Source organism: Shimazuella alba (assembly GCF_009831235.1).
In the GTDB taxonomy this organism is placed as follows: domain Bacteria; phylum Bacillota; class Bacilli; order Thermoactinomycetales; family Thermoactinomycetaceae; genus Shimazuella; species Shimazuella alba.
Map to the genome: position 1 here is coordinate 115,344 of NZ_WUUL01000008.1, position 55,483 is coordinate 170,826.

A 55,483-nucleotide genomic window follows, 5' to 3' on the forward strand; every position below is an offset into this window, starting at 1 on the left:
GGATTGCTTATATCAACAAGATGGATATCATTGGTGCAGACTTCCTTGGTTCTGTAGAGGAAATGAAGGATCGTTTGAAAGCTAATGCTGTTCCAATCCAATTACCTATCGGAGCAGAAGATACTTTCCAAGGTATGATCGATTTGATCACCATGAAAGCTATCATCTACACCGATGATCTAGGAACAACTTCAGAAGCAAGGGAAATCCCTGATGAGTACAAAGAACAAGCAGAAGAGTATCGTACCAACTTACTCGATGCTGTTGCTGAACTCGATGATGACTTGATGGAGAAATACCTAGAAGGAGAAGAGTTGACAGAGGAAGAGATCCATGCTGCACTTCGCAAAGGAACTGTTGAAGTGAAGATTACTCCTGTGCTCTGTGGTTCTTCTTACAAAAACAAAGGGGTACAACCATTACTTGATGCAGTTGTTGCTTACCTACCATCCCCACTTGATGTTCCTGCTATTCAAGGGGAGCTTCCAGATGGTACAGAGGCAGTGCGTCACTCCAGTGACGAAGAGCCTTTTTCTGCACTTGCATTCAAAATCGCTACAGACCCATTTGTTGGGAAATTGACTTTCTTCCGTGTATACTCTGGTTCTCTTGATTCTGGTTCTTATGTGCAAAACACAACCAAAGGAAAACGGGAACGTATTGGGCGTATCTTACAGATGCATGCTAACACTCGTGAAGAAATTGGAACTGTGTATGCTGGGGATATTGCAGCAGCGGTTGGTCTAAAAGTTACTACTACTGGTGACACTCTATCAGATGAAAAGAACGAAATCATTCTTGAGTCCATGACATTCCCAGAACCAGTTATCGAGGTTGCTATTGAACCAAAAACAAAAGCAGACCAAGATAAAATGGGTGTAGCACTTGCGAAATTGGCTGAAGAAGATCCTACTTTCCGTACTCATACAGACGAAGACACTGGTCAAACGATTATTGCTGGTATGGGTGAGCTTCACCTAGAAATCATCGTAGACCGTTTGAAGGAAGAGTTCAAAGTAGAAGCAAATGTGGGTGCACCACAAGTTGCATTCAAAGAAACCTTCCGTTCATCTGCTAAAGTTGAAGGTAAGTTTATTCGTCAATCAGGTGGTAAAGGTCAATTTGGTCACGTTTGGATTGAATATGAGCCATTACCAGAAGGTACTGGTTTTGAATTCGTCAATAAAATCGTCGGCGGGGTTGTTCCAAAAGAATACATCCCAGCTGTACAAAAAGGTATCGAAGAATCCATGCTCAATGGTGTTCTCGCTGGTTACCAATTGGTAGACGTGCGTGCTACTCTTGTAGATGGTTCTTATCACGATGTTGACTCTTCTGAGATGGCATTTAAGATCGCTGGTTCCATGTCTTTGAAAGCTGCAAAGAGCAAATGTAACCCAGTTATTCTTGAGCCAATCATGAGAGTAGAAGTAACCGTACCAGAAGAATACATGGGTGATGTGATGGGTGATGCTAGCTCCCGTCGTGGCCGTGTAGAAGGTATGGAAGCTCGCGGTGGGGCACAAGTTGTTCGTGCAATGGTTCCCCTCGCAGAAATGTTTGGGTATGCAACTAACCTACGTTCTCGTACCCAAGGTCGTGGAGTTTTCTCCATGCAGTTTGACCATTTTGAAGAAGTTCCAAAAAGTGTTGCTGAAGAGATCATCAAAAAAGCTACAAATGGCTAAATTTAAAAGAACCTAGTTGAAATATCTACTAGATTCCTATACATGATTAAATCAAAAAAAATTACTCTTCTTATTTTGAAGGAGGATTCCTAAAATGGCAAAAGCCAAGTTTGAACGTACAAAACCACACGTTAACGTTGGTACAATTGGTCACGTTGACCATGGTAAAACAACACTTACTGCTGCAATCACAACAGTTCTTGCACAAAAAGGTGGCGCTACCGCTACTGCTTACGACCAAATCGACAAAGCTCCAGAAGAAAAAGAGCGTGGTATCACTATCTCTACTGCACACGTAGAGTATGAAACAGACAACCGTCACTATGCACACGTTGACTGCCCAGGACACGCTGACTATGTAAAAAACATGATCACCGGTGCTGCGCAAATGGACGGAGCTATCTTGGTAGTATCTGCTGCTGACGGTCCTATGCCTCAAACTCGTGAACACATCTTGCTTTCTCGCCAAGTAGGTGTATCTCACATCGTTGTTTTCTTGAACAAAGTAGATATGGTTGATGATGAAGAACTATTGGAATTGGTAGAAATGGAAGTTCGTGAACTTCTTGACGAATACGAATTCCCTGGCGATGACATTCCAGTAATCGCTGGTTCTGCTTTGAAAGCTCTTGAAAATCCAGCTGGTGGAGAATGGGCTGACAAAATTGTTGAACTGATGGCTGCTGTAGACGCTTATGTCCCAGAACCAGTTCGTGACACTGACAAACCTTTCTTGATGCCAGTTGAGGATGTATTCACCATCACTGGTCGTGGTACAGTTGCTACCGGTCGTGTAGAAAGCGGTGCTGTAAAAGTTGGGGAAGAAGTAGAAATCATTGGTATTACCGATACTCGTAAAACCGTTGTAACTGGTGTAGAAATGTTCCGTCGTCTCCTTGATTCCGCTCAAGCTGGTGACAACATCGGTGCTCTGCTTCGTGGTGTTGAACGTAAAGACATCCAACGTGGTCAAGTACTTGCTAAACCAGGTAGTGTGAAACCACACACCAAATTTAAAGCTCAAGTTTACGTTCTATCCAAAGAAGAAGGTGGACGTCATACTCCTTTCTTCTCTAGCTACCGTCCACAGTTCTACTTCCGTACAACGGACGTAACTGGTGTTATCCAACTTCCAGAAGGTACTGAAATGTGTATGCCTGGAGATAACGTAGAGATGGAAGTAGAATTGATTGCTCCTATCGCTATCGAAGACGGAACCCGTTTCACCATCCGTGAAGGTGGACGTACCGTTGGTGCTGGTGCAGTTACCGTAATCAGCGAGTAGTATATGGAATAGAAAAAGCTGTTCTCCTATTAGGGTGGGAGGACAGCTTTTTTCGTTGTATATGAGATCTGGACACCTTTTTCGCTGTCCAGCATCGCTAGGTGAAGTAAATTACGTCACCTTAATGATTGCAGGCTCCTCACTACTCGGATAAATGCCATAGATCAACTTATCTGTTCGCTGAGCTGGATGGAAACCAGTCTTTTTCACTGAAAGTGTGACCCTTCCACCTGTTACAGTGATGGTATTTTCTTTCTTGGAACAAGGCGAGTAGTCGACGGCATAAGCCTTTTTGGCAGGGAATGTTTCTCCTCTGTATGTGACGGTACAGTCTTCTGCCGAAAAAATAGCCGTTCCCTTGGTATAAGGAAACTTTGCTTCGATAAAGTGCTTCAGCATGTTGCTCCTAAATAGTGAGTAGAGGAACATTTACATAGTAGCATTACTATTTGATTCGTCAATTTTGTAACGGTGTTTTTCGAAAGTTTCATCACTAACTGTTGGGTTAAAATCTGTCCAATTGCAATTGAAGATGGAACTCGTTTCACCATCCGTGAAGGAGACATATTGTTGGTGATGATGCAGTGGCTGTATAGTGATTAGTTTCCAATTAGAAAATTGTTCTCCTTCTTGGGGAAACTGCTTTTTCTCTTTAAAAATGGCAGTGCCAGATAGCATTCGCTATCTGCACATAACGATAGGAATTACTTACTAAAGATAGTGATTGGAGAGCGTGGATCACTGGAAGAGAAAGTAGTAAAATGTGTGTTCCATAGAAAAGTTTGCGCAGAGAAGATCGTAGTGTGTTTTTTGTCTTTACTTATCGTATACTCGCCATTCTGTAGAATAGCTACATTGCAGTCAATCTCTTTATTAGGTTCATTGTTGAAAACAACGGTCATCTTACCTTCCATATGAAAACTACCACTTATAATACTACCCATTTTTGTCTCCTGATCAATGGAGGCTTTGTTACCTCATATGTAGTTTCATAAATTGAGTGTAATCAATCCACATTTTTTATAGTAATTTGCACGAAATGAGATGAATTGTAATCAATCTAATACCTTTAATTGCTATTGAAAAAAGCTGTATCATTCTTATAAAAAACAGAGGGAATAAATCTATTATTCACATTCCTATTTCAAATTACTTTTTAAATGACATCAATTGACATTCAAATAGATGACTCGCTGACAGCATATTCACTTTTTAATTGATAGTAGGGGACCATCAGTATGGGATCGATTGATAAAATCTTTGGAAATTTGAAAAAGAGGCATGGATTGAAATTCCATGCCCCATCTATATTTTATTCTTTCACAACCTGTACATAAGCAGGCTGTTCATCTGAAGGATAAAGTTTAAAGTCTGACTTTACACAGTGAACATAAAGCCGACCAGTGGTGGCTTTGAAAACATTATCTGCTTGTTCTTCAAATACTCCACCATTATCAAGGATAACATACAATGCGGGTGTTTCTTGGTCTTTATATGTGACAACACATTCGTTCAATCTTTTTTCGGACGGCATAGAAACTCCTTTTTGATACTTTATTTTGCTAAAGTTAGAATATACTTTCTTCACGATTTCGTCAAATAAATCAGACATCAAGGAACAAGAAATATTTTGAGCTATTACTAGGAATTTGAAGTTTTATGGAGATAACCACTACTTGTACGATATAGTTATGAAGAATAGAGAAAATACTATATTACTTTCAATATATTTTCTAATCAAGACATACTTATCTATATTTTCAAGACAATGATGAAAGGAATAACATGAATAAAAATTTGCTTATTGGGATCACTATCTCTGTCATTAACTTATTATTTTACGCAACCTTCCTAGATCTACTTTTTTATTCTGGTATTTTTCCAATGTTGTTTGGTTTTAATCTTTTTGAGTTTTTTGGGGAATCATGTACAAGCATAGGAGTAGGGGCGATTATAATAGCTATTTCTTTGGAAGTCGTCAGTTATCGCATTATACGTAGAGGTGGTCACAGATCAAAAGAGAATAAAAAGTGAAAGAGAGTGGAGGACCTAGATTTAGGACCTAGATTCTGATAAATGAAACGGACCCTCCACTGCAAAGAGTGTCTTAAGACAATCAGTTAAAAAAACTTACTTTGTTATGATTAACTGATAATATTGAAATATTTTTTTCTAACGAAGGAAAGAGCATCATTGAAATCTCGATTTTTTTCCAATGATATATTTCTTTATTATATGGTTTTTGTATTCCAAAGCATTCTTTTTTAAATCATCATCGCTGATTTTTCCTACTCCATGCAACGCAAATATAGGAAGGTAAATACCTTTGATTTTGTTCACTGTTGTCTCAAATGGAAATGAAAGTTCTTCTATGGTATGGCCGTTTAAGCCCTCATGTGAATAGTGTTCTTCTGGTGAAAAAGTAGAAACAGCTAAACCAAATTCCTTGTCCTTTAGTGCATTGCCGTCTGGTCCGAATGCCCAATCTTTTAATAAAACGACATCGAACCATTTCTTTAATAGAGGTGGTGAACTATACCAATACATAGGAAATTGAAAAATAATACGATCATGGTTTTCTAACAACTTCTGTTCTTCTTTTACATTTATTATCTCATTTGGATATTTTTTATAAAGTTCATGGATAGTGATGGTGGTGTCTGTCTCTAGCTCGGTTTTCCACATCTTATTAATCCTTGAATTCTCAATATTAGGATGAACAATAATAACTAATATATTCATGACCGATTCTCTCCTAGTGCTGTTAGTAAGTCTACAATTTCATTTACTGTTAATATGATCTAGCCAAGAACGTGCTATTCTTTTTGAAAACGTGTTAGGACGAAAATCATAGCAGTTCCAGCCATAATAGAAAGGATAGCTGTGAAGATAGTTGCTCCGATTGCTAAACTTGTTATATCGATAAGGTAACCAGTGCCTACTGGTAAGAGAGCTGCTGAAATGTATCCGCCAAGATTGAGTACGGCGTTTGCTTCTGCTCTACGATGATCTGGAACATGTACACCGATAAGTGTTAATCCACCAAGTTGTCCAAGGCCTTGACCAATTCCAGCAAGTATAGCCGCAATTACGAACAATAGTACAATCGAGAAATGGACGGCCAATGCAATACTAACCATAGAAAGGATTGTTGCTGTTGCACCGATCAAGAAATTTGTTCGAACAGATTGCTTTTTTAGCATGAACTGTATTCCAGTTGCTGCTAAGAACATCACGCAGGCTGTAATACCCGAAATAAGAGGACTTTTTATATTTAGAAGCTTCGATAAAAGCGAAGGACCAAGAGATAAAACAAAGGATGTCGCTGTAATACCGGGCGCGAACACAGCAATCCCGAAAGCTAAATGCAAGCGATTTGCTGATGGGACACTAGGAACCTTTAGACGCCATTCACTCTGTTGACTGGACTCCATTCCTCTTTTAGGAAGTATACCTACTATAAGAAATGCACTAATTAATAACACCAGTTCAATAGTGAAAATCGGAATTACAGGCTGAGCAATTATTTCTGCCAATATTCCAGCCAGCAGTGGTCCAAGACCAGCCCCCAGTACCATTGCGACCGATGCAGCAAGTGAGGCAGTTGTCTTTTGTTCTGATCCACCCACATCCATTACTGCTGCCATACCTGCAGAAACGATTACTCCAATAGAAATACCAGACAGAAAGCGGGCTCCTACAAGTGCAATGACTGAGGAAGCTGTAGCAAATAGTAAACAAGCAAGGATAGCTGTTGCTAGACCAGGATACAGTACCGACTTTCGTCCGAACCGATCAGAGAGCTGTCCGGCAAAAAGAAGCGCCATTAGAAGCCCCACAATGTATGCTGCAAAAACGAGGGTTAGAGTACCGTTTGAAAAACCCATTTCCTGTTGCCAGAACACATAGAGTGGAGTCGGTAAGTTTGCGAGTATAAAGACTGCCGTTACCATCCAAGAAGCTATCCATATACGCCGAGATTGTTGATTGTGTCTCGATTTATCAGTTTCCTGTGTTTCAGATGCCCTAGGTTGACGATGCAAAGTTGAAGTTTCTTTGTAATGTGCTTGATTCATTTCTGAAACCTCCTTGGTATTTAGTATTAGGTAAAAAAGGAATACAATTCATTGGCTACTTTGCATATGGATGTTGGATATAATCTTATGATATAGTTGTATATAACTGAAATAGTTATTTTTTATAAAGGAGATAACTAATTGGTTATGAAAATGAATAACTTAGAGACATTTTTAAAGGTCGCAGAAAAAATGAACATTACTGAGGCTGCCAGAGAGTTATATATATCTCAACCAGCAGTAAGCAAAGTAGTAAAAAATTTAGAAGAATCATTGGGTGTTAAATTGTTTCTTCGGGATAAACAAAATGGTTTACTACTTACTGAAGTAGGAAAAGAAATTCTTATTTTAGCGAGAAAAATGAAGTTGATTGAAAATAAAATGTATCAAGTTGCTTATCAAGAAAACCAATTATTAAGAGGGAAAGTTAAGGTGGGGTCTTTTCCAGCTGTATCTACAAAGATATTGCCTCAGGTCATTTCCTTATTTAGATCCAAATTCCCAGATGTAAAGATTGAATTAGTAGAAGGAACATCAAACCAGATAAAAAAATGGGTAGGGGAACGATCTATTGATTTCGGAATTGTCTCCTCACCTTTTGATTCATTTGAATATAAAGTTTTGTATCATGATTATATGGTTGCTGTTATTCCTGATCATCACAATTTAAGTGACGTGCAGAAGATTAATTTAGAAAACTATCAGGGGGATATTATCTTCTGTAAGGGAGGACATGAGCTCGCCTTAACCAAAAAACTCCAAAAAAACGACATCACATATAAAGAGAATTTAACAGTTCAAAATGCTGAAACTCTAATCAATATGGTCAAACGTAATTTAGGTATTGGCATTATTTCAAGCTTCACCTTGTCTTCTGTACGGCATCATTTAATCATAAAAGATATTATTCCTAGAGTTACTCGTGAGATAGGTGTCATAACTCATTCTTTTGAAGAAGTGACACCTGCTAGCAAAAACTTTATTAACTTTATAATGGATACTGATTTTAATGACCAAGCATTATTCGAAACGCAATAATACTCCATTAAGTTGAAGATATCATTAGATTTTTAGATTCAAATTCATCCAATAGTAGGCAATCATATTTTTTCTCTTGCATCCTATTTCCTTTTTCTATATAATAGCCAATGTTGTACTGTGAACAGCGATGATGCGGAAGGTTGCCGACACACCCGGCCCCTTTGCCATGGTTGGGCGGAAAATTTTCGCGGAGAAGTTCATTTATCAAAATGAGCGAAGGAGGGTTAAAGATGGCAAAACAAAAGATTCGCATTCGACTGAAGGCGTATGACCACCGTGTTTTGGATCAATCGGCAGTGAAGATTGTCGACACTGCAAAACGTACGGGAGCAAGTGTATCGGGTCCGATTCCACTTCCAACGGAAAAAGCAGTTTACACCATTTTGCGGGCGGTTCATAAATATAAAGATTCACGTGAGCAGTTTGAAATGCGCACGCATAAGCGTTTGATTGATATTGTGAATCCAACTCAACAAACTGTTGATGCGCTAATGAGACTCGACCTGCCATCCGGCGTCGACATTGAAATCAAACTATAATTCAACAATTGAAAATGGCAGGAGGTGTAACAATGAAAGGAATTCTTGGGAAAAAAGTTGGGATGACCCAATTGTTTCGTGAAGATGGTACAGCTGTTACCGTAACAGTAGTAGAAGCTGGCCCATGTGTTGTTCTGCAAAAGAAAGATGAAACAACCGACGGATACGAAGCGATCCAACTAGGGTTTAAAGAGAAAAAGGAACACCGTTCCAATAAACCAGAGCTTGGACATGCGAAAAAAGCAAATGCGAAAGCACAGAGCTTTATCAAAGAAATCCGTGGAATGAACCCAGAAGAGTACGAATTAGGTGCTGTAGTCAAAGCTGATCTTTTCAATGAAGGAGAGCTTGTTGACGTAACAGGTACTTCGAAAGGTAAAGGTTTTGCAGGGGCGATCAAACGTCACAATCAAAGCCGAGGACCAATGAGTCACGGTTCTCACTACCACCGTGGACCTGGTTCTTTAGGTGCTATTGCTCCAAACCGTGTTTTCAAAGGACAAACCTTACCAGGTCGTATGGGCGGTGAACGTATCACTACACAAAACCTACAAGTAGTTCGTGTGGATTCTGAAAAGAATTTACTTCTTATCAAAGGAAACGTACCTGGACCTCGGAACAGCTATTTAGTAATTCGTTCCGCGGCAAAAGGCGTTTAATTAACATCAGAAAGGAGGATCAATCATGCCAAAGGTAACAGTTGTTGATGTATCGGGTTCCCAGGTTGGCGAGTTGGAGTTAGCTGACGCAGTATTCGGGATTACCCCTAACAAAGCTGTACTTCATGATGCAGTAGTGATGCAACAAGCATCCCTGCGTAGCGGAACTCACGATGTAAAGAATCGTTCCGAAGTGCGTGGTGGTGGTAAGAAACCATGGAAGCAAAAAGGAACAGGACGTGCTCGTGCAGGTAGCACACGCTCCCCGATATGGGTTGGTGGTGGAACAGTTTTCGGTCCTACACCTCGTAGCTATGCTTACAAGCTTCCTAAAAAAGTTCGCCGTCTCGCAATCAAATCTGCTCTTTCTACCAAAGTAGAAGAAAAAGATGTAGTTGTTTTGGATGCTCTGAATCTTTCTGCTGCAAAAACAAAAGAAATGGTTCAAGTACTAAAAAACTTGGGTGCCGAGAAGAAAGCACTTGTTGTAACTAATAAATTAGAAGACGATGCTGTGCGTGCTGCTCGTAATATCCCAGGTGTGAAATTGATTGCTGCTGAAGGAGTAAACGTACTTGATGTGCTTGCACATGACAAGTTGATCATTACTACAGATGCAGTAAGTCGTGTAGAGGAGGTGTTTGGCCAGTGAAGGACCCACGTGACATTATCCGTCGTCCCATTGTAACAGAAGCATCTACAGCTTTGATGGAAGAAGGAAAATACGTATTTGAAGTAGATATTCGTGCGAACAAATATCAAATCCGTCAAGCGTTAGAGACCATTTTTGATGTGAAAGTGGACCGTGTAAACACGATGCGTGTGCCAGGTAAAATCAAGCGCCAAGGTCGTTACTCCGGTCGGACACCAGAATGGAAAAAAGCTATTGTGAAACTTGCTGAAGGTAGCAAGCAAATCGAAATCTTTGAGAACTAAAAATAAGTAAAGAAAAGGAGGGAAAAGCAAATGGGTATTAAAAAGTATAAACCAACTACACCTTCACGTCGTCATATGACTGGTTCTACTTTTGAAGAGATTACTACTTCTACACCAGAAAAGTCTCTTACTACTTCCTTAGTAAGAAAAGCTGGTCGTAATAACCAAGGTCGTCTTACCATGCGTCACCAAGGTGGCGGTCATAAACGGAAATATCGTATTATCGATTTCAAACGTAACAAAGACGGTATCCCAGGTAAAGTAGCTACGATCGAATACGATCCAAACCGCTCTGCGAACATTGCACTCATTCATTATGCTGATGGTGAAAAACGCTATGTTTTAGCGCCAAAAGGTTTAAAAGTTGGTATGGAAATCGTGTCTGGACCAGAATCTGATATTAAAGTAGGTAATGCTTTGCCACTTCGTAATATCCCAGTTGGTACAGAGATTCACAACATCGAGTTGAAGCCAGGTCGCGGTGGACAATTGGTACGTGCTGCTGGTACTTCTGCTCAGTTATTGGGTAAAGGTGCTCACAAAGGTGAAGAAGGTAAGTATGTTATCATTCGTCTAGCTTCTGGTGAAACACGTATGATCCTTGCAGATTGTCGTGCAACAATCGGTCAAGTTGGTAACCTAGATCATGAATTGATCACAGTTGGTAAAGCAGGTCGTTCACGCTGGAAAGGTATTCGTCCAACCGTTCGTGGTTCTGTTATGAACCCTAATGACCATCCACATGGTGGTGGTGAAGGTCGTGCTCCTATTGGACGTAAGTCTCCTGTTACTCCTTGGGGTAAACCAACTCTTGGCTACAAAACTCGTAAGAAAAACAAGGCTTCGGACAAATTTATCGTTCGTCGTCGTAAGAAATAATCACCTCTTCCTATCCCGCGGAAGGGATCTTTCGTGGGAACGATATGTTGGATGATTACGGTATGAGAGGAGGCGTATCGCATGGGTCGTAGCCTGAAAAAAGGGCCTTTTGCAGATGCTCATCTACTGAAAAAAGTAGAGGTTTTAAACGAGAAAAGCGAAAAAAAGATCATTAAAACTTGGTCTCGTCGTTCTACCATCTTCCCTGATTTTGTTGGTCACACTTTTGCTGTTCATGATGGACGTAAACATGTACCTGTATATGTAAGTGAAGATATGGTTGGACATAAACTTGGTGAATTTGTTCCTACCCGTACGTATAAAGGACATGCTGGGGACGATAAAAAAACTCGTAAGCGCTAGTTATTCTTTTTGAAAGAAAGGAGGGTAAAAATGAACGTCGTACGCCAACGCAAGATTAAAAAGCTGATCAAAGCACATGACATCGCAAGCGTTGCTGAGTTGACTGAGCATCTTCAAGATGCGGGTGTAAAAGCAACAGAAGAAGCGGTAGAAAAAGATGTCAAAGAACTAGGTCTGATCATCGCTTCTACAAAAGGTGGTACAACAAAATTCGTTTTCCCACCATTTGCAGTTGCTAAAAGTGTAAGAATTGCTCCTCGTAAAGTTCGTTTGGTAGTGGATTTGATCCGTGGAAAGTCTATCGACGAAGCTGCAGCAATTCTTAAATTCACACCTCGGGCGGCTTCTCCAGTTATCGAGAAGGTATTGAGTTCTGCTGTAGCAAATGCAGAGCATAACTTCAACCTAAACCAAGGTAACTTGGTTGTAAAAGAAGCATATGTGGATGAAGGACCAACATTGAAACGATTTATTCCACGTGCACAAGGACGTGCAAGTCGTATCAACAAGCGGACAAGTCACATCACTGTGGTTGTATCCGAAAAATAATATCAATAAGGAGGGAAGAACTTTGGGTCAAAAAGTTAGCCCAGTAGGACTAAGAGTCGGTATTATTCGTGACTGGGAATCCAAATGGTATGGTGGTAAAGACTACGCTACACTACTTCATGAAGATATTCGTGTTCGCGAATACATTAAAACGAAGTTGAAGGACTCTTCAGTCTCCAAAGTAGAGATCGAGCGTGCAGCAAATCGCCTGAACGTTTCTATCTATACTGCGAAACCTGGTATGGTTATTGGGAAAGGTGGTACTGAAGTTGAAAAACTTCGCAACCAACTTACCAAAATGACTGGTAAAAAAGTTCACATCAACATCAACGAAATCAAAAACCCTGAGTTGGATGCTTATCTTGTAGCTGAAAACATCGCAAGCCAATTAGAACGTCGTGTTTCTTTCCGTCGTGCTATGAAGCAAGCTATCGGACGTACCCTTCGTTCTGGTGCTAAAGGGGTTCGTACTCTCGTAAGTGGTCGTCTTGGTGGAGCTGATATTGCTCGTAGTGAGGGATACAGCGAAGGTACAGTACCACTTCATACTTTGCGTGCTGATATTGACTATGGATTTGCAGAAGCACATACCACATTTGGCCGTATTGGTGTAAAAGTATGGATTTACCGTGGTGAAGTACTGCCAACCAAAGGGAAAAAAGGAGCAGTTGAAGGAGGCGAGTAACGCATGCTAATGCCCAAAAAGGTGAAGTTTCGTCGTCCTCACCGTGGCAAAATGCGCGGGAAGGCAAAAGGCGGAACAGAAGTAGCTTTTGGCGAATATGGCCTACAAGCACTTGAACCAACTTGGATTACCAACCGTCAAATTGAAGCAGCGCGTATTGCGATGACTCGTTATATCAAACGTGGTGGGAAAGTATGGATTAAAATTTTCCCAGATAAGCCAGTTACTCAAAAGCCTCTTGAGGTTCGGATGGGTAGCGGTAAAGGTTCCCCAGAAAAATGGGTAGCTGTTGTAAAACCAGGTAAAATCATGTTTGAACTAGCGGGTGTGTCAGAGGAAGTTGCACGTGAAGCCATGCGTTTAGCAGCTCACAAACTTCCAATCAAAACTAAATTTGTAAAACGTGAAGCAGGTGGTAACGAATGAAGGCAGCAGAGCTAATCGAGTTGACCACCACCGAAATCGAACAAAGACTGACGCAGTACAAAGAAGAATTGTTTAACCTACGTTTTCAATCTGCAACTGGGCAACTAGAAAACCCAAACCGTTTGGGACAAGTCCGTAAAGACATTGCTCGTTGCAAAACTGTCCTTCGCCAGCGTGAACTGGATAGCGAAAGGAGGAATCAGGGTTGAGCGAACAACGTACAACACGTCGGAAAGTACGTGTCGGTAAAGTGGTCAGCGACAAAATGGATAAAACAATTGTAGTTACAGTAGAAACTTACAAAAAGGATCGACTGTACGGAAAACGCGTGAAACATACTAAAAAGTTTAAAGCCCATGATGAGAACAACCAAGCAAAAACAGGTGACATCGTAAAAATCATGGAGACTCGCCCATTATCGAAAGATAAAAATTGGCGTCTCGTTGAGATTGTAGAAGAGGCTGTCATCATCTAGGGAGTTCTCTTAAGGAAGGAGGAAATACCGATGATTCAACCACAGACACGTCTTCGAGTTGCGGATAACTCCGGTGCGAAAGAAATCATGTGCATTCGTGTGTTAGGTGGATCGAAGAAGTCTACTGCTGGTATCGGTGATATCATCGTTGCTTCGGTGAAACAAGCTACACCCGGAGGCGTTGTTAAGAAAGGCGAGGTTGTCAGATGCGTAGTAGTTCGTACTACTCGTGCAAACCGCCGACCTGATGGCTCCTATATCCGTTTCGATGAAAATGCAGCAGTCGTGATTAAGGATGACAAAAGCCCACGTGGTACCCGTATTTTTGGACCAGTTGCCCGTGAGTTACGTGATCGCGACTTTATGAAGATTATCTCCTTGGCACCAGAAGTGCTCTAAGGACAGATCGTGAGAGATAAGGAGGTGCGCATGAGTGAAAAGCGAAAAACGCCCCAATAAACTTCACATCAAAACTGGTGATACGGTTATCGTGATGCGTGGGAAAGAAGCTCCATACTTCCAAGATGGGAAAAAGGTGTACACAAAAGGTCGTGTCATCAAAATGCTCCCAAAAGAAGGAAGAGCACTTGTGGAGGGAGTAAACATGGTAAAAAAACACTCCCGACCAACACAAACTAACCCTCAAGGTGGTATTGTCGAGAAAGAAGCACCAATCGATGTATCCAACTTGATGATTGAAGATCCAAAAACAAAACAACCAACCCGTATTGGCTATAAGTTTATCGAGGCTAAAAACGGTGAGCAAAAGAAAGTACGGTTTGCGAAAAAGTCAGGCGAAATCCTGGATAAATAGTTTTGAGGAAGGGAGGTACATTCCTTGACTGCTCGATTAAAAGAGACGTATACAAACGAAATTATTCCTGCATTGTTGAGCAAATTTGAATACAAATCAGTTATGCAAGTTCCAAAAGTGGAGAAGATCGTTATCAACATGGGTGTTGGTGAAGCAGTTCAAAACTCCAAAGTATTGGACAACGCTGTAGAAGATTTGACCGCTATTTCTGGTCAAAAACCAGTTATTACGCGTGCCAAAAAGTCTATCGCTGGTTTTAAGCTTCGTGAAGGTATGCCAATTGGTGTAAAAGTTACCTTGCGTGGAGAGCGTATGTATGATTTCTTAGATAAATTAATTAATATCTCACTACCTCGTGTACGTGACTTCAGAGGGATTTCCCCTAAATCATTTGATGGACGTGGAAATTATACACTTGGAGTAAAAGAACAATTGATTTTCCCAGAAATCTCATATGACAAGATCGATAAAGTTCGTGGGATGGATGTAGTTATCGTAACTACTGCTAATACGGACGAAGAAGCACATGCATTACTCACCGAAATGGGAATGCCATTTCGTAAATAAGAGGTAAAGGAGGGAATCCGTTGGCCAGAAAATCGATGATCGTCAAATCACAACGAAAGCCGAAGTTTCAGGTGCAAGGATACACTCGTTGCGAACGTTGTGGACGTCCTCACTCTGTCTTACGTAAATTTCGACTATGTCGTATCTGTTTCCGTGAATTGGCCTACCAAGGGCAGATTCCCGGCGTAAAAAAAGCAAGCTGGTAATGCTTCTGAAAGGAGGGCTCACACATGGTGATGACAGATCCCATTGCGGATATGCTGACTAGAATTCGTAACGCAAACATGGTTCGCCATGAAAGTGTTGAACTACCTGCTTCTCGTGTGAAACGTGAGATCGCAGAAATTCTAAAACAAGAAGGATTTATTCGTGATGCTGAATACATCGAGGATAGTAAACAAGGTATCCTTCGTATTTTCTTAAAGTACGGTGCAAACAACGAAAAGGTAATCACTGGTTTAAAGAGAATCAGTAAACCTGGACTTCGTGTATATGCCAAATCTACTGAAGTACCTCGTGTACTACGTGGACTTGGAATTGCGATCCTATCAACCAATAAAGGAATCGTAACGGACAAAGTAGCACGTCAACAACGCGTTGGTGGAGAAGTGCTAGCATACATCTGGTAATGATGGAGGTGAACCAAACATGTCTCGTATCGGGAAAAAACCGATTACCGTACCTGCTGGTGTGGAAGTGAACTTAGAAGGCAATCAGTTGACGGTAAAAGGACCCAAAGGTACATTGGTCCGCAATCTGCACGCTGATATGAAGATCAATATCTCGGATAATGAGTTGTTGGTTGAGCGTCCTAGCGATCATCGTACACATCGGGCACTGCACGGAACAACTCGTAGCATCATCTCCAACATGGTGGAAGGTGTTTCTACAGGTTTCGCTAAAACACTTGACCTAGTCGGTGTTGGTTACCGTGCATCCAAAAAAGGAACTAAAGTTGTATTGAACGTTGGATATTCTCACCCAGTTGAGATCACTCCAACAGAAGGTATCGAACTTGACGTTCCTACTCAAACACAAGTAATTGTCAAAGGGATCGACAAAGAAAAAGTTGGTGCCATGGCAGCTAATATTCGTTCTGTTCGTGAACCTGAACCATATAAAGGCAAAGGTATTAAATACTCTACTGAACGGATTCGTCGTAAAGAAGGTAAAACTGGTAAATAGAACTTATAACTAGAAGGGAGTGAACCAGACCGTGATTCAAAAAGCAGATCGCAATCAAAAGCGGAAAAAGCGTCACCTTCGGGTTCGGAAAAAACTTTTTGGCACGGCTCTTCGTCCTCGCCTCAATGTATTCCGTTCATCTAAGAACATATATGCACAACTTATTGATGACGAAGCAGGCGTAACCCTTGTTTCCGCTTCTACGGTGGAGAAAGAGTACCAAGGCGCTGGTGGAGGAACCGTTGATGCAGCAAAAAGTGTCGGCGAGTTAATAGCCAAACGTGCTATCGAAAAAGGATACAACAAAGTTGTCTTTGATCGTGGAGGATACCTCTATCATGGTCGTGTACAAGCCTTAGCGGATGGGGCAAGGGAAGGAGGTCTTGACTTCTAATGAAGCAGAACAAAGGAAATAAAAGAGATGGCGCTCAGTCCGAGTTTACAGAAAAACTGGTAAACATCAACCGCGTAGCAAAAGTTGTTAAAGGTGGACGTCGTTTTAGCTTCAGTGCACTTGTTGTTGTTGGTGATGGAAAAGGTCGCGTAGGGGCAGGTATCGGAAAAGCGGCTGAAGTACCAGAAGCAATCAAAAAAGGCGTAGAAGCTGCGAAGAAAAACCTAATTACTGTTCCACTAACCGGAAATACAATTCCTCATGATATTGTTGGTCGTTTTGGAGCAGGAAAAGTTCTTTTAAAACCGGCTAGCCAAGGTACTGGTGTTATCGCTGGTGGTCCTGTGCGTGATGTACTAACTGTTGCTGGTGTTGGTGACATTTTGACAAAGTCAACAGGTTCGAACAACCCAATCAACATGGTTCGTGCAACGCTCGCTGGTCTATCTAGCTTGAAACAAGCTGAACAAGTAGCAAAACTTCGTGGCAAAACTGTTGAAGAGCTACTCGGATAGGAGGGATAACCGTGGCAAACAAATTAGCGATTACCCTCAGACGGAGTATGATTGGTCGACCTGAACGTGAACGGGTAACCCTTCGTACGTTAGGCCTTACCAAACGTGAACAAACTGTGGTCAAGCCTGATAATGCTTCGATTCGAGGTATGGTAAATCAAGTTGTTCATCTTGTAGATGTAAAAGAAGTATCTGAATAATAGCTTTGACTTAATACAAGAGGAGGTGCAAAGCATGAAATTAAACGAGCTACAACCAGCACCTGGCTCTCGCAAAGAGTCAAGACGCGTAGGCCGTGGAACTGGTTCCGGTTCTGGTAAAACCTCTGGACGCGGACATAAAGGTCAAAACGCACGCTCTGGTGGTGGAGTTCGACCAGGCTTTGAAGGTGGTCAAAACCCAATCTACCGTCGTTTGCCAAAACGTGGATTCACTAGCCCGAATCGTAAAGAATACGCGATCGTAAATCTAGACACGTTGAGTCGCTTTGATGAAGGAACCGTCGTCACTCCTGAGTTATTGACTGAACTTGGTATCGTGAAAGATATGAAGTCTGGGCTTAAAATTCTAGGAAATGGCGAGCTTAGTGTAAAACTTACTGTAAAAGCTCATAAGTTTTCTGACACTGCAGCTGAGAAAATCAGAGCCGCTGGCGGAGCAACGGAGGTAATCTAACATGTTTGCGACACTTGGTAACATTTTTAAGGTAGAAGACCTCCGCCGTCGAATACTGTTTACTCTTATCATGTTGGTAGTTTTTCGAGTAGGTAGCTTTATCCCTGTTCCAAATACCAATCCTGCTGTATTGCAATCACTTGCTGATAAAAGTCAAGGAGTATTCGGCTTAATCAATGCTTTTTCTGGTGGAGCCTTCAGTAATTTCTCTATCTTTGCGATGGGGATTATGCCTTACATTACTGCTTCAATCATTGTTCAGCTACTCACGATGGATGTAATTCCTGCATTTGCTCGTTGGGCAAAAGAAGGAGAGACAGGTAGACGTAAAATCACACAAGCAACACGTTATTTTACAATTACCTTGGCTTTGATCCAATCGATCACCTTGTCCTTAGGTTTTGATCGTCTGCTTGGAAGTGGATTCATACAAAATCCTAACTTTTGGACTTATGCACTTATCTCTCTAACGTTAACCGCGGGTACTACTTTCTTGATGTGGGTAGGGGAGCAGATCACAGAAAAAGGGATTGGGAACGGAATCTCTATTCTTATTTTTGCTGGTATTGCAGCTAGCATCCCTACTCATATCAGTCAAATATACAGTAGCTTGTTTACCAAGAATGCACCTATTGCTATTGGTGTGTTAAAAACTGTCGGATTACTTATTGTGATTGTGCTAGTTATTGTGGCTGTTATTTACATTCAACAGGGTGTACGTAAAATCCCAGTTCAATATACCAAACGTGTGGTAGGACGGAAGATGTACGGGGGTCAATCGACACACTTGCCATTTAAAATTAATGCAGCTGGTGTTATCCCAGTAATCTTTGCTTTATCACTCTTGCTTTTCCCACCCACTATCGCAAGCTTCTGGGCTGGAAATGCTATAGCGGATTGGATTCGCGTCAATTTCGACTATACACAAGCTCCACTAGGTATGATTCTTTATGTTCTTCTAATCGTTGGATTTACGTACTTCTACACGTTTGTACAAATCAATCCAATGCAGTTATCAGAACAAATGAAGAAAAATGGTGGTTTTGTACCTGGTATCCGTCCTGGTAAAGCGACAGAGTCATATTTGACAAAAGTATTAAATCGTCTTACCCTTCCAGGTTCATTCTTCCTTGCAGCAGTTGCCGTTCTTCCAGTCTTTATTATTTCTGTCTCAGGTCTTCCACAATCTGTGCAGATCGGTGGTACTTCGCTACTAATTGTTGTTGGGGTAGTACTAGAAGTGATGAAGACAATCGAAAGCCAACTAATCAAGCGCCACTACAAAGGATTTATGAATTAACCAACCCTTTGGCACGAGTAACACATGCTTTTAGGTGAGGAAGTATTTATAGTGCTTAGTGAATGATGTATCTCACTGTAGAAACTACGGGGATGGCCTGTTTTTCTTCATTCATTGAGGTGTTGAGCGCAGGAATCTTATCACTAAACGGATAAGAGATACAAAAAAGCTAAGACAAAATACCCAGACAAAGAAACTGACATACACATGCGACCGTTTAGGTCGAACTTGATACGTGTGGCCGTCCTTCCGGAGGGATGAGATGTGAATATCATACTGATGGGATTACCTGGTGCAGGAAAAGGAACACAAGCAGCTATCATTGTAGAGAAACTGCACATTCCTCATATTTCCACTGGGGACATGTTTCGTGCCGCTGTAAAAGAAGAAACACCTCTTGGTATAGAAGCCAAATCTTACATGGATCAAGGGGCACTTGTCCCTGACCGTGTGACGATTGGTATCGTCCGAGATCGGTTAGGTAAAGATGATTGTGAAAGTGGTTTTCTACTAGATGGATTTCCACGAACTGTTCCACAGGCAGAAGCCCTTGATGAACTACTTCAAGATCTTGGAAAAGAAATTGACCATGTGATCTATATTGAAGTTCCTCAGCAAGAACTACTCAGTCGTCTAACAGGTCGTAGAATCTGTAGAAACTGTGGTACAACATTCCATCTTCAGTTTGCTCCACCTAAAGAAGATGGAGTTTGTGACCGCTGTGGTGGTCCTCTTTATCAGCGAGAAGATGATCAAGAAGAGACTGTTGCGAAACGTTTAAAAATCAATCAGGAACAGACAGAACATTTGATTCGTTACTATACAGCAAATGAAAAGCTAGTACGAGTGGATGGCGAACAACCGATAGAGCAAGTAACGACAGCAATCTTGTCTAAAATTCGGAGATAGTCCAAATGATTACAATAAAATCAGCAAATGAAATCGAAAAAATGCGTCAAGCAGGTAGGTTAGTTGCCCTTACGCATCGTGAATTGAAAAAATATATTCATCCTGGGATTACGACTTTGGAATTGGATAAACATGCTGAAAAGTTCATCCGTAGTTTTGGAGCAACACCATCCTTTAAGGGATATAATGGCTTCTCGGGAAGTGTCTGCACTTCTGTAAACGATGAACTAGTACATGGAATACCAGGACCGAGAAAACTCCAAGATGGAGATATCATCTCAATCGATATCGGTGTGTTTTATGAAGGTTTTCATGGTGACTCTGCTTGGACGTATCCAGTAGGTAACATTTCTCCTGAGGCTGCTCGTCTTCTAGCAGTGACAGAAGCCTCCTTATTCGAAGGCCTAAAAGTATTAAAGGCAGGTGTACGTCTTGGTGATTTGGGAAGTCAGATCCAAGCAGTAGCAGAAGATGCTGGCTTTTCTATTGTTCAGGAGTATGCAGGTCATGGAATCGGTAGAGAGTTGCACGAACAACCTACTATACCAAACTATGGCATTGCTGGACGTGGCCAGAGAATAAAAAGTGGAATGACACTGGCGATTGAACCAATGGTGAATATAGGGACTCGATTTGTTCATACACTTGATGATGGATGGACGGTTGTGACCGATGACGGTTCCTTATGCGCCCATTTTGAGCACACTACCCTGATCACAGATGAAGGCTATGAGATTCTCACCCTAGCAGAAGGTGACTTCGAATGAAGGCCTTGAAAGAGGCAGCAAGTCGAATTCATTTAGGGCAGATAATAATAGTCTTATCTGGACGGGATGCAGGAAAAAATGCTGTAGTTGTTCGTTTAGATGATTCTTGTGTATGGCTCGCAGATGGAAGAGAGCGGAAATTTGCAAAACCAAAACGGAAGAATAGACGTCATATACAACCTACTAGATTTATTGCAGACGAAATCGCTTATGTAATCGAATCTACTGGCAATGTAGATGATGCAAAATTGGTGTTTGCCCTAAATCAGTACAAAAAGCTGAATTTGAAGGGGGGGAAATCTGCTGCAGAACGTAGCAATATACCTAGAAAAATTTAGGTTTATTGGTTGCTATCTTGACTATGCTTCTCGATTAGGTTAACTTTAGTTTTGATCTGTAAGTCTGATTGAGCTGACTTACGCCAAGAGAGACGATGATTGTATAGCAATTTACTATGTTTTCGTGGCAGAGTAACTCTATTGGCCAAAGAAGATGTGATTGAGGTTGAGGGCATCGTAAAAGAGCCCCTACCTAACGCCATGTTTAAAGTGGAGTTAGAGAACGGTCATGAAGTGCTCGCTCATGTATCTGGGAAGATTCGCATGCACTTCATTCGGATATTGCCAGGAGACAAAGTGACAGTTCAACTTTCTCCATACGACTTATCCCGTGGGCGTATTACCTACCGGTATAAATAGTCTAAAGGTTAGAGGTTGGAGAATAGAAGTGGAATCTCTTAAAAGCTTCTACTTTGTTTCCTCTAAAATAGGAGGTTTGGAGAAGTGAAAGTTCGACCATCCGTAAAACCCATTTGCGAAAAATGTAAAGTGATTCGTCGCAAAGGGGTCATAATGGTAATTTGTGAAAATCCAAGGCACAAACAAAAGCAAGGTTAGGAGGTGTAGAGATAGATGGCACGTATAGCAAGTATTGACTTACCTCGTGAAAAACGAGTAGAGATCGCTCTCACCTACATCTATGGTATTGGTCGCCCTAAAGCTAATGAAATCTTAGCAGCGACTGGTATTAATCCAGATACTCGTGTACGTGATCTTACCGAAGAGGAAATTTCCAAACTACGTACTTTCATCGACAAAGGCATCGTTGTAGAAGGAGATCTTCGTCGTGAGATTGCTCTTAACATCAAACGTTTGATGGAGATTGCTTCTTATCGTGGTATTCGTCATAGAAGAGGTTTACCTGTTCGTGGTCAAAGTACCAAAACCAATGCTCGTACACGTAAAGGTCCTCGTCGTACTGTAGCGAACAAAAAGAAATAACAAGTAAGGAGGGATACAAGTGGTAAAACGTAAAACATCCAACCAACGCGTGAAACGCCGTGTGAAAAAACACGTTGAATCTGGCGTGGTACACATCCGCTCCACTTTTAACAACACAATCATCACCATTACTGATCCACGTGGTAACTCGATCGCTTGGGCTAGTGCTGGTACGATGGGCTTCAAAGGAAGTCGTAAAAGTACTCCGTTTGCTGCACAAATGGCTGCTGAACAAGCTGCAAAAACAGCCATGGAAAGCGGCATGAAAAGTGTTGAAGTAATGGTAAAAGGTCCTGGAGCTGGACGTGAAGCAGCGATTCGATCACTACAAGCTGCGGGATTAGAAGTAAACTTAATCAAAGACGTTACTCCTATTCCACACAATGGTTGTCGCCCACCAAAGCGTCGTCGTGTATAGGGAGTCGTACCTGTTGGTTTATTTTACCGGTAATTTGTGTATAATGGATGGGACATTGTCATCATCTGTATACTTTTTAAAAATACCGAATAATGCCCGGAACGCGACGTTCTAAAAGGAGGGGCCGTATGATAGAAATTGAAAAACCTAGGATCGAAGCGGTAAAAATGAGCGACGATCATCGATACGGAAGATTCGTGGTGGAACCCCTAGAACGTGGATACGGAACAACATTGGGTAACTCGCTGCGCCGTATCTTGCTCTCCTCTTTACCCGGTGCTGCTGTCACATCTGTGCAAATCGATGGGGTATTGCACGAGTTTTCCACCATTGCGGGTGTGGTAGAGGATACAACTGAGATTATTTTAAATCTGAAAAAGCTATCACTGAAGATTCATTCCGATGAAGAAAAGGTGTTGGAAATCGATATTGAGGGTGGCTCTGGGGGAAGAGCTGTTCTTGCAGGAGATATCCGTGCGGATAGCGATGTAGAGATCTTAAATCCAGAACTTCACATTGCAACGCTTGCGGGAGGTTCCCATCTACATATTCGTATGACTGCGAATCGTGGACGTGGCTATGTACCTGCTGAGCGGAATAAGTCTGAAGACTTACCAATTGGTGTTATTCCGATCGACTCTATTTATACACCAATCGACAGAGTTAACTTTCAAGTTGAAAATACGCGTGTTGGACAAGTTACCAACTACGACAAACTGACACTGGAAGTTTGGTCTGATGGTAGCTTGCATCCAGATGAAGCAGTTAGTTTAGGCGCTAAAATCTTAAATGAACATTTGATGCTATTTGTCGGTTTGACCGAAGAAGCTCAAGGTGCTGAGATTATGGTGGAAAAAGAAGAGGACAAGAAAGAAAAAGTGATGGAAATGACCATCGAAGAGCTCGATCTATCTGTCCGCTCTTATAACTGTTTAAAACGTGCTGGGATCAACACCGTACAAGAGCTAACACAAAAGTCAGAAGAAGATATGATGAAAGTACGTAACTTAGGACGCAAATCCCTAGAAGAAGTTCAAGAAAAGCTAGTGGAACTCGGACTTGGATTACGTGAAGAAGATTAATCCTAAGTAGCGGGGGAGGGAAATTATCATGGCATACTCCAAGTTAGGACGTAACAGTAGTGCGAGAAAAGCACTTCTTCGTGACCTCGTGACTGACTTGATCTTAAACGAAAGAATCGAAACAACTGAGTCAAAAGCTAAGGAACTTCGTTCAATCGCTGACAAGTTGATCACGCTTGGAAAACGCGGCGATCTCCACGCTCGTCGTCAAGCATCTGAGTTTGTTCGCACAAATCGTTCTTATACTGAGAACATTGGCGAAGAAGCAACTCATCACAAAAACGTTGATGCAGTGAAAAAGTTATTTGAAGATATTGCACCACGTTACCAAGAGCGCAATGGCGGTTATACTCGTATTTTGAAATTGGGACCACGTCGTGGTGATGGTGCACCAATGGTATTTATCGAACTTGTAAAGTAAAAAAGTAATGTCAAAGGGGAGGGCAGGATCGGACCGGTCCACCCTTTTTTGTTTGGGAGCGTTTTTTATGGCAACAGAGATATCTCTAGAAAATGTTTGGTTTCACTATTACCCGCAGACAGAGTCCAGAGAGAAATGGGCTATTCAAGGTGTAGATCTTATTTTTCAACAAGGAGAATACGTTAGTATCATTGGTTCTAATGGATCAGGAAAATCATCTTTAGCTTGTCTAATAAATGGACTTTTTATCCCGACAAATGGAAACCTTGTGATCAATGGTCAACATATCGAAGATGATCAAGGTCGCTGGGAATTAAAGCAAAGAATTGGGATGGTTTTTCAAAATCCAGATAACCAGATTGTAGCACCGTCAGTCTTAGATGATGTGGCTTTTGGCTTGGAAAATTTGGGTGTAGCAAGAGAGGAAATGCAAAAACGTATACCTCATGTTTTGGAGCTTGTTGGCCTATCCGGTTTGGAGAAGAAGGAACCTCATCATTTATCAGGTGGGCAAAAACAACGTCTAGCTATTGCTGGAGTTCTCGCTATGCAACCAGATGTGCTTATCTTTGATGAATCGACATCAATGCTTGACCCAGATGGCCGTCATCATATTCTACAATTAATGAGAAAGCTTCATCTGTCAGGCAAAACTATCATTCATATCACACATCAAGCAACAGAAGCATTTCTAGCTGATCGATTAGTTGTATTGAATAAGGGTAAGGTGATGTTGGATCAAAATAGAGAAGCATTGTATGCTAACTCCGCACAGCTTACTAATTGGGGGTTAGATGTTCCAATCAGTATTGAACTCCATCAGAACTTGCTAGCGAAAGGTTGGAATCTCTCCCATCGTATAGAGAATGAAGAACAATTGGTGAGCGAAATATGGACATACATGTAAAAAATATATCCTATGTATACCAAAAGGGAACACCTTTTGAAGAACATGCTTTATCGGATTTATCACTCTCTATCCCACATGGGATTGTTCAAGCAGTTGTTGGAAAGACCGGTTCAGGTAAGTCTACGTTGATAGGATTGATTGCAGGTTTGTTGCGTCCGACGACTGGAAGTATCACAGTTGGCGATGATATCGTAACAGCAAAAACGAAAAAAATCCCCTTTCGTTCCAAAATAGGGGTTGTTTTTCAATATCCGGAGCAACAGCTTTTTGCGGAAACGGTATATAAAGATATCGCCTATGGTCCATCGAATCAGGGAATATCGAAGGAACAATTAGAGGAACGAGTTCTACAAGCGATCGGACTTGTTGGTTTGGATGAGTCTCTCTTGGATAAATCTCCATTTGGACTCAGTGGAGGACAAATGAGAAGGGTAGCTCTAGCTGGGGTACTGGCTATGGAACCATCTATTCTTATTTTGGATGAACCAACAGCAGGATTAGACCGTGAAGGAAGCGAGCAATTGCTTTATTTGATTCAAACGTTACATCAACAAAAACAAGTGACCATTATACTAGTAACACATCAGATGGAGGAAGTAGCGAGACTTGCAAATCAAGTAGTGGTGATGGAAGCAGGAACTACTGCTTTTACAGGGTCGCCAGTAGAGCTATTTGGTGATCGAAAAAGGTTAGAGAGGTTCGGTTTAGAACTACCGAGTATTACCAAACTTATTGATAAATTAAATCAAAAAGCAAATCCGCCTATTCCAACTTCACTATTTGAGCTGGGTCATCTGGTTTCACATTTGGAGAACCGTCGAAAGGGGAGTCGATCGTGAGCAAAATTGTAATCGGTCAATATATCCCGGGAAATTCGATTCTTCATCAACTTGACCCTCGTGCGAAACTACTCTTTGTGTTTTTCTTTTTCTTTCTTATTTTTCTTGCGAATAATACTGCAACCTATCTTGTACTCTATCTTTTTGTTATCACCATTATATTGCTTTCTCAGATTCGCTTGTCTTTATTTCTTCGATCGATAAAACCGGTATTATTTATTATTCTTTTTACAGTGATCCTACATTTGATTCTAACCAAAGGCGGAGAGGCACTATTCGTAACCCCTCTCTTTACCATTTATGAAGAAGGTGTCAGACAAGCTATTTTTATCGCATCTCGTTTTCTTATTCTAGTAGTGATGGCCTCTTTACTTACCTTTACCACTTCATCGCTAGATTTGACCGATGCGTTGGAAATATTGATGGGACCTCTCCGCAAGGTTCGTGTGCCTGTCCACGAGTTAGCACTTATGATGTCGATCGCGCTTCGATTTATTCCTACGCTGTGGGAAGAGACAGAGAAGATTATGAATGCCCAGTTAGCACGAGGAGCCAACTTGGATAGTGGGAACATTTTCAAACGCTTAGTAGCATATATTCCGATCTTTATTCCTCTTTTTCTTTCATCTTTCCGCAGAGCAGAAGAATTAGCGATGGCAATGGAAGCACGGGCTTATCGGGGTGGAGTTGGGCGTACGAAATATCGGATGTTACAATACACATACAAAGATTACTTCTTGATCGTGATTTTTTTAATCTTAGTTCTTGTTATAGGATGGCTGCGTGTATGAGAAAAATGAAATTGATTATCGCATATGACGGAACCGACTTCTCTGGATTTCAACGGCAAACTGGACTTCGTACGATTCAAGGTACGCTAGAAGAGACACTGAGTAGAATTTTAGATGAAGACATTGTGGTGGAAGGATCTGGCAGGACAGATGCAGGGGTACACGCATTGGGACAAGTCTGTCACTTTGTCACCAGTAAACCTGTACCTGTGGAGCGCTTCCCTTATATTCTTCGTCATACCTTACCTCGAGATCTTATTGTAGTAGCAAGTGAAGAAGTAGCTATGGATTTTCATGCTCGTAAAAGTGCATGTTGGAAAACATATCGCTACCAAGTGGAGACTCTACCTGTTCCAAGGCTTCATATGCGCAGGTTTGCATACCATTATCCAGTTCATGAGTTAAATCTAAATGCAATGATAAAAGCCGCTGAGTATTTAGTAGGGACACACGACTTCACTTCTTTTTGTTCTGCCAAAACGGAGGTGGAGAATAAAATCCGGACGATCTACGATATAAAGGTGACGGAAGAAGATAACTTTCGTTATGTAGAAGTCACGGGAAGCGGTTTTTTATACAATATGGTGAGAATTATTGTTGGCACGCTACACGAAGTAGGCAAAGGAAAGATCAAAGTAGAAAATATTCCGAGCATCTTATATGCTTGTGATCGCCAAACAGCAGGTTCTACATTTCCTCCAGAAGGACTACATCTGGTGGAAGTGGGCTATGAGGAAAGAAATTAAAGTCTCCTTCGTTTTTTAGAAGGAGACTTTTTCGTCTCATTTCATACCTTTTTTCAGAGAAATGGAATAAGAATAGATGATAATTTTAATCATCCAATGAAAAAGCACTACAATAAGTCCAGTGAATCAAATCTTCACCACTATGGTCCATTTGAAACCCTAACTTCTTTAATACATATTTGGAGCCAATATTGTCAGTGTTACATTTAGCGATGATTTTTTTTACTCCAGCTTGATTAGCAGCCCAACTTAATAATGTTTGAGCTGCTTCGACGCAATAGCCTTTGCGGCGGTGGCTTTCATTGGTACCAAACCCGATTTCAATCACGCCGTCTGGACCCGGATCACCTAGAAAACCAATACCTCCAACTATTTCCTTTGTATCCTTTGTCACAATAATCCAGGAATCAAATCCCCTCGTTCCATTATTTTTTATCAAAAGCTTCCGAAAGTAGGGGAGAGCTTCGAAAAAATCGTCGTTTGGCCATTCACCATTGCTTTTGTACCCAAGTGCTTCCATTGCTTTTGTATCACGCTTAGCTGCTGCATCAATAAGTTTGAGATCAACTGTTATTAAGAGAAGTCGTTTTGTTTCTAATTTCAACTTTGTATCACTCTTTCTGATCGTTAATGAAAAATACTCTTGATGAAAAGGATCTACTAAGATAAACAGTGTAAATGTGGAGTTAGATCAGATAGATTTACTTAATCATATTTTATAATATTTTTTCTATTTATCCACTCCGTTATGAAAACTATTGATAAAGTTTAGATGTTCGTTTCTCGTTCTATAATAATTATATAGATTGGATGAAATAATGCTGAGCAGGAGACTCTTCCTTGTGAGAAAGAATGTGTTGACCTCTTTCATTTTGCTGAATTATATAAAGCAATTTCTAATATAAAGATCGTCCACATTCCTGAGACAATCACATCATAACATCAATTCATCCAGAGGAAGTATCTAAACCAATTGCTGCTTTTTTGAAGCAGCAGCACATTCCAACTACAAAATGTGGAGTTTATCCATACTATTTTCACTAATAAATGAATCTTTTTTAACTTCCGTATTTTATAATAAATAAAAGTTGAAATATTAATAATATAATGATTACCAATCAATGATCCAACAATTTATTGCCAACAACTTTTAACCAATTCGACTATTTTTTAGGGAGAGTGAGCAAGTGAAGGTAAAAAAATGGCGTGTAGGTCTACTGAGTGCAGTAGTTGGAGTCGCTGGCTTGTTTGTAGGTGTTAGTGATACAAATGCAGCTAACTATAAAAACGATGGAAAAAGTCCTGTAGCAACTCATTGTGATGATAGTGGTGTCGCTAAGAAAACAAAATCCTTTTCTTCTAAACTCAAAAATGGCACAAAAGTAACTGGTAAAATATATTTGATGTACAGCACCAAATGCAAAACGGCTTGGTCATACGTTAAATTGGATAAATCCCTTCCTTCTAATATGGAAATTAATGGATCCGTTCACCGTAATAATGATAAAAAAGTTTATTCTTGTTCTTCAAAGGGTGGTAACGGCATGATTCAACCAGGTCAAAAAACCTGTTATAGTGCGATGGTGTATGATTATAAGCCAAACACTTCTTATGCAAGCGCCAAAGCCTACTCTCCAAAAGGTTTTTATCAAACAGGAAAATCTCTAGGAAAAACAGGATCTTATTAAAAATTATGTTTTTTTACGAAAAAGAAAATGTATTAAATTGGGCAGAGTTGTTAGTTTATCTAGCACCTCTGTTTTTATTTTTTAACAATTAGAGAAAAGATAGAATAATTGCTTCTGGTAAGACCTTTAGCAATAATACATACTTCTTTTGCAATAGTTTACATTCTGGAAACAATCTGTATTTTTTTTCGAAAATATTGTTCTTTAATCTATAGTTACAAATGAAAAAAGGAGAATGATGAGAGATGAACAACAAACATGCATTTAAGCTAGTGTTAACGACAATGTTAGGGGTAGGAACGATCTTAGTGGGGACATTCGATCCAAATGAAGTTCATGCAGCAAACAGTCATTATTCGATTGCCCATACAGCGATACAAAAGGAGAACCATACAGCATTGCTCGATCAAACAAAAGAATTAGCAACAAAGGGGAAAGTAGTAACTAGTGAAGAGTTTGGTATTTACTCCACCCAAAAAGAAATTGAAAATAAATGGGGGAAAGCGGATAAAAACATTCCAAAAGGTGAGCTAAGATACAGCAAACGCTCCACTGCTTTTTACCTCGACAAGTTTGACACTCCTACTGAAGCTGTGTATTTGTTAAAAACTACGGATAAGCGTTATGCAAACATTTCTTATAGTGAAGTAAAAAAGAGGTTAGGAAAAGGTAGTGAATACAAAGGAAATGATAGTGCCCATATTTCCTATGATGCGAAAGATTATGCACTCACTTTTTATTTTCCTGTTGATAAGCAAGGCAAAATTGGAAATGTAAAATCGGTGGAAGTATCTGTACATTAGGAAATGAAAATGTAAATCATATTTTTTGGGAAACGATGTTCCTTACTTGATAGATAACATAAAGGGGAAGAAGCTATGAAAATCAAATGCAAATTTCTTGTTCTGACAGCTTCAACAGCAATAGCACTTTTATCTGTAGGTTGTTCTTCGTCTGGGATGGAAGCAAATAAAAAAGAGAACACAACGGTGCAAGCGAATGAAAATCAAAAACAACAAATTTCTGTATCACCCAAGCATAAACAATTAATTTTAGAAGCAAAGGAGCTGGCTAAACAAGGAAAAATAGTAACAACAAAAGACTTGCAACCAATTGGTAGCTTGACCATTATCGATATAAAAAAGCTGTGGGGAAATCCAGATGTGGAAGACTCAAAATCAGAGTTCAAATTTGCAGAGTATAAGAGTAAACAGACTATCTTCCACTATCAAACAAAAGAGATAGTCTCTATGGATACTACTGATAAACGGTATAAGGAAATTACAGATGCTGAAATTGAACAAATTTTAGGTGTGCCTCAAATGTCAGGTCCTGAAGATGGTGGATCGTATACGTATGAGATTGGAAATTATAATCTACAATTTATTTTTAATTGTCATGGAACGTGTGTAGATACAGGCAAGCCTACGCCAAAAGTAGTACGTATGAGCATTTTCCCAAAAGATTGATAAGTGTGTGCTCTCCAAAAAAGACTTGGGTATAAAAACTCAAGTTTCTTTGTTATTTTGTCTTTTTAATATTTTGTTTTCCGTTTTTATTTGGGAAAATAAAAACAATGCTTATTGGAGGAGGAGAAAGAGAATGAAAACAAAAATTTTGATTGCAGATGATGAAACAAGTATTACTGATCTTCTTTCTTATGCATTTCAAAAAGAAGGTTATTTGGTAGAGGTTGCCTCAGATGGAGAGGAAGCATACCAACAAATGTTACAATTTCAACCAGATATAGCAATTTTAGATGTGATGATGCCTAAAATGAGTGGATACGAAATCTGTCAAAAGATGAATACAGATAAAAATATCGGTATTATCTTACTTACTGCGAAAAATGATATTACGGATAAAGTGGTGGGGATCGAACTCGGTGCAGATGATTATATCACCAAACCATTTGATATACGGGAAGTATTGGTGAGGGTTAAATCCATTTTACGTAGATTGCCACAACAGTCATTATCAACAAATGAAACGTATCGAATATTAGATTTGACAATAGATAAATTAGGGAGAAAAGTGTCTATTCAGGGTAAACATGTAAACCTTACACTAAAAGAGTTTGATCTATTGACACTGTTAATCGAACATTCTGAAAGAGTTTTCACAAGAGAAGAACTATTGGATCTCGTCTGGGGAATGGATTATATTGGAGGAACTCGTACCGTAGATATTCACATCCGAAGATTAAGACAAAAACTCGGTAACCCCTATGACCAATTGCTTCAGACGTTGTATGGAGTCGGGTATAAGGTAACAAAGTTGGAGATTCATAATGAGGCATAGTTTGAAATTAAAAACGAGTATTTTTTTAGCTCTTCTTTTGACAATTACAGTAGGTATGCTGAGTTTTTTTATCCTAGCAGAGATCAAGAAAGACCAAAAACAAAGACAACAAGATTATTTATTAGAACAGAGCATACAGGCAAACGAGTATATCGAACAAGTCATCTTATCAGACCCTAATTATCAAAATAATATGAGTTTACGATATAGCATTCTTAAAAAAAAGAAATCGGAAATGATTACATATCTGGAAATGACAACAAAAATGAGGGTACTTCTTTATTTTACAAAAGAAGATTTAGAATTGGATTATGATCTGCCATTTACTTCGTCTACAAAGCATGATAAAAGGTTACTTCAATATGCTAAAGATAATAAAATTGCTTATCTCATAGAAGGGAACACCTTGTACTATGCAGCTCCGCTTCATAATGGATATGATGGAATTATTGCATTCTCTTACGAGTTAACAGAGGATCAAGCATTTCTCAAAAAGATCCAGTTTTTGTTTGTTCAAGTAGGGACAATTGTTGTGTTGATGAGCTTTTTGATTGCATATGTTTATTTTTCTCGAATTACGAATGAGATTTTAAAGCTGAAAAACATTTCTGAGCTAATGGAACAAGGGGTATTTCGTTCTTTTTCAGTAAGTAATCGCTCAGACGAGTTAGGGAAATTAAGTCGAGGAATTCAATCTATGAGTGAGAGAATTGAAGAAAATATAATAGATATGAAACAAAAACAAGCTTCGTTAAATTTAGTAGTAAAGAAATTAAAACATTTGGAAAATCAGCAGAAAACTTTTATTGGCAACATCACCCATGAATTTAAAACACCATTGACGGTTATTTTGGCCTACATGGACTTATTAGAGATGTACGAAGGAGATCCTACTTTAATCGATAAAGCTCAACAAAATGTGAAAAAAGAAGCAAATCGATTATATGATTTGGTAGAAAAAGCTTTGCAATTAGCTTCTATTGAAAAATACGATTTTGAGTTACATCGAGAGAAGATAGAATCTCGACAAATATTAGAAGGAATTGTAGAACAAATTAGTGGAAAAGCACAAAAATTTCAAGTAGAAATTGCATCCCAATTACAAACTGCTTTTCTTTTTCTAGATAGAGAGAGTTTTGTTTTGATTTTTATAAACTTACTGGATAATGCAATCAAATATAATGTTCCAAAGGGAGAAGTCTTATTAACAAGTAGCATCAGAAATGATAATTTAGTTATAAAAGTAGTGGATACAGGAATTGGTATTCCTCCAGATGCAAGAGAAAAAATATTCGAAGCTTTTTATACAGTGAGTAAAGATCGTTCGAAAAAAACAGGGGGGACAGGATTGGGGCTGGCGTTAGTAAAACGCTTGGTAGAAGAGCAGCAAGGAAAAATTACGATGAATCCAAATAAGAATCAACAAGGGACCGAAGTAGAGATTGTATTTCCTCTTTACATAACAAAGTAAATAAAGAATAAAAGGGAGTTCATTTTGCTTGAAAAGAAATAGCGGATTTCGGATAACAACTTGTTTCATTACATTTTTATTTTTCTGTTTACTATCAGGTTGTGCCCCTAAGTCGGAAGGAATTGTAGTATTAGAAAACAAAGATATTGCCTACAATAAGTTTACTATAGAGGGGACGGATATCTATCCACAAGTATATGCTGTTGACTGGATTAATGAAGATACTGTATTAGATTCCCGTTTCCGTTTGTATCATTTAAAAAACAAGAAAGCTTATTTTCTTGTTTTCGATCGTAATGCGAGAGAACCATTGGTCTCCCCTGATAAACAGTATTTATTTTATCGTATCAGTAAACGTAATCAGCTTGGAAATTATTATATGATGCATCTGCCTACAGGGAAAAAGATTGTCCTACCTATAAAAGAACAAGTGCTGCAACCAAGCTGGGTTGATAACCAAACTATTCTCTTCATGACTGGCAAGGGAGAGACCTTTTCTGTAAATATATTTGGTCAGATAGCAAAAATTAATGATTCCTTTCAAACGGTAAAGGAGGAAGAAGGTTATACTTCGCATCTAGTCCGAGTAGGGGAACAATTTTTCTATTTGGATGGAGCCAAGTTAATGGTTTGGAATCAAACTACGAATGAAAAAAAACAACTGATGGATCATGTATATGACATGGTATTGTCTCCTGATAAAACTACATTTGCGATTGAAAAACTTATTCCAAAAGATCCAAATGATAAAGGAAAAGAATTTTTTGTTGGTTTAAAAGTACTAATGCTGATGGATACTACAGGAAAACAGCAGAAAATAGTTGCACAAAGCAATGAAATTATGGGATTAAATTGGTCTGGAGATTCTCAAAAATTAAGTTATCTTATATGGAAAAGCTATGCCACCAATCAAACAGAATTACACATAGCAGATATCCGTAAAGCTGAGATCTCCATCCTTGCCACCAATATCCAATCCTATAATAAACAAATAAAGTGGAGTCCTTCAGGAAATAAGGTCTTAGTAAATGGTTTATTAAAAATCGATACACCAGAACAACGACATGCTTTGTATATTCTTCAGCTCAAGCATAGTAATAAATAATTTCAGGGATACCAGAAGTACCTGGTATCCCTTTTTCTACTGTTAAAGAGAGATTTTTCGAGCTTTTTCCAGTAGGAGTTGATCGGTTGTAGTAAGGGGACGGTTGTCAACCCGCCAATCAATCAGATAAATGGCAAATTCCCTAGGTCCCTCTCCATATGCGCGTAGTGTATCTGCTGCTTCCTTAAGGGGTACAGATCCACTGTTTAGCACATCTGCGATCGGCATATATGTAATTTGCTTACTCATGCTAGCTTCTTTCTGTTTTGAGTTGACTTTTTTATTATAAGACGATCAGCTGGCTTATTTGTTAAGGTATCACCAAGATCAGGTAAAAGCTGTGTTAAAAATGTTGGAGGACACCAGTTTATCTGATGTCCTTTTCGATCGTTTCTGACTATGTTGTTATCTCAACAGTAACCTACAGCAATTTCTCTCCACTTGACGAAGAAGTGGCAGAGCAAAATTTTGAATCTCCCACAAGCACAGCTATGGTTACGAATAACTATTTAAATTTCTTCTCTTGTTTTCCAAGGTGTTCCAATGTAATCAGCAGTGTTTTGAAGCGTGACTGATCCTTTTCGAGGATGGCCTTCGATCAGATCAAACAAATACCCATTGCTGTTTTCTTATGCATGATAGCTCTCTATGATCGATAAATGACAATGCATTATACTATAAATCGTTAACAAAAGTATTGAAAAAATATAGAATACCATTTAAATAGAAAGGTAGATAGAGGAAGGAGTGAGTGGAAATGAGCATGGAAATGGTACTTTTGAGTGGAATTCTCATTGTTATTTTTGTTTATGGAGTTATCATTACAGTGGTTAGTTTATACGCCAAAGCATCTGGGAAAGATGCTAAATCAACTATTATTATGCTGGTTGTTTTATTAATAGTCTTTTTGCTTGGAATGGTGTATATTTATGGAAATTATAAACATAGAATCAGTTAAGCAATGGAAAACTTTTCTCCTGATCTTCAAGTCTTGTATCTTTGTGGATTTCATTGACAATAGCCCCTATATTGCGGTATGATCGTATTTGGTATTTTCCGCTAGCCCCGTGGAAAATCATGTTCGGCAAAAATCGATTGTCCGATAGATAGTAAACCTTCTACCCTTTGCTTCGAGGTGTAGAAACAAACCAACTCAAGGAGTGAATCAAATGCGCACCACCTATATGGCTAAGCCACAAGACGTGGATCAAAAGTGGTACGTGGTAGACGCAGCAGGAAAAACTCTCGGTCGCCTTGCAACTGAAGTAGCTACCTTGCTTCGCGGAAAGCACAAACCAACCTATACACCACATATCGACACTGGTGATTTTGTTATTGTAATCAATTCTTCTCAAATCAATCTAACTGGTAAAAAGTTAGATCAAAAACGTTACTATCGTCACTCTGGTTTCCCTGGTGGATTGAAATCCGTCACAGCTGGAGAGCTTCGTGCAAGTCGTCCAGAACGTATGATCGAACTTGCTGTAAAAGGAATGCTTCCTAAAGGACCACTTGGTCGTAGCCAATTGAAAAAATTAAAAGTATACGCAGGTGCTGAACATCCTCATCAGGCGCAACAGCCAGTTGAATATCAGCTCCGCGGTTAATAGGAGGACACTTACGTGGCACAAGTACAATATCGCGGTACCGGACGCCGTAAAGAATCCGTAGCTCGTGTACGTCTTGTAGCTGGTGACGGTCGTATCGTCATCAACGGACGTAGCATCGATGAATATTTCAATCTGGAAACATTAAAGGCAATAGTTCGTCAACCATTGGTATTAACCGATACTGCTAGCCGTTATGATGTATTAGTTAACGTTGATGGTGGTGGATACACTGGACAAGCAGGAGCGATCCGTCATGGTATCTCCCGTGCTCTTCTAGAAGTTGACATCGAACTTCGTCCAGCTTTGAAAAAAGCAGGTTTCCTAACCCGTGACCCACGAATGAAAGAACGTAAAAAATACGGCTTGAAAGCTGCACGTCGTGCACCTCAGTTCTCAAAACGTTAATTATCAACGTTCCAAGGCTCTTTTCACTTTTGTGGAAAGGGTCTTTTTATGCTTAAAAATGTTTTGGACTATATCTGACCACATATCATAGCTCCATGTACCTTTGAAATTTTAGTGCGGTTTGCTCTTTTAGTGTATCTGTTACGTGTAAAATAGATTTTCATCGTCATTTGTATATCAAAGTGTTTTACCCGCTCCTGAACTTCTTTAATACTTGTTCCTGCTTCAAATAACAAGAAGGCATGTGCAATGACGTAAACCATCACTTCCAGAATCGGGTCATTTAATAGAATAAAACGATTTGGACTAATTTTCCTTGAATAATGATGTATATGTGCTGTATTTCAAAAGGATGATAACGTGAATATTAGATCAAATAAGAAAACAAAAATCGATAAATTAGTAGAAATATGGCATAAAGGTTCTTTAATAGCACACGACTTTATTGATAAGGATTATTGGAAATCACAGCAAATGGAGATGGAAAAAAAGTAATCCCAATGTCTGAAACCTATGTTATAAGTAATGAAAAAGATGTTGTCGACTTCGTATCAATGGTAGATAATTATTTGGCTGCATTATTTATTGATGTTAAGCATCAAGGTGGAGGGTACGGAAAGAGATTGTTAAATTTTATAAAAAGCCAAAGGGAATATATACAATTAAAAGTGTACAAGAAAAATAACAAGGCTGTTGATTTTTATTTAAAAAATGGCTTTGTAATAAAGAAGAATTATTAGATGAACAGACTTCCGAAGAAGAATTTTTAATGGAATGGGAAAAGAGTTAAGTGTCGTTTGGACGAGTCAGTTTATTACATGAAAATGCAAATGAACTCTCAACTGTCGGGGGTATTTTATTAAAGTTTTTCGGTAAAAATCTTGGGATAATGGTATAATACAAGTACATAATAAATAGGAAGAATAACCGGAGGAGCCTGCAAATAACAGGCTCTTTCTGTCTTTTAAAGGGATGGTTACAAGGGGGAAATCATGGAGTTATTTCTGCAGTTAGCTACCATTATTATTAGTACAAAAATTGCAGGAGATATTGCTGTTCGGTTGGGTCAACCCTCCGTGTTAGGTAAATTGATAATTGGTGTGATTATTGGACCAGCCATGCTAGATTGGGTACAAAATTCAGATGTGATAGAAGCATTTAGCCATATCGGGGTCCTCTTTCTCATGTTCTTTGCTGGATTGGAAACGGGTATTAGTGATTTGAATAAAAACAGAAATTCTTCGTTCGCTGTAGGTATAGGTGGTATTTTACTGCCATTAATAGGAGGTTATATTTCCGGGATTACCATAGGTATGGAGCAAAGTCATGCTCTGTTCCTAGGACTGATCCTGTCGGCAACTTCTGTCAGCATCTCTGTTCAAACATTTAAGGAACTGGGACATCTGAAAAGCAGAGAAAGTATCACAGTTTTAGGAGCAGCCTTAGTGGATGATATCATTGTGGTGGTTACTTTAGCTGTCATGATGAGTTTTTTGACGACAAGTGATGTAAGTTTAGGTATGGTAATCGGAAAGAAAGTAATATTCTTCGTGATTATAGCTCTGTTGGGATGGAGGTTCGTTCCATTCATGATGAGAAAACTTTCATCCCTAAGAGTTACGGAACCTATAATGAGTGTTTCCATTGTTTTATGTCTATTCTTCGCCTATATAGCTGAGTATCTTGGTGTAGCTGGTATTATCGGTGCATTTGCAGCCGGAATAGCTATTTCACAAACGGAATTTAAAAAGAAAGTGGAGAAAAAACTTGGGCCGCTTGCCTATACTATTTTCGTTCCTGTTTTTTTTGTAAGTATTGGCCTTTCTGTATCCTTTAAGGATCTACCAAAGCATATTTTGTTCATCATCGTACTGTCACTTATTGCTGTACTCACCAAGCTGATAGGTGCCGGTTTGGGTGCAAAATTAACTGGCTTTAACACCCATTCTTCTCTTATTATTGGAGCCGGAATGGTATCCAGAGGAGAAGTCGCGTTAATTATTGCAACGATTGGTTTAGGTTCAGGTTTATTAGCACAACAATATTTTACAGCGATTATTATCGCAGTTATCATTTCAACGATAGCAACACCTCCTATGTTGAAAGTATTGCTTGCGAATAAAAAATCGTCTGAAGTGGAGTAAGTAATCCAAAATGAGCTAAAAAGAAGTGCGAATGAAAAGCTCTCAACCGTTTTAAATTGAGAGTCTTTTTAAATTTAAAAATAAATGAACATTGACCCAAAAACCTATATAAGTTTTAGATAAAAGAGAATCGAGTTCAATGAGAATGCAAAAGATAAAAATTATCTTTGTTCAGATATAATATGGTATTTTTAAAGGGGAAAAGTACGTAATAAGAAGGGGATGCTGTATGGGAATTGGGAACCTAATCACACTTGTTGTCTCCTTTATTATGGTTATCAACATCATTCTATGCGCAGGAGTTTTATTTTTTGAAAGAAGAGATATTGGTTATACTTGGGCTTGGATCATGGTTCTATTTTTCATCCCGATTTTAGGTTTTTTCATTTATATTTTTTTTGGTCGAAAATTAAAGCAGAAAAATTTTTATAGGCTTACAAAAGAAGAAAGAAGATTTCTTCAATCAGCTGTGGATCAGCAATTATGTGCTTTAGAAAATGAGAGAAGCACACTTCCTTTCTTGTTAAATAAATATGCTAGTTTAATCAGAATGAATCTTATTTCATCCAGTGCTCTATTGTCTAGGGATAATCAGATACAAATCTTTAACGATGGTAAACAAAAATTTATTTCTTTGTTTGAGGACATAAAAGCTGCAAAGAAAGAAATCAATATCCAATACTACGTTATTCAACCTGATGCATTAGGAAGAAAGTTGAGGGATGAATTAATCAAAAAAGCGAAGGAAGGGGTTAAAGTAAGGCTCCTTTATGATGAGATTGGCTCAAAAAGAATTCCACCTGACTTTTTCGAAGAATTAAGTTCCGTTGGTGGAGAAGTAGAGATTTTCTTTCCTTCCCTATTTCGGCTAGTAAATTTTCGTATTAATAATAGAAATCATCGAAAACTTTGTGTGATTGATGGGAAAGTTGCTTATTTGGGGGGGTTCAACGTTGGAAATGAGTATCTCGGTTTAAACAAGGAATTTGGATATTGGCGTGATACTCATCTTAGAATAAGGGGAGATGCAGTAAATGATATACAATCTAGGTTTATCCTAGACTGGCATCAGGCTGGAAACCATCAAAATATAAATTATGATGATTTTTCCTTTTATAAGGAGAAACAGACAGGCAGTAGTCCTGTTCAAATTGTTTCAAGTGGACCCAATTCCTATACGGAGCATCTCAAGAATATGTACATGAAACTAATACTGAATGCAAAACACAGTGTGTATATTCAAACGCCATATTTCATTCCTGATCCGAGTTTTATGGATGCATGCAAAATTGCACTTCTATCTGGTATTGATTTACGGATTATGATCCCAAGCAAACCCGACCATCCTTTTGTTTATTGGGCAAATTTAGCATACACAGGAGAATTATTGGATTATGGAGCGAAAGTCTTGTTATATGAAAAAGGTTTTTTACATGCGAAAACCATCGTAGTAGATGAGCAAGTAGGGTCAGTAGGTACAATGAATATTGATGCTCGGAGCTTTAGGTTGAATTTTGAGGTGAATGCTGTAATATACGATGAACAAATTGCGAAGCAACTTTATAAAACGTTTCATGAAGATAGCCAAGTAAGTAGCGAACTTACTCCTAAAAGATATAGAGATAGGACTATTTTAACAAAAATGAAAGAAGGTATTTCGCGACTACTCTCCCCGATTTTATAAGGCTCAAATTTGGAAATGAAAATAGCCGCAGCTATTTAAAAAACGAAGGAACGATATCTATTTAAAGTAAAGAAAAATAACCATAAACGGTTCGAGATCTCTGTACCATACTAATGAAATAGACGTTATGACACTATATTATCAAAAAGCCTATCCTACTTTTTTTGATCGTTTTATAATATAAAGTTTTTTTCATGCTATAGATGAATTTCAGCAGATGTTATTCTAATACGATAAAGAAGGAATCTAGACAATATGCATACTTTCTAATCATGATTTTTCCTTACTTATTTAATTTTCAGTTTACGAAGAGTATCATCGTAATAAGATTTTCATATCTTCAAATCCTTTTGTATTTTCTTTAGTTTCAGCGTAGGTGGTGGGTTGTTGCCTATCACCCCTTTATATGTTTACTTGTGAATTTAATAAAAGAACTGTCCCAACATTCTTTTGTTGTAGTGATTATACAATTTTCCGTTCATTGTAACCATGAAAAAGAGTTTTACAATATTATTGTCTTTATATTGTGTCTCGTTCGCATACATACAGTTATAAATGGGCAGATTGTACTCTATCCAAGCTAATTAACAAATATCTGTAAAAGGAGTTCTTTCATGAAGGTACTTGGTATTTTTTTGCTCTTATTTGCTGGCTGTATCCTATTAAGCATCGGATTGGACCTTATACTTGGAAAATCCTTTTGGGAATCAATATTGGGGCTATATTCTTCTTTTGGTGTTATGAGGAAAGTGGAGCTACCTATTCTTATTCTTTTTCTTATGTTAAACTTTCTTCCACCCTATTTGGATTATCGGAAAAACAAAAAAACCTATCAATAGGTTTTTTTTAGTAATCGTTTTCGGAGTAACGCAACACATAGCAGAATAATCGGGATTCCTATTTGCATGGGGAGCTGGATATAGTAAGGTACGATTTTAAGGCCTTCTTTGAAGTGTTCAGATGTATTTTCTGCAATTATTATCGACAGTAACAAAGTAATGGTGGCAAGAGGGAGTGTCAATTTTTTGTGTGAAAGTTTAAATAGATCAGCACTACCAATTATGGCTGCATACGAAAAAATAGTTATTTTGAAGAAACCACCTATTACTAGAATAATACATGCCAATATGTCTAGTCTCTGAATAAATGTATTAACAGAGATTTTCCCCATTGTTGTGAGAAGAGGAAATGGAGAGCGGCCCACCATTGTTCCTCCAAGAGAAGCAATATCCATTGCTATCGTAAAGGAGATGAGAACACCAGATAAAATCATTGCCATTAATCCATATCGAAAACCTTTTCTTCTATTATTCAAATATGGTAAAAACATGGTAAAGGCAATCATTTCACCAAAAGGAAAAGTGGAGATAACAGGAAATGCTGTCTTTAAAATTAATCTCCAATCCTCTGCTACAGGAAGAAGCTTTTGTAAATTGATGACATCAGAGAATAGAAGAAAGACCACTGTAACTAAAGTGCTAAACAAATAGACAAATAAATAGATTTCTCCTGTTCGTGCTAACACTTCTACACCATGAAAGATTGTGTATATAGTAACTAGGACCAATACCATACTGATGACAAGAATCGGAGTTCTCTGTAACCAAGTAATTTGGAGCAAGGTAGCAATATCTCTCAAAACTCTTGCTCCAATATAAATAAAATAGATGATATACAAAAAACTGATGAGCGATCCTATTGTTTTCCCCATAATCTGTTTTGTATAGGTTGTCAAAAGAGCATCAGGATAGTGCTGATAAAGACCGCCATATATAAATAGCACAATGATGCCTATAGTAAGGCCAATTAAGATGGCAATCCACGCATCTTGTTTCGCTTCCATTCCTAGTCCAATGATAACTGCGGTTCCTAATTCAAATAAAAATACCAAACAAAAAAGCTGAAAAGGGCTGATTCTTGCATTTTCCATAAAGGATGAATTCCTTCCTTTTCCATTAGTCTCTTTCTTTCATATATGGGTTGGTTCGTAGTCCTGTTGTACGAATAAAAATTCTGGCGTGAATATTGACTTGTGACTTGGGATAGTACTTTTTCCAGTTTGTTTTCCACTTGGTCCATGTTTTTGGATCAGCTTGATGTATTGCATCTCCAAATCCAAAAACATCGCTTTGGTTTTTTTTCCCCATGGCAAGAGCCAGCTCTACTTCCTTTTTTATCTCGGTGCTTGTTCTCTGTTCCAGTTCATGAATCACATCAGGATTTTCGAGATCGATGGGACATTCTGCTTCTCCGATCCGTCCCTCTGCTGCTATGTTCATATCAATAGTAGGTCTGTTTTTTGTTATTTTTGCTTTAATCTTTGTTTTGGAATAATTTACAATTACAGTTAAATGATGGTTATTATTTTTACTGCAATTGATATTCAATGCTGCCCCGCGAATTTTATTACTACCAAACATGATTCCTCGAGCGGTTTCATCATCTGCCCACTGGACGAGATTTTGCATATTAAATAAAGCTATTCCTTTAAGTTTGGTTTGTCCTTTAGCTCGCGTTTGTAGAATGGATTCTGCTTTACCAATTTGTTTTGAGTCACCTGTTAATTCTACACCGCTTATTGCGATATCTCGTCCACTGGCTAACACATTTTCAATAACTTCCTCAATCAATGTAACTCGATTTTCTCCCCAAACATCTTTTGATGTCTCAATTTTATTTTTTAATTCGTTGGCAGAAATATCATCTATTGGCGTCAGTGCACTTATAATTTTGTATGCTTGGGTATTTCTTGCTGCTAAAACGGGAAAGTTGATACGCCCTTGCGGATCTCTATCTGTAACATCAAACACTTTTAGTGCAGCTCCTTCTCTTAGTATTTCTTCTGATATAACAAAGACCTGTAAGTGAGAGAAAAACAGTCTGCGAGAGACCTGTTGTGACATTTTTCGTATTGCTTCTAGTTTTGTTCTTCCAGTTTGACTATAGGTAGCTATAGGTGTAGCATGGCTTCCACTCGCATTCCTAGTAATAACACCTGGGTTCACTAACTGGAAGGTATATAGGTATTCTCCCTTTTTATGAGATTTATCAATACCAACTGCCATTACAAATCCATAATCGTTTAGTTCTTGATAATCCCAGCAACCTGTTGTCAGGGATAATAAACTGATCCAGATACCTATCAAACCTTTTTTGGAATAGGTGATGAGTTTATTCATTGTTTTTATTTCCTTCGTCATCCATACTTGTTGACGGTTTTGGCTTTTGCCCTTTTGGAATGCGCAAATCGTCTTTTCTCAAGATCGATTTCGGACGTAAATTTAATGCCCATAAAGGTGCTCGCAAGATAGAATCCTTTTGGTCTTGTAACTCAAATGGGGCAAAGGGTGCTAAATAAGGTGTTCCAAAAGATCGTATTGTATTCATGTGAACCGTAAGAAAGATTAAGCCAATAGTAATACCAAATAAACCAAGTGCTGCAGCGAGCAGCATAAGACCAAAGCGAATAATTCTTGCAGATATAGCTAGGGAGTAGTTAGGAGTAGCAAAACTTGCAATTGCAGTTGTTGCTACAACCATCACCATAACGGGGGAAACAATGGTTGCTTCAATGGCTACACTCCCTATTACAATTGCTCCAACAATCGAAATCATTACACTTAAAGGACTAGGGCTGCGAATCCCAGCTTCTCGAAGTGCCTCGATCACCATCTCCATCAAAATTGCTTCTACAACCGTTGGAAATGGAACCCCCTCACGTTGTGCGGATAGGCTGATAGCAAGTTGTGTAGGCAACATTTCAGGATGATAGGTCATAAGTGCGATATAAAGTGCAGGAGTAACCATAGAGACAAAAAAGATAATGTAACGAAGAATACGGATAAAAGTTGAAATATCAAAACGTTGAGCATAGTCTTCGATTGATTGGAAAAAAGAAAAAAAGGTCGCAGGAACAACAAGTGCAAAAGGAGTTTGATCAGTTAGAATGGCTACTTTCCCTTCTAATAAATTTCCAGCAACAATATCAGGACGTTCAGTTGATAAAATGGTTGGGAAAGGACTAAACGCTTTATCTTCGATAAAAGACTCTATGTAGCCTGATTCGAGTACGCCATCGATTTCAATTTTCTCCATTTTTTTTATTACCTGATTCAACACTTTTGGATTCACAATCCCATCGATGTACATTAGGCTCACACTCGTGTTGGTTATATTACCAATTGTTAACGATTTAACATGGAGATTTGGGCTTTTTATTCTACGACGAACTAAAGCTTGATTCGTTTGAATGGATTCGGTGAAGCTATCTTTAGGCCCTCTAACAACGGTTTGTGATTGGGGAGGGGTGACTTCACGGATCTTCCCGCCAGCTACCTCCACAATGAGAGCGCAAGACCATCCATCGCCTAGTACAACTAAATTTCCGGATAAGAGAAGTGGTATGATTTGTTCCAGCTCAGTGAGTTGTTGAAGCTCTCCTTCTGATAGCATTTCCTTCATTATTTTCATCATGTCTTCATCAGGAGATGTTTGTTCTAGACGAACGAATTCGAGTTTTGCAGATTTAATAAGATTTCTTGTTTCTTTTTGGTCAATCAGTCCCGTGATATAGACAAACGCAATTTCGTGACGGTGAAACTGCAACCGTTTTATTACAATATCTGAGCTATTACCAAGAAATTCTTTTAACTTCGTTAAATTGAGAGATAACTTACTTGACAGAGTAATGTTCTTGTTTATGCTTTTATTAGAATTAGATTTATCTGTTTCCTTATTTGAGTGCATAATAAAATAGCTCCGTTTCATGATTTGGCTATTTTTAACTTTTGAATCTAGATGGTATTTTATACATGAGGGATAGAGGTAGTGATGAATGATGAAGACGTAGATGTAGATAGAAACGGTTTAGAGGCAGCTCTATTTATTCGAATAAAAAGAAAATGTTACAACTTTGTTATTATGTGATCTATTATCTTTAGATTACGAAAATGTATGCATTTCGTTAACAAAAAAGCTCAATATCTAGATATTTTTGATCAATTAAGTAGTGTAATCTATAATTTAGCGGTAAAATAATTGTAAATAGGAGGTGTACGATTGTACAAACTTTTGATTCTGTTCAAGAAACCGGAAAATGAAGAGGAATTCGAACATTTTTACTATGAAGAGTTTATCCCGCTGGCAGTAAATATAGATGGTTTAGAGCGTATGGAGCTTACTAAAATAAAACCACCGTTTGGAATTGCAAGGGATATTCCGTCTCCTTTTGATCTTCAGATAGAATTCTATTTCCAAACAAAGCAAACATTTCAATTTTTTATAAACGAAAGTGAACTAGGCCAAGAATTTCAGGAAAAGCTGTCTTCCTATACGGCCCCAATCTATACACTTGCATGGGGACAGACGGAAGTAATCAGTAAATCAGAGATTGTAGCTCGTTACAATGAACATTTGATTCGGTCTTCTTCTCAATAGTCAGCAAAGGATGATTTCTTATGATGAAGCTTGAAGCTCTTTTTACAGTGACTACTGATAAAGATACGTTTAAGCATCACATACACCATCAAATTCTACCTTATGTTTATAAAATGCCGTACATCGATAAAATCGAGTTGACTCCTTTTTTTGATACACCTAATGATATACAAGAACAATTTTTAGAAAAGCCGATTCACTATCAACTTGCTTTATACATGAAAGAAGAAGATGTTAGAAGTGCATTTGCTTCAGAAAGCGGTCAAGAATTAGCTGCTTACCTTAGATCTTTGGGTGATTTTATGACAACTGCTGCAGGAGATACTAAGGTTTTTTATAGATGGGATTTAGAACAATTAAAAGGATAGTTATGTTTACTGGTTCCCCCTGTTTTTGCTATTTTTATACTTATTAAAATACATAGAGCCTCTTCTCATGAGAAGAGGCTTATTTATGTATCCTAACATTGATTTGAACGGAGTTTCAAACATACAATATAAGGAAAAGGGAAGGAGGGGTTGTAAATGAGCAAAGCAAAACTTAGTGCTAATAATCAAATAATGATACCAGAAGCAATCAGAGATAAACTCCAGCTTACACCTGGAGATGTGCTTGATTTCCTAGAAAATGAGCATGGAGAAATCATTCTAAAAAAGGCAAATCGGATGGAGGCTTTGTTTTCTGTTTTAGACGAGATAAATGAAGAGGCGAGTAACGAGGGGATTAAGGAGCAAGATTTACTGGATGAATGGGAAAAAGTAAGAAGGGAGAGAAGCTATGGAGAAGAATAAAAAACTTCGTGTCTATGTGGATACCAATATTTTTATCTCTCTTCTTGCATTTAACAGCCAAAAGATGCGTCATTTCCTCGAAGTCGTACAAATGAACCACATCCTGTTGCTTTCCACTGCTGTTTTAGATGAAATCGACGAAGTCTTAACGAGAAGTTTCCCCAAAGCAATCCCTCTAGTGAGCAAAATGCTCCGTTATCTTCAATATGAACTGATTCCTACTCCTATACCTACGGATCTGAAATACCAAGAGATCGTGAAACAACTTCCATATATCAAGGACCCAGACGATGTGATTATTTTTGTCGGAGCATGGTTAGGAAAATCAGATGTGATTGTTTCCCATGATAAAAAGCATTTTCATACAAAGGAAGTGAAGGCAGTATTTACTGTTATGACAGTCCATGATTTTTTAATCAAGTATGATATGCATTACAAAGAGTAAAATTCTCTATTTCCCATTTTTATAAAAAATCGACAATCATTATTTTTGTATGATAAAATAAATTTACAAATTAACACAATAATCTAACATAAAGGGATGTAATCATGCTTAAAATTACAAAAATATTGATTGTGACTGCTCTTGCAGTAGGAGTATCGATTACGAGTCTTCCACATTTAACTTCTGCTTCTTCCCATACAAACCAAGTACAAGAACAACAAAATCATAGGAGTATCATTCAAAAAACAGAGCAACTAGCAATCCAAGGAAAAACAATCAATAGTGAAAACTTTGCCATTAATGCAAAAGGGAAAGACATACAAAAAAAGTGGGGAAATCCTGATCCAAATAGTTCAAGCGAAGATGTGTATACCTATAGCAAGCGGAGAATTGAGTTTTTCTTATTCAAAGGGACTGTTACCCATATCGTATCGTATGACAAACGCTATGAAAACATTACTTATCATGAAGTGATAAAAACATTAGGTGCACCTGCTAAAGAATCCAGAGGAGAAGATGGAGTTTATACCACTTATGAATGCGGGAAAAAGTTACTCGTCATTTCTTTTTACTACGATAAGACAGGCAAAAATCCTGATACCATAAACCAAGTTATTGTGATGGATCAATATAAAAACATGAGGGAAGAAGAAAGGCAAAAATTTCAACTACAATTTCCTTCCTTGTTCTGAAACGTTGATAAGGGGTATAAGATACTAGTTTTGTATTGATCAAGTCGATATAACTCAAAACTGCAATAATAGTTTCTAATAAAACAACGGAAAAAAACAAGTTAGTTCACTTCGATCAGGAAAAATATTATAGGCATGGGTTCACTGTGCTATAGGTGAACCCTTCTTTTATACCAAGTTCAAGACATGCAAGAAACAAAAGAAAAGATACTTGGTAAGGAGACATTTGTCAATATGTCGAGTTCTTGCAGTCGTTTCGTACAGTAGGTTGAATTATCTTTTAAAAACGTATCTATATATGCAGGATGACACATTACTTCTAATGTAACATTATCTTCTACTTCCTGATGGAGATTTGCGAAAAAATGGGAGGATACGTTTTCCCCATAGAATCCGTCGAGGAACACATCAGATAACAAAGGAATCTCCTCCACATTTCTTCTAAACGCATTTCTTACAGGCAAGTTATATTTTTGTGCTAATTCCTTCACTACTGGTTCAAGAAATGGCCATGCATGAATATGATGGTGACTGTCCATATGAGCAGGACGGATTCCAAAAGAGAAGAACTTTTGAATTTGATCCTCCCACTCCTTCCTTACATCTTCTAATAGTACATCAGAGTTCTTTTCGTAATTTTTATCTACCCGAAAGAAGCCATTTTCATCAACAAGGGAAGGAACATCTTGATTTACAGGTTTTCCAAAAGTAAGAGTTAAGTGTATTCCTACCCGAAGTTGAGGATATTGTTTTGCTAACTCTACTGCATGCTCCGTTGCCGGTGTATGAACCATCATAGTGGTAGAATTTACAATACCAAAACGGTGAGCATCAATGATTCCATGATTTACTCCCCTCGAAAAACCAAAATCGTCTGCATTGACAAGTAATGAGATCACACAAATACCCCCTCTCTAACATGCCAAATAGATTTATGAATCAAACTAGTAATTTCGCTCGATAACAAAATTTGCACGATCGCCTCGAAAGACTGCTCGTGAATATTCTATCGGCGTTTCATCTTCTAAATATGCAGATGTTTCAATCGAGAAACAAGGTGTATGAACAGCGATATTCAGCTTATCAGCAATTTCTTCATCAGCTAAAAACAATTCTAGTTGTTCGATTGTCTTTTTGATTTTTAGTCCAAATTGGACTTCTAGTAACTGGTATAAGGACTTTTCGCACTCCTCCTTATCCAGGCTGGGGGTTTTATGCCATGGTAAATAAGCAATTTCATATTGAAGCGGTTCTTCATCAGCATAACGAATTCTTTCTAATTTATTGATTGGGTCGCCTTCTTTTAACTGAAATTGGTTTGCCTGAAATTCATCAGCAGGGATCACGTGAAGACTTAAAACTTGTATTTGAGGTTTTTTTCCTTGTGAAATCAATTGCTCTGTGAATTTTACCTCTGTCATAGATAAAGTTTGTTTCACTTTATGATTGGAGACAAAAGTTCCTCTTCCTTGTTCCCGATAAATGTAACCTTCGATGCTTAACTGTTGCAGTGCAGTTCGAATCGTTGTCCTGCTGACACCAAATTGTTTGCAAAATTCGGCCTCAGTAGGAAGCAAGGTGTTTGGTTTATACTTTTTCTCTTTTATTAATCGAATAATTTCTTCTTTGACTTTTGTATGCAAAGACTTTCCTTCTTTATTTAAATCCATAGGTCTTTCCTTTCTTTTATACTGTTAACGATCCATATAAACACAATAGTTTTTCTGCTTATATGTGCAGATGTGTGTGAAAAGGTGCTTTTTTAGAGCATTAACCTCCTCTAGTTTACTACAAGTTTGTATATTTGTAATGACAAATATACATTTCTTTGGCATGTGGAATATTTGTTACTACAAGTATGTAGACATTGATTATTTGTTATGATAAATTTATTTCAAGTGATGATTACTTTTTTAGGGAGGATATTCATGAGTTTAAAAGTCGTGATTATAGGTGGTGGTTCCAGTTACACACCAGAGATTATAGAGGGATTTATTAGTAGATACGAGTCATTCCCTGTATCGGAACTTAGCCTTGTGGATATTGAAAGCGGAAGAGGAAAATTAGAGATAGTTGGTGCATTGGCAAGACGCATGATAAACAAATCAGGCTATCCTATTAAACTATCATGGACTTTGAATCGAAAAGAGGCACTACAAAATGCTGATTTTGTTACAACACAAATTCGGGTTGGCGGACTAAAAGCGAGAGAGAAAGATGAAAAAATACCGTTGACACATGGAGTGATTGGTCAAGAAACAAATGGACCGGGCGGGATTTTTAAAGCACTCCGTACCATTCCCGTACTATTGGATATTTCCCGCGATATACATGACATATGTCCTGGTGCATGGTTAATCAATTTTACAAATCCAGCAGGAATTGTGACAGAAGCCTTACTTAAATACAGTTTGCATAAAAAAGTGGTCGGGGTCTGTAACATTCCTATTAATATGAAAAACAGTGTAGCTGAAATGATGAATGTGGAGGCGAAGCATGTAGAAATCGAGTTCATCGGCATGAATCATTTTGTGTTTGGAAGAAAAGTTTGTGTGAAAGGGATCGACCGAACAGAAGAAGTGCTTGATAAGTTAATTCATAACGAGGTAGATTATTCCCCTGCCAACATTATTTCACTAGGGTGGTCGAAAGAATTCATTCAATCCATAAATCTCTTGCCAAATCCCTATCACCAATATTATTTTCAAACAGAAGATGTTTTGGCAAAAGATTTGAAAGCGTTTGCAGAAAATGGAACGAGAGCAGAGATAGTGAAAGAAGTGGAAAAAGAGCTCTTTGTCAAATATCAAGAAGAGCAATTGCAAGAAAAACCAAAAGAGCTGGAAAAAAGAGGCGGAGCGTACTACAGTGATGCCGCATGCAGCCTGATGAATAGCATTTATAACGATAAAGGTGATATACAAACCGTTAACATTTTAAATCAAGGAGCCATTACAGGTCTTCCTCATGATTCTGTCATTGAAGTCAATGCAGTTATTACAAAAGTAGGTCCAAAACCAATCACAATAGGAGAATTACCCTTATCAGTCAGAGGCATCATCCAACAAATGAAAGCGTTTGAGCAATTGGTAATAGAAGCAGCTATATCTGGAGAGTACTTAAAAGCTTACCAAGCAATGATTATGAATCCATTTGTACGAAATGAAAAGAAAGCAAAGATCATTTTGGACGAGCTATTAGAAGCTCACAAAGATTATTTACCGCAATTCCACACAAAATAAGGAGGTATTTTTATGAATAATAAGGTAATGCAATGGATGGAAGAAAAGTTCATGCCGATTGCCGGCCGCATTGGTTCTCAGCGGCATTTAGTAGCGATTCGCGATGGGTTTATCATGATCATGCCGCTTATTATTGTTGGTTCTTTAGCTGTTTTGATTAATAACTTTCCTTCCGATGCCTTTCAAAATTTCATGATCTATCTATTCGGAGACCAATGGAAGAATGTAGGAGGAAATGTTTGGAATGGTTCCTTTGCAATATTAGGTTTGCTGGCAGCAGCATCGATCAGCTATAGACTTGCCAAATCTTATGATGTGGACGGGCTGCCAGCAGCCTTGGTTACTGTAGCTTCCCTTATTATTCTAACCCCTGTTACCAAAGATTGGGGCATTTCATATGAATGGACAGGTGCACAAGGTTTGTTTGTAGCTGTTATCATGTCGCTTGTTGTTACAGAATTATTCCGGATGTTAATGAAATCGAAATTTACGATTACGATGCCAGAAGGAGTCCCCGAAGGTGTGGTAAAATCCTTCAAAGCCTTATTACCAGCCATGATCATTCTTATACTAGTAGGATTTTTGCAGGCATTACTCACCGCTTTGGGAAATACAAGCTTACACCAGATCGTTTTTGAAAGTATTCAAAAGCCGCTGCAGTCATTGTCAAACTCATTGCCAACAGCGATTATTATTGCTTTCCTTAACCATTTACTGTGGTTCTTTGGATTGCACGGGACAAACATTATTGAACCCTTTATGGAATCGATGTACTTACCTTTAATTGAGAAGAATCAAAGCTTGTTTGCTGCGGGTATGAGTGCTTTTGATGTGCCTTATATTGTAACAAAGCCTTTCTTCGATTCTTATGTATACATTGGCGGTTCAGGAGCAACGCTCGCGCTTCTTCTCGCCATCTTCATCGCAGTGAAGTCAGCACAGTACCGATCCATTGCCAAACTTTCTGCTCCTGCGGGATTATTTAATATTAATGAACCAGTTTTATTCGGATTACCAATTGTATTAAATCCAGTTATGTTAATACCGTTTATTCTCGTTCCCATCGTGTTAACCATTACCTCTTATTTTGCGCTTAGCTTAGGAATTGTGCCTAAAACGGTAGCAATGATACCTTGGTCAACTCCACCATTTATTAGCGGATATCTAGTATCAGGCGGATCATGGATGGGAGTGCTGCTTCAAATCGTTAACTTCGCTATTGCAACATTGTTGTACCTTCCTTTCATCAAAACAGCAGACCTTGCTCAAATGAAACAAAATAAAGTTGCATAGGAGAAATAAAACATGGATAAAGAGATACCAAACTTAGAAGAAATTTCGTTTCAAATTATTCTTCATGCAGGAAATGCAAGATCTTCTTCGATGGAAGCAATTCACCTTGCGAAAAATGGAAAGTTTAAAGAAGCTCAAGCAAAAATAACAGAAGCAGAAAAAGAATTTTTGGAAGCGCATCATTCCCAAACAAAGCTGTTGCAAACAGAAGCGGGCGGTCAGGTACAATCTCCTACTGTCCTTCTTATTCACTCTCAAGACCATTTAATGACTGCTATGACGGTGAAAGAAATGGCTCAGGAATTTATCGAGCTCTATGAGAGATTAAAACAATAGAAGGATGATTTTATGAAAATTATATTGGTATGTTCAGCAGGTATGTCTACGAGCATGTTAGTCCAGAAGATGAGGAAGGCTGCTCAAGAGAAAGGTCTATCTGCGACAATCGATGCGACATCAGAAGCTGAATTAGGAAATCATTTGGACCATACAAATGTTATCTTAATCGGTCCCCAAGTTCGTTATCTTGCACCAAAAATTAAATCAAAAGCAGAACCACATGGTATTAAAGTAGATATTATTAATTCGATGTATTATGGGACGATGAATGGCGATAAAGTATTAGAACAAGCACAAGGATTATTGGAAGGTTAGTAAAAAATAGATACAAATGAGAAATTCATTAGAAAGCTTCCTTTAAAAAAAGGGAGCTTTTATAGATTTACGGTAAGGAAATATACGGATTGGATCGTGAGATGAAGATGAGCGTTGGGCGAGAGAGGATTATTCCCCATAGCTATCAAGCTAAGTAAGTGCATATTAAAAATGATGATTATAATGGAAACGAGTCTTCTCTTTGAAAAGATTAAGTACCCCAAATAAGCCTACTTAGGCTTATTAATGAAGCTTTTCTTTGGGTGTTTCTTTCATAGAAAACACGCCATCCTTCCGAAGCCTATAATGTAAGATCATTTAATTATAATAGAGCCTGTTGCATTACAGTCTAAAAAGCGAAGATGTGTACCTCAGACAAGGGCACAAGTCTCGCTACGTCGCTGTGCTTCTAGTCTAGCTTTGAGTGGATGGAGCATCCTTTGTATGTTTTCAACAACAGACGCGAAAAACATAGCGCAACTTGCTACTTTAGTGGCATAGTGCGACTTGTGCCTTAGGTGCACACATATCGAGCGTCTTTTATACTGTTTTCAAATTTTATTTATGCAACAATCACATAATAGTAATAATAATATAAAACTTGTGAAAATGGATAAATTTCCTTAAGATAGCTTTAGACTTGCTGACTACTTTACAAAAGGATGAATAAACGATGATAACAACTTTCCCCTATACAGGCTCTGGACCATATTGCTATGCTAACTCTTTTGCCATGATGTTTGGTAAAAATGCTCCCTCTACAGCCGTTATTGAGTTCGCTACCAGCAGTCCATTTGGGATGCAGTTGGTCGGTGGCGCTCTTCCATTTTTTGATCCATACGGATGGGACCCTGAGGCTGGTTTTGATGATGCGTTGATGGCATTGGGTTGGATTTCTACAGTCACAAATGGTGACAATGCTGTTGACTCTATCAATAGACTCAAAACAGCCCTTACGAATGGTCCGGTATGGATAGGACCAGTGGAAATGGGTTACTTACGACATCAACCAGGCAAAACGGGGCCAATTGGTGCAGATCATTATATTGTCGTTCTCGATATAAACGATGACACTGTACTTATACATGATCCACAAGGATATCCATATGTTTCTTTACCGCTTCTTGACTTTCTAAACGCCTGGCAAGCTGAGACAATCAGTTATGGTACATCCTTTACAATGCGCACAGATTTCATCAGGGTCGAAGAGAAATCAGATGTGGACATCATCAAAGCATCAATACCTGCTGCAATTCGCTGGCTATCGATGAATAGTGAATATAACATGCCTGAAAATAGTTTTGGGAATGGTGAAGCTGCGAAACAACTTGCAGTGCTCATCGAAAATGATTGTAACCAAGATCTACTTGATCATCTCATTCATTTTGCGGTTCGAGTTGGCACGCGACGAGTTGCTGATGCTGCTACTTGCTTGTCTCTTATCGGATACAACAAGGCATCTATGATCATGACTCAACAAGCTCATCTTATTGGCTCTTTACAATATCCGTTGGTCACCGGTGACTACGTAAAAGCCGCTAACGCATTACGCGAATTGGCTCCAACGTATGATGAGCTGCTGAAAACACTGAAAAGTGAAACGAAATAAGATTTTTCATCATGCATTATTCAAGAAAAATGACTTTAGAACTTTGAATTTAGGTTATTTTTTATGACTTTGTAAAATTGTTTTCACTAGCACTAGTTCTATAATTTTCCAGAAGATCTATATATAAGCGTGGGATAACATTTACCACTTGTGATTCGACGTGATCAAGTTTGGGTAAATCCCAGGGTTCACTCCATAGCCATCAAGTTAATAACAAAATTGCCCCAAAACAAAAAACAAGCTATCCTTTCTTGATGCTAAAGAATGGATAGCTTGTTTTCTGTGAATGTGTCCATCAAAGGAGAACATTATTTTCCTAATTATTAATTTCCTCGAATTTGGCTCCACATCGTAACCATGTCGATCCAGCCGCGGTGTTCTCTAATTTTCCCATCAACCACACGATATTGGCGATACAGAGTGACATCAATCGTATTGCCAGTAGGTGCTGTGCCAAAAAACATACCTTCATGTGTACCTTTTACATTCATACAGACAAGTACTTTGTCGTCTTTGGCCATGATGTCTTCTACGACATATCTTTTATCAGGAAAGGATTCCAGTATCGTGGCAGCAAACTTCTTTAGTCCTTCTGTGGATTGATAAGAGAGTTCTTGATAGTCATCTGATAAAAATTGATCTGTACATGCAAAATCATTTTTGTTCCAAAATTGCTCGACAAACTCGCTTATTACTTTCAAATTTTGTTGTTCTACTGTATTCATTCAAAACATCTCCTTTGAATTTTAAATTTGTATCATCTACATTAGCCTTGAATCTGAGGTAAAAGAGTACCTGTATCAAACCAACCTTGATGGTTGACTATCTTTCCATCTACTACTTGAAAGTGTCGATACTGGGATATTTTTACTGGTTTGTTTGTAGGGACATTTCCAGCGAAACCTCCAGTATGAACAGCACTGATAATAATTCTGGCAATTGCTTTTTCGCCTTGGACGAAAATTTCATCTACCTCATATTTGCGATTGGTAAATGCTTCTGCTACTTGCTGAGAGAAATACTGATTTGTTTCATTTAACAAGTTTTCATTCACTTTATCTTGAAGAAATGCAGTTACTGCTTCCAAATTTTTTTGTTCTGTTGTGTTCATGACGAACATCTCCTTTAGCGTAAAGTTATATATAAGTTACCAAAAGGTAACATATTGCCTAAAAAAATTGGGATGGACTCTAACTGGAGACAACGGGTTTATGGGACAGATTTTTCGTGAGTTCTATAAAGCTGTTTAATACAGTCTGAACTCTTACTCTCGTTCCTTCATCTGTAGGTGTCCCATCTTCATTGAATGTGTTTGTCCCATAGCCAATGGATATCCATTCAGGGCAGTTGATACCATGTAAGTTACGCACGATAGTTTGTAAATGGGTAAGGGAACTTATTCCAAGCGGTCCGCCTGCGGAACTGACAGAGAGTACGGCTTTACCAGCAACTTTGTCGATACTGACATAATCCAATGCATTTTTAAGTGCTCCTGATACAGAACCATGGTATTCTGGTGTGGAAAAAATCAATCCATCTGCGTTTTGAATGGATTTGATTAGATGAAGCGCATTCTCATGAAATTCCCAATTATCTGGTGTAAAGAGGGGTAACGGTGTTTCTGCTAGATCAATAAAGGAAACAGAAATATGCTTTTCTAATAAAATGGATTCGATATGTTTGAGTAAGATGGTACTGG

Annotated in this window: 76 protein-coding genes and 2 pseudogenes (2 of these 78 only partly in view); 62 read left to right on the forward strand and 16 right to left on the reverse strand. The window is 38.6% G+C overall.

Going from position 1 to position 55,483, the window contains the following annotated elements; genetic code table 11:
• Window positions 1-1,688, forward strand: the 3' portion of a protein-coding gene (gene fusA, locus GSM42_RS12950) for an elongation factor G (RefSeq protein ID WP_160801956.1). It extends 388 nt beyond the left edge of the window; 1,688 of the gene's 2,076 nt are visible here — the last part of the coding sequence; the start codon falls outside the window, past its left edge; the stop codon is at window positions 1,686-1,688.
• 94 nt (window positions 1,689-1,782) lie between these two features.
• Complete coding sequence (tuf, locus tag GSM42_RS12955) at window positions 1,783-2,973, forward strand: elongation factor Tu (RefSeq protein ID WP_160801957.1); 1,191 nt, start codon at window positions 1,783-1,785, stop codon at window positions 2,971-2,973.
• 111 nt (window positions 2,974-3,084) lie between these two features.
• On the opposite strand, the gene GSM42_RS12960 is transcribed toward tuf, so the two are convergent.
• The 6 genes from GSM42_RS12960 to GSM42_RS12985 all read right to left on the reverse strand — a co-directional run bounded on the left by GSM42_RS12960 (window position 3,085) and on the right by GSM42_RS12985 (window position 7,097).
• A complete protein-coding gene (locus GSM42_RS12960) occupies window positions 3,085-3,372 on the reverse strand; it encodes a hypothetical protein (protein ID WP_160801958.1) in 288 nt (95 codons plus the stop codon).
• Window positions 3,373-3,402: 30 nt separating this feature from the next.
• Window positions 3,403-3,651: a hypothetical protein gene (locus tag GSM42_RS12965; protein ID WP_160801959.1), complete on the reverse strand. Its 249-nt coding sequence runs from the start codon at window positions 3,649-3,651 to the stop codon at window positions 3,403-3,405.
• 26 nt (window positions 3,652-3,677) lie between these two features.
• On the reverse strand, window positions 3,678-3,917 hold the full coding sequence (locus GSM42_RS12970) for a hypothetical protein (RefSeq protein WP_160801960.1): 240 nt from the start codon (window positions 3,915-3,917) through the stop codon (window positions 3,678-3,680).
• A 368-nt stretch (window positions 3,918-4,285) separates the two neighbouring features.
• Complete coding sequence (locus GSM42_RS12975; protein ID WP_160801961.1) at window positions 4,286-4,507, reverse strand: hypothetical protein; 222 nt, start codon at window positions 4,505-4,507, stop codon at window positions 4,286-4,288.
• A gap of 656 nt (window positions 4,508-5,163) precedes the next feature.
• Window positions 5,164-5,715, reverse strand: coding sequence for an NAD(P)H-dependent oxidoreductase (locus GSM42_RS12980; protein ID WP_160801962.1), 552 nt, complete (start codon window positions 5,713-5,715; stop codon window positions 5,164-5,166).
• Window positions 5,716-5,789: 74 nt separating this feature from the next.
• Window positions 5,790-7,097: an MFS transporter gene (locus GSM42_RS12985; protein ID WP_338055300.1), complete on the reverse strand. Its 1,308-nt coding sequence runs from the start codon at window positions 7,095-7,097 to the stop codon at window positions 5,790-5,792.
• A 93-nt stretch (window positions 7,098-7,190) separates the two neighbouring features.
• On the opposite strand from GSM42_RS12985, the gene GSM42_RS12990 reads away from it, so the two are divergent.
• From GSM42_RS12990 to truA, 37 genes and pseudogenes are all read left to right on the forward strand, one after another.
• Complete coding sequence (locus tag GSM42_RS12990) at window positions 7,191-8,087, forward strand: LysR family transcriptional regulator (RefSeq protein WP_160801964.1); 897 nt, start codon at window positions 7,191-7,193, stop codon at window positions 8,085-8,087.
• Between the two features lie 233 nt (window positions 8,088-8,320).
• Window positions 8,321-8,629 carry a 30S ribosomal protein S10 gene (gene rpsJ / locus GSM42_RS12995; RefSeq protein WP_028777698.1) on the forward strand — a complete coding sequence of 103 codons (309 nt, stop codon included), beginning with the start codon at window positions 8,321-8,323 and terminating at the stop codon, window positions 8,627-8,629.
• 32 nt (window positions 8,630-8,661) lie between these two features.
• Window positions 8,662-9,288 carry a 50S ribosomal protein L3 gene (gene rplC, locus GSM42_RS13000; RefSeq protein WP_160801965.1) on the forward strand — a complete coding sequence of 209 codons (627 nt, stop codon included), beginning with the start codon at window positions 8,662-8,664 and terminating at the stop codon, window positions 9,286-9,288.
• A gap of 25 nt (window positions 9,289-9,313) precedes the next feature.
• Window positions 9,314-9,940 (forward strand): 50S ribosomal protein L4, encoded by a 627-nt coding sequence (rplD, locus tag GSM42_RS13005; protein WP_160801966.1) that lies wholly within the window; start codon window positions 9,314-9,316, stop codon window positions 9,938-9,940.
• Window positions 9,937-10,224 (forward strand): 50S ribosomal protein L23, encoded by a 288-nt coding sequence (gene rplW / locus GSM42_RS13010; RefSeq protein WP_160801967.1) that lies wholly within the window; start codon window positions 9,937-9,939, stop codon window positions 10,222-10,224. The genes rplD and rplW overlap by 4 nt, the downstream gene beginning before the upstream one ends.
• A 30-nt stretch (window positions 10,225-10,254) precedes the next feature.
• Complete coding sequence (gene rplB / locus GSM42_RS13015; protein WP_160801968.1) at window positions 10,255-11,103, forward strand: 50S ribosomal protein L2; 849 nt, start codon at window positions 10,255-10,257, stop codon at window positions 11,101-11,103.
• 81 nt (window positions 11,104-11,184) lie between these two features.
• Window positions 11,185-11,466: a 30S ribosomal protein S19 gene (rpsS, locus tag GSM42_RS13020; protein WP_160801969.1), complete on the forward strand. Its 282-nt coding sequence runs from the start codon at window positions 11,185-11,187 to the stop codon at window positions 11,464-11,466.
• Between the two features lie 30 nt (window positions 11,467-11,496).
• Window positions 11,497-11,676, forward strand: a pseudogene (locus GSM42_RS20655) (hypothetical protein); the annotation flags it as partial.
• Window positions 11,677-11,694: 18 nt separating this feature from the next.
• Window positions 11,695-12,015, forward strand: a pseudogene (gene rplV / locus GSM42_RS13025) (50S ribosomal protein L22); the annotation flags it as partial.
• Window positions 12,016-12,037: 22 nt separating this feature from the next.
• The gene (gene rpsC / locus GSM42_RS13030; RefSeq protein WP_160801970.1) at window positions 12,038-12,700 is read left to right on the forward strand and encodes a 30S ribosomal protein S3; all 663 of its coding nucleotides are present in this window, start codon (window positions 12,038-12,040) and stop codon (window positions 12,698-12,700) included.
• A 3-nt stretch (window positions 12,701-12,703) separates the two neighbouring features.
• Window positions 12,704-13,126, forward strand: coding sequence for a 50S ribosomal protein L16 (gene rplP / locus GSM42_RS13035; RefSeq protein WP_160801971.1), 423 nt, complete (start codon window positions 12,704-12,706; stop codon window positions 13,124-13,126).
• A complete protein-coding gene (rpmC, locus tag GSM42_RS13040; protein ID WP_160801972.1) occupies window positions 13,123-13,335 on the forward strand; it encodes a 50S ribosomal protein L29 in 213 nt (70 codons plus the stop codon). The genes rplP and rpmC overlap by 4 nt, the downstream gene beginning before the upstream one ends.
• On the forward strand, window positions 13,332-13,601 hold the full coding sequence (rpsQ, locus tag GSM42_RS13045) for a 30S ribosomal protein S17 (protein WP_028777708.1): 270 nt from the start codon (window positions 13,332-13,334) through the stop codon (window positions 13,599-13,601). Before rpmC ends, rpsQ begins: the two co-directional genes overlap by 4 nt.
• Window positions 13,602-13,631: 30 nt before the next feature.
• Window positions 13,632-14,000, forward strand: coding sequence for a 50S ribosomal protein L14 (gene rplN / locus GSM42_RS13050; protein WP_160801973.1), 369 nt, complete (start codon window positions 13,632-13,634; stop codon window positions 13,998-14,000).
• A gap of 34 nt (window positions 14,001-14,034) precedes the next feature.
• A complete protein-coding gene (gene rplX, locus GSM42_RS13055) occupies window positions 14,035-14,415 on the forward strand; it encodes a 50S ribosomal protein L24 (RefSeq protein ID WP_338055297.1) in 381 nt (126 codons plus the stop codon).
• A gap of 24 nt (window positions 14,416-14,439) precedes the next feature.
• Window positions 14,440-14,982 carry a 50S ribosomal protein L5 gene (gene rplE, locus GSM42_RS13060; RefSeq protein WP_160801974.1) on the forward strand — a complete coding sequence of 181 codons (543 nt, stop codon included), beginning with the start codon at window positions 14,440-14,442 and terminating at the stop codon, window positions 14,980-14,982.
• A gap of 20 nt (window positions 14,983-15,002) precedes the next feature.
• The gene (locus GSM42_RS13065; protein WP_160801975.1) at window positions 15,003-15,188 is read left to right on the forward strand and encodes a type Z 30S ribosomal protein S14; all 186 of its coding nucleotides are present in this window, start codon (window positions 15,003-15,005) and stop codon (window positions 15,186-15,188) included.
• Between the two features lie 24 nt (window positions 15,189-15,212).
• Window positions 15,213-15,611 carry a 30S ribosomal protein S8 gene (gene rpsH, locus GSM42_RS13070; protein ID WP_160801976.1) on the forward strand — a complete coding sequence of 133 codons (399 nt, stop codon included), beginning with the start codon at window positions 15,213-15,215 and terminating at the stop codon, window positions 15,609-15,611.
• A 19-nt stretch (window positions 15,612-15,630) separates the two neighbouring features.
• Window positions 15,631-16,167, forward strand: coding sequence for a 50S ribosomal protein L6 (rplF, locus tag GSM42_RS13075; protein ID WP_160801977.1), 537 nt, complete (start codon window positions 15,631-15,633; stop codon window positions 16,165-16,167).
• A 31-nt stretch (window positions 16,168-16,198) separates the two neighbouring features.
• Entirely contained in the window at window positions 16,199-16,561 is a 363-nt protein-coding gene (gene rplR / locus GSM42_RS13080; RefSeq protein ID WP_160801978.1) for a 50S ribosomal protein L18, read from the forward strand.
• A complete protein-coding gene (rpsE, locus tag GSM42_RS13085) occupies window positions 16,561-17,076 on the forward strand; it encodes a 30S ribosomal protein S5 (protein ID WP_160801979.1) in 516 nt (171 codons plus the stop codon). The genes rplR and rpsE overlap by 1 nt, the downstream gene beginning before the upstream one ends.
• A gap of 11 nt (window positions 17,077-17,087) precedes the next feature.
• Entirely contained in the window at window positions 17,088-17,276 is a 189-nt protein-coding gene (gene rpmD / locus GSM42_RS13090; protein ID WP_160801980.1) for a 50S ribosomal protein L30, read from the forward strand.
• Between the two features lie 34 nt (window positions 17,277-17,310).
• Window positions 17,311-17,751, forward strand: coding sequence for a 50S ribosomal protein L15 (rplO, locus tag GSM42_RS13095; RefSeq protein WP_160801981.1), 441 nt, complete (start codon window positions 17,311-17,313; stop codon window positions 17,749-17,751).
• A 1-nt stretch (window position 17,752) separates the two neighbouring features.
• Window positions 17,753-19,051 carry a preprotein translocase subunit SecY gene (secY, locus tag GSM42_RS13100; RefSeq protein WP_160801982.1) on the forward strand — a complete coding sequence of 433 codons (1,299 nt, stop codon included), beginning with the start codon at window positions 17,753-17,755 and terminating at the stop codon, window positions 19,049-19,051.
• Window positions 19,052-19,315: 264 nt separating this feature from the next.
• The gene (locus GSM42_RS13105; protein ID WP_160801983.1) at window positions 19,316-19,960 is read left to right on the forward strand and encodes an adenylate kinase; all 645 of its coding nucleotides are present in this window, start codon (window positions 19,316-19,318) and stop codon (window positions 19,958-19,960) included.
• A gap of 5 nt (window positions 19,961-19,965) precedes the next feature.
• Complete coding sequence (gene map, locus GSM42_RS13110; protein WP_160801984.1) at window positions 19,966-20,727, forward strand: type I methionyl aminopeptidase; 762 nt, start codon at window positions 19,966-19,968, stop codon at window positions 20,725-20,727.
• Window positions 20,724-21,065 (forward strand): KOW domain-containing RNA-binding protein, encoded by a 342-nt coding sequence (locus GSM42_RS13115; protein ID WP_160801985.1) that lies wholly within the window; start codon window positions 20,724-20,726, stop codon window positions 21,063-21,065. The genes map and GSM42_RS13115 overlap by 4 nt, the downstream gene beginning before the upstream one ends.
• Before the next feature lie 141 nt (window positions 21,066-21,206).
• Window positions 21,207-21,425: a translation initiation factor IF-1 gene (gene infA / locus GSM42_RS13120; protein WP_028777722.1), complete on the forward strand. Its 219-nt coding sequence runs from the start codon at window positions 21,207-21,209 to the stop codon at window positions 21,423-21,425.
• An 84-nt stretch (window positions 21,426-21,509) separates the two neighbouring features.
• Window positions 21,510-21,623, forward strand: coding sequence for a 50S ribosomal protein L36 (gene rpmJ, locus GSM42_RS13125; protein WP_160801986.1), 114 nt, complete (start codon window positions 21,510-21,512; stop codon window positions 21,621-21,623).
• A gap of 15 nt (window positions 21,624-21,638) precedes the next feature.
• Window positions 21,639-22,007, forward strand: coding sequence for a 30S ribosomal protein S13 (gene rpsM, locus GSM42_RS13130; RefSeq protein WP_160801987.1), 369 nt, complete (start codon window positions 21,639-21,641; stop codon window positions 22,005-22,007).
• 19 nt (window positions 22,008-22,026) lie between these two features.
• Window positions 22,027-22,425, forward strand: coding sequence for a 30S ribosomal protein S11 (gene rpsK / locus GSM42_RS13135; RefSeq protein ID WP_160801988.1), 399 nt, complete (start codon window positions 22,027-22,029; stop codon window positions 22,423-22,425).
• 128 nt (window positions 22,426-22,553) lie between these two features.
• Window positions 22,554-23,507, forward strand: coding sequence for a DNA-directed RNA polymerase subunit alpha (locus GSM42_RS13140; protein ID WP_160801989.1), 954 nt, complete (start codon window positions 22,554-22,556; stop codon window positions 23,505-23,507).
• 28 nt (window positions 23,508-23,535) lie between these two features.
• Window positions 23,536-23,928 (forward strand): 50S ribosomal protein L17, encoded by a 393-nt coding sequence (rplQ, locus tag GSM42_RS13145; RefSeq protein WP_160801990.1) that lies wholly within the window; start codon window positions 23,536-23,538, stop codon window positions 23,926-23,928.
• A 67-nt stretch (window positions 23,929-23,995) separates the two neighbouring features.
• Complete coding sequence (locus tag GSM42_RS13150; protein ID WP_160801991.1) at window positions 23,996-24,835, forward strand: energy-coupling factor transporter ATPase; 840 nt, start codon at window positions 23,996-23,998, stop codon at window positions 24,833-24,835.
• Window positions 24,820-25,677, forward strand: coding sequence for an energy-coupling factor transporter ATPase (locus GSM42_RS13155; protein ID WP_160801992.1), 858 nt, complete (start codon window positions 24,820-24,822; stop codon window positions 25,675-25,677). The genes GSM42_RS13150 and GSM42_RS13155 overlap by 16 nt, the downstream gene beginning before the upstream one ends.
• Window positions 25,671-26,468, forward strand: a complete 798-nt coding sequence (locus tag GSM42_RS13160) for a CbiQ family ECF transporter T component (RefSeq protein ID WP_160802054.1) — start codon at window positions 25,671-25,673, stop codon at window positions 26,466-26,468. The genes GSM42_RS13155 and GSM42_RS13160 overlap by 7 nt, the downstream gene beginning before the upstream one ends.
• On the forward strand, window positions 26,465-27,214 hold the full coding sequence (truA, locus tag GSM42_RS13165; RefSeq protein ID WP_160801993.1) for a tRNA pseudouridine(38-40) synthase TruA: 750 nt from the start codon (window positions 26,465-26,467) through the stop codon (window positions 27,212-27,214). The genes GSM42_RS13160 and truA overlap by 4 nt, the downstream gene beginning before the upstream one ends.
• Window positions 27,215-27,299: 85 nt before the next feature.
• Here the strand turns inward: truA and GSM42_RS13170 are convergent, their stop codons facing one another.
• Window positions 27,300-27,818 carry a GNAT family N-acetyltransferase gene (locus GSM42_RS13170; protein ID WP_160801994.1) on the reverse strand — a complete coding sequence of 173 codons (519 nt, stop codon included), beginning with the start codon at window positions 27,816-27,818 and terminating at the stop codon, window positions 27,300-27,302.
• A gap of 583 nt (window positions 27,819-28,401) precedes the next feature.
• On the opposite strand from GSM42_RS13170, the gene GSM42_RS13175 reads away from it, so the two are divergent.
• The 6 genes from GSM42_RS13175 (at window position 28,402) to GSM42_RS13200 (ending at window position 33,779) form a co-directional block, all read left to right on the forward strand.
• Window positions 28,402-28,902, forward strand: a complete 501-nt coding sequence (locus GSM42_RS13175) for a DUF2690 domain-containing protein (protein WP_160801995.1) — start codon at window positions 28,402-28,404, stop codon at window positions 28,900-28,902.
• A gap of 245 nt (window positions 28,903-29,147) precedes the next feature.
• Window positions 29,148-29,705: a DUF4309 domain-containing protein gene (locus GSM42_RS13180; RefSeq protein WP_160801996.1), complete on the forward strand. Its 558-nt coding sequence runs from the start codon at window positions 29,148-29,150 to the stop codon at window positions 29,703-29,705.
• Between the two features lie 75 nt (window positions 29,706-29,780).
• Window positions 29,781-30,371: a DUF4309 domain-containing protein gene (locus tag GSM42_RS13185; protein ID WP_160801997.1), complete on the forward strand. Its 591-nt coding sequence runs from the start codon at window positions 29,781-29,783 to the stop codon at window positions 30,369-30,371.
• 133 nt (window positions 30,372-30,504) lie between these two features.
• Window positions 30,505-31,203, forward strand: coding sequence for a response regulator transcription factor (locus GSM42_RS13190; protein WP_160801998.1), 699 nt, complete (start codon window positions 30,505-30,507; stop codon window positions 31,201-31,203).
• Window position 31,204: 1 nt separating this feature from the next.
• A complete protein-coding gene (locus tag GSM42_RS13195) occupies window positions 31,205-32,674 on the forward strand; it encodes a sensor histidine kinase (RefSeq protein WP_160801999.1) in 1,470 nt (489 codons plus the stop codon).
• Between the two features lie 28 nt (window positions 32,675-32,702).
• Window positions 32,703-33,779 carry a hypothetical protein gene (locus tag GSM42_RS13200; RefSeq protein ID WP_160802000.1) on the forward strand — a complete coding sequence of 359 codons (1,077 nt, stop codon included), beginning with the start codon at window positions 32,703-32,705 and terminating at the stop codon, window positions 33,777-33,779.
• Between the two features lie 42 nt (window positions 33,780-33,821).
• Here GSM42_RS13200 and GSM42_RS13205 read toward each other — a convergent pair whose 3' ends face one another.
• Complete coding sequence (locus GSM42_RS13205; protein WP_160802001.1) at window positions 33,822-34,028, reverse strand: hypothetical protein; 207 nt, start codon at window positions 34,026-34,028, stop codon at window positions 33,822-33,824.
• A gap of 508 nt (window positions 34,029-34,536) precedes the next feature.
• Here GSM42_RS13205 and GSM42_RS13210 point away from each other — a divergent pair.
• The 7 genes from GSM42_RS13210 to GSM42_RS21510 all read left to right on the forward strand — a co-directional run bounded on the left by GSM42_RS13210 (window position 34,537) and on the right by GSM42_RS21510 (window position 40,461).
• Entirely contained in the window at window positions 34,537-34,737 is a 201-nt protein-coding gene (locus GSM42_RS13210; RefSeq protein ID WP_160802002.1) for a hypothetical protein, read from the forward strand.
• 211 nt (window positions 34,738-34,948) lie between these two features.
• Window positions 34,949-35,386 (forward strand): 50S ribosomal protein L13, encoded by a 438-nt coding sequence (gene rplM, locus GSM42_RS13215; protein ID WP_160802003.1) that lies wholly within the window; start codon window positions 34,949-34,951, stop codon window positions 35,384-35,386.
• Between the two features lie 15 nt (window positions 35,387-35,401).
• Window positions 35,402-35,794 carry a 30S ribosomal protein S9 gene (gene rpsI / locus GSM42_RS13220; protein WP_160802004.1) on the forward strand — a complete coding sequence of 131 codons (393 nt, stop codon included), beginning with the start codon at window positions 35,402-35,404 and terminating at the stop codon, window positions 35,792-35,794.
• Between the two features lie 458 nt (window positions 35,795-36,252).
• The gene (locus tag GSM42_RS13225) at window positions 36,253-36,534 is read left to right on the forward strand and encodes a GNAT family N-acetyltransferase (RefSeq protein ID WP_237446597.1); all 282 of its coding nucleotides are present in this window, start codon (window positions 36,253-36,255) and stop codon (window positions 36,532-36,534) included.
• Window positions 36,535-36,786: 252 nt separating this feature from the next.
• Entirely contained in the window at window positions 36,787-37,938 is a 1,152-nt protein-coding gene (locus tag GSM42_RS13230) for a cation:proton antiporter (protein WP_160802005.1), read from the forward strand.
• 229 nt (window positions 37,939-38,167) lie between these two features.
• A complete protein-coding gene (gene cls / locus GSM42_RS13235; RefSeq protein ID WP_160802006.1) occupies window positions 38,168-39,622 on the forward strand; it encodes a cardiolipin synthase in 1,455 nt (484 codons plus the stop codon).
• 614 nt (window positions 39,623-40,236) lie between these two features.
• Window positions 40,237-40,461, forward strand: coding sequence for a YczF family membrane protein (locus GSM42_RS21510; RefSeq protein ID WP_476712895.1), 225 nt, complete (start codon window positions 40,237-40,239; stop codon window positions 40,459-40,461).
• Here GSM42_RS21510 and GSM42_RS13240 read toward each other — a convergent pair.
• From GSM42_RS13240 to GSM42_RS13250, 3 genes are read right to left on the reverse strand one after another with little or no spacing between them, the layout of a single operon-like run.
• Window positions 40,455-41,552 carry a GerAB/ArcD/ProY family transporter gene (locus GSM42_RS13240; protein WP_160802007.1) on the reverse strand — a complete coding sequence of 366 codons (1,098 nt, stop codon included), beginning with the start codon at window positions 41,550-41,552 and terminating at the stop codon, window positions 40,455-40,457. The two genes, GSM42_RS21510 and GSM42_RS13240, sit on opposite strands and share 7 nt — an antisense overlap.
• Before the next feature lie 25 nt (window positions 41,553-41,577).
• Window positions 41,578-42,801, reverse strand: coding sequence for a Ger(x)C family spore germination protein (locus GSM42_RS13245; protein WP_160802008.1), 1,224 nt, complete (start codon window positions 42,799-42,801; stop codon window positions 41,578-41,580).
• Entirely contained in the window at window positions 42,794-44,368 is a 1,575-nt protein-coding gene (locus GSM42_RS13250) for a spore germination protein (protein WP_160802009.1), read from the reverse strand. Before GSM42_RS13250 ends, GSM42_RS13245 begins: the two co-directional genes overlap by 8 nt.
• Window positions 44,369-44,680: 312 nt before the next feature.
• On the opposite strand from GSM42_RS13250, the gene GSM42_RS13255 reads away from it, so the two are divergent.
• The 5 genes from GSM42_RS13255 to GSM42_RS13275 all read left to right on the forward strand — a co-directional run bounded on the left by GSM42_RS13255 (window position 44,681) and on the right by GSM42_RS13275 (window position 46,986).
• Window positions 44,681-45,058: an EthD family reductase gene (locus GSM42_RS13255; protein WP_160802010.1), complete on the forward strand. Its 378-nt coding sequence runs from the start codon at window positions 44,681-44,683 to the stop codon at window positions 45,056-45,058.
• 20 nt (window positions 45,059-45,078) lie between these two features.
• Entirely contained in the window at window positions 45,079-45,426 is a 348-nt protein-coding gene (locus GSM42_RS13260; protein ID WP_160802011.1) for a hypothetical protein, read from the forward strand.
• Window positions 45,427-45,582: 156 nt separating this feature from the next.
• A complete protein-coding gene (locus GSM42_RS13265) occupies window positions 45,583-45,849 on the forward strand; it encodes an AbrB/MazE/SpoVT family DNA-binding domain-containing protein (RefSeq protein ID WP_160802012.1) in 267 nt (88 codons plus the stop codon).
• Window positions 45,836-46,294: a PIN domain-containing protein gene (locus tag GSM42_RS13270; protein ID WP_160802013.1), complete on the forward strand. Its 459-nt coding sequence runs from the start codon at window positions 45,836-45,838 to the stop codon at window positions 46,292-46,294. Before GSM42_RS13265 ends, GSM42_RS13270 begins: the two co-directional genes overlap by 14 nt.
• Before the next feature lie 104 nt (window positions 46,295-46,398).
• A complete protein-coding gene (locus GSM42_RS13275) occupies window positions 46,399-46,986 on the forward strand; it encodes a DUF4309 domain-containing protein (protein ID WP_160802014.1) in 588 nt (195 codons plus the stop codon).
• 179 nt (window positions 46,987-47,165) lie between these two features.
• On the opposite strand, the gene chbG is transcribed toward GSM42_RS13275, so the two are convergent.
• Both chbG and GSM42_RS13285 read right to left on the reverse strand, forming a co-directional pair.
• Complete coding sequence (chbG, locus tag GSM42_RS13280) at window positions 47,166-47,885, reverse strand: chitin disaccharide deacetylase (RefSeq protein ID WP_160802015.1); 720 nt, start codon at window positions 47,883-47,885, stop codon at window positions 47,166-47,168.
• A 45-nt stretch (window positions 47,886-47,930) separates the two neighbouring features.
• A complete protein-coding gene (locus GSM42_RS13285) occupies window positions 47,931-48,656 on the reverse strand; it encodes a GntR family transcriptional regulator (protein WP_160802016.1) in 726 nt (241 codons plus the stop codon).
• Between the two features lie 258 nt (window positions 48,657-48,914).
• Between GSM42_RS13285 and GSM42_RS13290 the strand changes: the two genes are divergently transcribed.
• From GSM42_RS13290 to GSM42_RS13310, 5 genes are all read left to right on the forward strand, one after another.
• Window positions 48,915-50,228, forward strand: coding sequence for a 6-phospho-beta-glucosidase (locus GSM42_RS13290; protein WP_160802017.1), 1,314 nt, complete (start codon window positions 48,915-48,917; stop codon window positions 50,226-50,228).
• A gap of 12 nt (window positions 50,229-50,240) precedes the next feature.
• Window positions 50,241-51,521 carry a PTS cellobiose transporter subunit IIC gene (gene celB, locus GSM42_RS13295; RefSeq protein ID WP_160802018.1) on the forward strand — a complete coding sequence of 427 codons (1,281 nt, stop codon included), beginning with the start codon at window positions 50,241-50,243 and terminating at the stop codon, window positions 51,519-51,521.
• Between the two features lie 12 nt (window positions 51,522-51,533).
• On the forward strand, window positions 51,534-51,857 hold the full coding sequence (locus GSM42_RS13300) for a PTS lactose/cellobiose transporter subunit IIA (RefSeq protein ID WP_160802019.1): 324 nt from the start codon (window positions 51,534-51,536) through the stop codon (window positions 51,855-51,857).
• A 12-nt stretch (window positions 51,858-51,869) separates the two neighbouring features.
• Window positions 51,870-52,175, forward strand: a complete 306-nt coding sequence (locus GSM42_RS13305; RefSeq protein ID WP_160802020.1) for a PTS sugar transporter subunit IIB — start codon at window positions 51,870-51,872, stop codon at window positions 52,173-52,175.
• Window positions 52,176-52,848: 673 nt separating this feature from the next.
• Window positions 52,849-53,784, forward strand: coding sequence for a hypothetical protein (locus GSM42_RS13310; protein WP_202404911.1), 936 nt, complete (start codon window positions 52,849-52,851; stop codon window positions 53,782-53,784).
• Between the two features lie 323 nt (window positions 53,785-54,107).
• Here the strand turns inward: GSM42_RS13310 and GSM42_RS13315 are convergent, their stop codons facing one another.
• The 3 genes from GSM42_RS13315 to GSM42_RS13325 form a co-directional block, all read right to left on the reverse strand.
• Complete coding sequence (locus GSM42_RS13315) at window positions 54,108-54,509, reverse strand: ester cyclase (RefSeq protein WP_160802021.1); 402 nt, start codon at window positions 54,507-54,509, stop codon at window positions 54,108-54,110.
• A 41-nt stretch (window positions 54,510-54,550) separates the two neighbouring features.
• Window positions 54,551-54,895: an ester cyclase gene (locus tag GSM42_RS13320; protein ID WP_160802022.1), complete on the reverse strand. Its 345-nt coding sequence runs from the start codon at window positions 54,893-54,895 to the stop codon at window positions 54,551-54,553.
• A gap of 79 nt (window positions 54,896-54,974) precedes the next feature.
• On the reverse strand, window positions 54,975-55,483 hold the 3' portion of the coding sequence (locus tag GSM42_RS13325) for an NADPH-dependent FMN reductase (RefSeq protein ID WP_160802023.1). 43 nt of this gene lie beyond the right edge of the window; the window shows 509 of its 552 coding nt (coding positions 44-552); its start codon lies beyond the right edge, outside the window; the stop codon is at window positions 54,975-54,977.

Coding starts and splice junctions, on each gene's coding strand:
- GSM42_RS13240 (WP_160802007.1), bottom strand. CDS start 41,552: ATGGAAAATGCAAGAATCAGCCCTTTTCAGCTTTTTTGTTTGGTATTT.
- rplO (WP_160801981.1), top strand. CDS start 17,311: ATGAAATTAAACGAGCTACAACCAGCACCTGGCTCTCGCAAAGAGTCA.
- GSM42_RS13250 (WP_160802009.1), bottom strand. CDS start 44,368: ATGCACTCAAATAAGGAAACAGATAAATCTAATTCTAATAAAAGCATA.
- GSM42_RS13150 (WP_160801991.1), top strand. CDS start 23,996: ATGGCAACAGAGATATCTCTAGAAAATGTTTGGTTTCACTATTACCCG.
- rpsJ (WP_028777698.1), top strand. CDS start 8,321: ATGGCAAAACAAAAGATTCGCATTCGACTGAAGGCGTATGACCACCGT.
- GSM42_RS13310 (WP_202404911.1), top strand. CDS start 52,849: ATGATAACAACTTTCCCCTATACAGGCTCTGGACCATATTGCTATGCT.
- rpmC (WP_160801972.1), top strand. CDS start 13,123: ATGAAGGCAGCAGAGCTAATCGAGTTGACCACCACCGAAATCGAACAA.
- GSM42_RS13260 (WP_160802011.1), top strand. CDS start 45,079: ATGATGAAGCTTGAAGCTCTTTTTACAGTGACTACTGATAAAGATACG.
- GSM42_RS12980 (WP_160801962.1), bottom strand. CDS start 5,715: ATGAATATATTAGTTATTATTGTTCATCCTAATATTGAGAATTCAAGG.
- rplQ (WP_160801990.1), top strand. CDS start 23,536: ATGGCATACTCCAAGTTAGGACGTAACAGTAGTGCGAGAAAAGCACTT.
- GSM42_RS13140 (WP_160801989.1), top strand. CDS start 22,554: ATGATAGAAATTGAAAAACCTAGGATCGAAGCGGTAAAAATGAGCGAC.
- map (WP_160801984.1), top strand. CDS start 19,966: ATGATTACAATAAAATCAGCAAATGAAATCGAAAAAATGCGTCAAGCA.
- GSM42_RS13185 (WP_160801997.1), top strand. CDS start 29,781: ATGAAAATCAAATGCAAATTTCTTGTTCTGACAGCTTCAACAGCAATA.
- GSM42_RS13230 (WP_160802005.1), top strand. CDS start 36,787: ATGGAGTTATTTCTGCAGTTAGCTACCATTATTATTAGTACAAAAATT.
- GSM42_RS13315 (WP_160802021.1), bottom strand. CDS start 54,509: ATGAATACAGTAGAACAACAAAATTTGAAAGTAATAAGCGAGTTTGTC.
- celB (WP_160802018.1), top strand. CDS start 50,241: ATGAATAATAAGGTAATGCAATGGATGGAAGAAAAGTTCATGCCGATT.
- GSM42_RS13190 (WP_160801998.1), top strand. CDS start 30,505: ATGAAAACAAAAATTTTGATTGCAGATGATGAAACAAGTATTACTGAT.
- GSM42_RS13180 (WP_160801996.1), top strand. CDS start 29,148: ATGAACAACAAACATGCATTTAAGCTAGTGTTAACGACAATGTTAGGG.
- GSM42_RS13270 (WP_160802013.1), top strand. CDS start 45,836: ATGGAGAAGAATAAAAAACTTCGTGTCTATGTGGATACCAATATTTTT.
- rplF (WP_160801977.1), top strand. CDS start 15,631: ATGTCTCGTATCGGGAAAAAACCGATTACCGTACCTGCTGGTGTGGAA.
- rpsS (WP_160801969.1), top strand. CDS start 11,185: ATGGGTCGTAGCCTGAAAAAAGGGCCTTTTGCAGATGCTCATCTACTG.
- GSM42_RS13300 (WP_160802019.1), top strand. CDS start 51,534: ATGGATAAAGAGATACCAAACTTAGAAGAAATTTCGTTTCAAATTATT.
- GSM42_RS13305 (WP_160802020.1), top strand. CDS start 51,870: ATGAAAATTATATTGGTATGTTCAGCAGGTATGTCTACGAGCATGTTA.
- GSM42_RS13285 (WP_160802016.1), bottom strand. CDS start 48,656: ATGGATTTAAATAAAGAAGGAAAGTCTTTGCATACAAAAGTCAAAGAA.
- rpsH (WP_160801976.1), top strand. CDS start 15,213: ATGGTGATGACAGATCCCATTGCGGATATGCTGACTAGAATTCGTAAC.
- GSM42_RS13265 (WP_160802012.1), top strand. CDS start 45,583: ATGAGCAAAGCAAAACTTAGTGCTAATAATCAAATAATGATACCAGAA.
- GSM42_RS13320 (WP_160802022.1), bottom strand. CDS start 54,895: ATGAACACAACAGAACAAAAAAATTTGGAAGCAGTAACTGCATTTCTT.
- GSM42_RS13205 (WP_160802001.1), bottom strand. CDS start 34,028: ATGAGTAAGCAAATTACATATATGCCGATCGCAGATGTGCTAAACAGT.
- tuf (WP_160801957.1), top strand. CDS start 1,783: ATGGCAAAAGCCAAGTTTGAACGTACAAAACCACACGTTAACGTTGGT.
- rplD (WP_160801966.1), top strand. CDS start 9,314: ATGCCAAAGGTAACAGTTGTTGATGTATCGGGTTCCCAGGTTGGCGAG.
- GSM42_RS12970 (WP_160801960.1), bottom strand. CDS start 3,917: ATGGGTAGTATTATAAGTGGTAGTTTTCATATGGAAGGTAAGATGACC.
- GSM42_RS21510 (WP_476712895.1), top strand. CDS start 40,237: ATGAAGGTACTTGGTATTTTTTTGCTCTTATTTGCTGGCTGTATCCTA.
- cls (WP_160802006.1), top strand. CDS start 38,168: ATGGGAATTGGGAACCTAATCACACTTGTTGTCTCCTTTATTATGGTT.
- rpsM (WP_160801987.1), top strand. CDS start 21,639: ATGGCACGTATAGCAAGTATTGACTTACCTCGTGAAAAACGAGTAGAG.
- rplC (WP_160801965.1), top strand. CDS start 8,662: ATGAAAGGAATTCTTGGGAAAAAAGTTGGGATGACCCAATTGTTTCGT.
- truA (WP_160801993.1), top strand. CDS start 26,465: ATGAGAAAAATGAAATTGATTATCGCATATGACGGAACCGACTTCTCT.
- GSM42_RS12975 (WP_160801961.1), bottom strand. CDS start 4,507: ATGCCGTCCGAAAAAAGATTGAACGAATGTGTTGTCACATATAAAGAC.
- GSM42_RS13275 (WP_160802014.1), top strand. CDS start 46,399: ATGCTTAAAATTACAAAAATATTGATTGTGACTGCTCTTGCAGTAGGA.
- rplP (WP_160801971.1), top strand. CDS start 12,704: ATGCTAATGCCCAAAAAGGTGAAGTTTCGTCGTCCTCACCGTGGCAAA.
- GSM42_RS13245 (WP_160802008.1), bottom strand. CDS start 42,801: ATGAATAAACTCATCACCTATTCCAAAAAAGGTTTGATAGGTATCTGG.
- GSM42_RS13210 (WP_160802002.1), top strand. CDS start 34,537: ATGAGCATGGAAATGGTACTTTTGAGTGGAATTCTCATTGTTATTTTT.
- rplB (WP_160801968.1), top strand. CDS start 10,255: ATGGGTATTAAAAAGTATAAACCAACTACACCTTCACGTCGTCATATG.
- rplN (WP_160801973.1), top strand. CDS start 13,632: ATGATTCAACCACAGACACGTCTTCGAGTTGCGGATAACTCCGGTGCG.
- GSM42_RS13155 (WP_160801992.1), top strand. CDS start 24,820: ATGGACATACATGTAAAAAATATATCCTATGTATACCAAAAGGGAACA.
- GSM42_RS12960 (WP_160801958.1), bottom strand. CDS start 3,372: ATGCTGAAGCACTTTATCGAAGCAAAGTTTCCTTATACCAAGGGAACG.
- GSM42_RS13290 (WP_160802017.1), top strand. CDS start 48,915: ATGAGTTTAAAAGTCGTGATTATAGGTGGTGGTTCCAGTTACACACCA.
- secY (WP_160801982.1), top strand. CDS start 17,753: ATGTTTGCGACACTTGGTAACATTTTTAAGGTAGAAGACCTCCGCCGT.
- rpsE (WP_160801979.1), top strand. CDS start 16,561: ATGAAGCAGAACAAAGGAAATAAAAGAGATGGCGCTCAGTCCGAGTTT.
- rplM (WP_160802003.1), top strand. CDS start 34,949: ATGCGCACCACCTATATGGCTAAGCCACAAGACGTGGATCAAAAGTGG.
- GSM42_RS12965 (WP_160801959.1), bottom strand. CDS start 3,651: ATGCTATCTGGCACTGCCATTTTTAAAGAGAAAAAGCAGTTTCCCCAA.
- GSM42_RS13115 (WP_160801985.1), top strand. CDS start 20,724: ATGAAGGCCTTGAAAGAGGCAGCAAGTCGAATTCATTTAGGGCAGATA.